Genomic DNA, 56,731 nt, shown 5'->3' on the forward strand with positions numbered 1-56,731 from the left:
CGCCGGTGCCAAGGCCAACAGGCAGCGCCCGCTGTGGGCCTCGACCGGCGTCAAGGACCCCGCGTACAAGGACACGCTGTACGTCGACGAGCTGGTCGCCCCGGGCACGGTCAACACGATGCCGGAGGCGACGCTGAACGCCACCGCCGACCACGGCCAGATCACCGGCGACACCGTGACCGGCGGCTACGCCCAGGCGCGCGCGGACCTGGCCGCCGTAGAGACTCTCGGGATCTCCTACGACGAGGTCGTGCGGCAGCTGGAGGACGAGGGCGTCGCCAAGTTCGAGGTGGCCTGGAACGACCTGCTGAGCGCCGTCACCAAGTCGCTGGACGGCAAGGGAGTGGACGCGGAATGACCGAGACACCCGCCACCGAGACCACTGAGATCGCAGAGACCGCGGAAAGCGCGGAGACCGCCTCGACCGGCGCCGCGGCCCTCGCGGCGGCCTCCGAGATCATCACGGCCGAAGAGGTGGCCGAGTGGGAGAACCCGCTCCGCCACCCCCAGGACCGCCGGCTCCCCCGCATCGCCGGGCCCTCCGGGCTCGTCATCTTCGGCGTCACCGGTGACCTGTCCCGCAAGAAGCTGATGCCGGCCGTGTACGACCTGGCCAACCGCGGCATGCTGCCGCCGGGCTTCTCGCTCGTCGGGTTCGCCCGGCGGGACTGGGAGGACCAGGACTTCGCGCAGGTCGTGCACGACTCGGTGCGCGAGCACGCGCGCACCGAGTTCCGTGAGGAGGTCTGGCAGCAGCTCGCCGAGGGCATGCGGTTCATCCCGGGCGACTTCGACGACGACCGGGCGTTCAAGCAACTGCGCCAGGCCGTCGACGAGTTGGACGCGTCGCGGGGTACGAGCGGCAACTACGCCTTCTATCTCTCCGTACCGCCGAAGTTCTTCCCCAAGGTCGTCCAGCAGCTCAAGAAGCACGGGCTCGCGGACGCCCCCGAGGGCTCCTGGCGGCGTGCGGTCATCGAGAAGCCGTTCGGCAGCGACCTCGCCAGCGCGCGGGAACTCAACGCGATCGTGCACGACGTGTTCGACCCGGAGCAGGTCTTCCGGATCGACCACTACCTCGGCAAGGAGACCGTCCAGAACATCCTGGCGCTCCGCTTCGCCAACCAGATGTACGAGCCCATCTGGAACCGCTCGTACGTCGACCACGTACAGATCACGATGGCCGAGGACATCGGGATCGGCGGCCGGGCCGGCTACTACGACGGCATCGGCGCCGCCCGTGACGTCATCCAGAACCACCTCCTCCAGCTCATGGCGCTGACCGCCATGGAGGAGCCGATCGCCTTCGACGCCGAGTCGCTGCTCACCGAGAAGCTCAAGGTGCTCAAGTCGGTGCGGCTGCCGGAGAAGCTGGGCGAGCACACCGTGCTGGCGCAGTACGCGGAGGGCTGGCAGGGCGGCGCGAAGGTGGCCGGGTACCTCCAGGAGGAGGGCATCGACCCGCAGTCGAAGACCGACACGTACGCGGCCATCAAGCTGGAGGTCGACAACCGGCGCTGGGCGGGCATCCCCTTCTATCTGCGCACCGGCAAGCGGCTGGGCCGCCGGGTCACGGAGATCGCGGTCGTCTTCAAGCGCGCCCCGCACTCCCCCTTCGACTCCACCGCCACCGAGGAGCTCGGCCAGAACGCCATCGTGATCCGGGTCCAGCCCGACGAGGGCATGACGGTCCGGTTCGGATCCAAGGTGCCGGGCACCTCGATGGAGATCCGGGACGTGTCGATGGACTTCGCCTACGGCGAGTCGTTCACCGAGTCCAGCCCGGAGGCGTACGAGCGGCTCATCCTGGATGTCCTCCTGGGCGACGCCAACCTGTTCCCGCGTCACCAGGAAGTGGAAGAGTCCTGGAAGATCCTCGACCCGATCGAGGCGTACTGGGCACGGCACGGCACGCCCGCGCAGTACGCGTCGGGCAGCTGGGGTCCGAGGGAAGCCGACGAGATGCTCGCACGAGACGGACGGAGCTGGCGCAGGCCATGAAGATCGACCTGACCGACACCACGGCAAGCAAGATCAACAAGGCGCTGGTGCAGGGCCGCCGCGCCATCGGCACTCCTGCCGTGGGCATGGTCCTGACGATGGTCATCGTCACGGACGAGGAGAACGCCTACGACGCGATCAAGGCGGCCGAGGAGGCCTCGCACGAGCACCCCTCGCGCACCCTGGTCGTCATCAAGCGGCACGCCCGCACCCCGCGCGACCGCCAGTCCTCCAAGCTGGACGCCGAGGTCCGGGTGGGCGCCGACGCCGGCACCGGCGAGACGGTGATCCTGCGCACCTACGGCGAGGTGTCCGACCACGCCGACTCGGTCGTCCTGCCGCTGCTGCTGCCGGACGCGCCGGTCGTGGTGTGGTGGCCGGTGGAGGCCCCGGAGAACCCGGCCAAGGACCCCCTCGGCGCCCTGGCGCAGCGCCGGATCACCGATCTGTACGCCGTCGAGAACCCCCTGGAGGTCCTGGGGACCCGGGTGAACTCCTACGCGCCCGGCGACACCGACCTCGCCTGGACCCGTCTCACCCCGTGGCGCTCGATGCTCGCCGCCGCCCTCGACCAGGCCAAGGCGGAGATCACCTCGGCCGCCGTGGAGGCCGAGGAGGAGAACCCGGCCGCCGAACTGCTGGCCCGCTGGCTGGAGGCCCGCCTCGGCGTCACCGTGGACCGGGTGGTGACCGCGGGTCCGGTCGTCACGGCGGTCCGGCTGGGCACCGCGAACGGCGAGATCGTCATCGACCGCCCCGAGGGTCCGCTGGCCACGCTGTCCCTGCCCGGGCAGCCCTCGCGCACCCTCGCGCTGAAGGTCCGCACCACCTCCGAACTCATCGCCGAGGAGCTCAGGCGCCTCGACGCGGACGAGATGTACGCCGTCGCCCTGCGCGGCGAGGGCACCAAGGAGAACCCCGCTCATGTCTGACTCTCCCCTGTTGACGCGGCGCCCCGAGTGGACGGCCCTGGAGGACCACCGCGCCGAAGGGCTCGCGCAGTTGCGCGAGTTGTTCGCGACGGACCCCGGGCGCGCGGAGCGGTACGTCGTGCGGGTGGGCGATCTGCGGATCGACTACTCCAAGCACCTGGTCACCGACGAGACGCTGGCCATGCTCCAGGAACTGGCCACCGCCACCGATGTGTTCGGCCTGCGCGACGCCATGTTCCGCGGTGAGAAGATCAACCTCACCGAGGACCGGGCGGTCCTGCACACCGCGCTGCGCGCCCCGGCCGACGCGGTCGTCGAGGTCGACGGCGAGAACGTCGTCCCGCAGGTGCACGCCGTGCTGGACAAGATGGGCCGCTTCGCCGAGCGGGTCCGTTCCGGCGAGTGGACCGGCCACACCGGCAAGCGCATCAGGAACGTCGTCAACATCGGCATCGGCGGCTCCGACCTCGGTCCCGCGATGGCGTACGAGGCGCTCCGCGCCTTCACGGCACGGGAGTTGACCTTCCGGTTCGTCTCCAACGTCGACGGCTCCGACCTCCACGAGGCGGTCCGCGACCTGGACCCGGCGGAAACCCTGTTCATCGTCGCCTCCAAGACCTTCACGACCATCGAGACGATCACCAACGCCACCTCGGCCCGGTCGTGGCTCCTGGAGGGCCCCGGCGGGCTGCGGGAGGACAAGGCCGTCGCGAAGCACTTCGTCGCGCTGTCGACGAACGGCGGCAAGGTCACCGAGTTCGGCATCGACCCGGACAACATGTTCGAGTTCTGGGACTGGGTCGGCGGCCGCTACTCCTACGACTCGGCGATCGGTCTCTCCCTGATGATCGCCATCGGCCCGGACCGCTTCCGCGAGATGCTCGACGGCTTCCGCATCGTCGACGAGCACTTCCGCAGCGCGCCCGCCGAGGCCAACGCCCCGCTGCTGCTGGGCCTGTTGGGCATCTGGTACGGCAACTTCCTGGGCGCCCAGTCGCACGCGGTGCTGCCGTACAGCCACTACCTGTCGAAGTTCACCGCCTACCTCCAGCAGCTCGACATGGAGTCCAACGGCAAGTCGGTGCAGCGCGACGGACGGCCCGTGGACTGGCAGACCGGGCCGGTGGTGTGGGGCACGCCCGGCACCAACGGGCAGCACGCGTACTACCAGTTGATCCACCAGGGCACCAAGCTGATCCCGGCGGACTTCATCGGCTTCGCCCGGCCCGTGGACGAACTGAGCGACGAACTGGCGGCGCAGCACGACCTGTTGATGGCCAACCTGTTCGCGCAGGGGCAGGCCCTCGCGTTCGGCAAGACGCCGGACGAGGTCCGCGCGGAGGGCGTCCCCGAGGAGCTGGTGGCGCACAAGACGTTCCGGGGCAACCACCCCACGACGACGATCCTGGCGAAGGAACTCACCCCCTCCGTCCTCGGCCAGCTGATCGCGCTGTACGAGCACAAGGTGTTCGTGCAGGGCGCCGTCTGGCACATCGACTCCTTCGACCAGTGGGGCGTCGAGCTGGGCAAGGTGCTCGCCAAGCGGGTCGAGCCCGCGCTGACCGAGGGGGCCGACGTCCCCGGTCTGGACCCCTCCACGGCCGCCCTCGTGGCCGCCTACCGCGAACTCAAGGAAGTGCACTGAGATGGCAGCGATGCAGCTCGGCCTGATCGGCCTCGGCAAGATGGGCGGCAACATGCGCGAGCGGATCCGCCGCGCGGGCCACACCGTCATCGGCTACGACCGCAACCCCGAGGTCTCCGACGTGGCGAGCCTGGCCGAGCTCGTCGACAAGCTCCAAGCACCGCGCGTGGTCTGGGTGATGGTGCCGGCCGGCGCCGCGACCCAGTCGGTCGTGGACGAGCTCGGCGAGCTCCTCTCCCCCGGTGACACGGTCGTCGACGGCGGCAACTCCCGCTGGACGGACGACGAGAAGCACGCCGAGGAGCTCGGCGCCAAGGGCATCGGCTTCGTCGACGCGGGCGTCTCCGGCGGTGTGTGGGGTCTGCAGAACGGCTACGCGCTCATGGTCGGCGGCGACGCCGAGCACGTCGCGAAGGTGCAGCCCGTCTTCGACGCGCTGAAGCCGGAGGGTGACTTCGGCTTCGTCCACGCGGGCAAGGTGGGCGCCGGACACTTCGCGAAGATGGTCCACAACGGCATCGAGTACGCGATGATGCAGGCCTACGCCGAGGGCTGGGAGCTCCTGGAGAAGGTCGACTCCGTCACGGACGTGCGCGAGGTGTTCCGCTCCTGGCAGGAGGGCACGGTCATCCGGTCCTGGCTCCTGGACCTGGCCGTGAACGCCCTGGGCGAGGACGAGCACCTGGACAAGCTGCGCGGCTACGCGGAGGACTCCGGCGAGGGCCGGTGGACCGTCGAGGCGGCCATCGACAACGCGGTACCGCTCCCGGCGATCACCGCCTCCCTCTTCGCGCGGTTCGCGTCCCGACAGGACGACTCACCGCAGATGAAGATGATCGCGGCGCTGCGCAACCAGTTCGGCGGCCACGCCGTCGAGTCGAAGGAGTAGAACGTCGTGGGGGACCTCCTGCTGGTCCGCCACGGGGAGACGGAGTGGAGCGTGTCGGGACAGCACACCAGCTGGACCGACCTGCCCCTCACCGCACACGGCGAGGAACAGGCCAAGTCCCTCGCCCCGTACCTCTCCGGACGGACCTTCGCACTCGCGCTCAGCAGTCCGCTGAGCCGCGCGATACGCACCGCCGAACTCGCGGGCCTGACCGGGGTGTTGCCCTACGACGACCTCCACGAGTGGGACTACGGCGGCTACGAAGGCGTCACCACCGTCGACATCCACCGCACCCGCCCCGACTGGTACCTGTGGACCGACGGCGTCCCGCCCGGCCCCGAGGGACACCCCGGCGAGTCACCCACCGAGGTCGGAGCACGCGCCGACCGGGTCCTGGCCCGAGTGGACACGGCCCTGCCCGACGGAGACGTGATCCTCGTGGCCCACGCCCACTTCCTGCGGGTGCTGACGGCTCGCCGACTGGGCCTGGAGCCGGCTGACGGACGACTGTTCCAGCTGGCGACGGGCACGGTGAGCCGATTGTCCACGGAACATGGCCGACCGGTGGTCGCCGAGTGGAACACCAGGGCGTAGCCCGTGGTGGCCGGGGCGACGACGCCGGCGTCGGCCCGCGAGCCGACGCTCCGGGCCGCGGGCGATCGTCCGCGGCCCAGAGCGGTGCGAGGTCACCGGGGTGCGGTCATGTGATGACCGGGCCCGCGTGCCAGCCGGCGCCGTCCCTCCAGTAGTGCTGGCAGCGACCGTCGACGCGTTCCGCGATCAGCTCCAGGTTGGTCGCGTACGTGCTCTGCAGCAGCCCGAGGACTCTGCGGACGTCGGCGCCGAAGACCGCCGAGCGGTTCCATTCCCCCTGCGAGGCGTTGTGGCGCCACCAGTGCTCGATGCGCCCGCCGGCCACCGGGACGCAGAGTTCGAAGTTGCCGACTCCCGCGTCGTTTCCGGCGCCGTACGTCCCCTCGATCAGGCAGGGCGCCTCGGTGACGTTGTCGCCGAAGGTGGCGGTCTGTGCCCACTGCGCGGACGTGGCGGTGGAGGCCCGTCGGAAGTGGGCCATCCGGCCGCCGGACACCGTGCAGACGTAGTGGAGTTCGCCCTGTCCGTTCTCCGGCGATCCGGTCGCACCGGCCCTGCTCTGCACGAGCGAGGGACCGCTGAAGGCGATGCCGGAGCCGAACGTCTGCTGCTCGTACCACTCGCCCGGGCTGCGGGTCCAGGGAGCGCTGTTGTGCTTGGTCCAGTGATGGGCGCGGCCGTCACCGGTGACCGCGACGACCTCGAAGTCACCGGGGGCACCGCGGTTGCTCTGGATGAACCCCGGGATGCCGATCGGGTCCGGGGGGCCGAAGAGCGTGGCGTCGTTCCACAGGCCGCCGGACTGGTCGTAGTAGACGTGCCGCAGCTGGCGGTAGCTGGACCGGTAGACCAGCTCGAAGTCCCGGTTGAGGGTGCTCTGCGCCGCGGCGGGGAAGTCGAGCGCGTCGTCGTGGAAGGTGTCCCGCCACACATCGCTCGACCGTACCCGGCCGACCCTCGCCCAGGGTGCCTTGGAGTCGGCGTTCTCCCGGTACCAGTGGTCGATGTCGGCGCCGGCCTTCACGAACAGCTCGAAGTTGTTGCGCAGTGCCCCGTTGCCGCCCTGGACGAGTACGCCGTTGCGCAGCCGCCGTTTCGCCCACGGGTCCGGGTTGGTGCCGCGCAGGCCGGTGAACCCGGCGTTCTCCAGCAGTCCGGCGTCGTAGGAGACCCGGCCGAACCCGTCGACGCCCCAGCCGGTGCCCCAGGAGTTCTTGACGATCCAGTACCGCTCGTCGTCGTTGAAGCCGACGACGAGCAGGGCGTGCGCGCCACCGAGGACGCTCGTGGTCGGCCGGTAGACGCCGTCGCGCAGGCTGCCGAAGTCGGCCGGCGGGACCACCACGGTGGCCATCGGGCCCACCAGGTCGATCCACTGCCGCTTCTGCGCCGCGTCGCCGAGCGTCACGGTCGCGCCCGGAGCGATCCGCATGGTCCGGCCCGAGCGGTCCGGGGTGGTGGAGAGCGGGGTGGCCCGCAGGTCCCCGCCGTGCGGCTTGGCCGTGTACAGGGACGCGGCCTCGCCCCAGGGGAAGCAATCCGGGTCGGCCAGCCCGTACCGCTCGACGAAGATCGTGCCTTCGCCGATGTTGCCCAGGTCCCACGCCTGCTTTCCGGTGCCTCGCGCCAGGTCTCCCTCGGAGCGCCGGGTCCACAGCAGGTGTTCGATACGGATCATCGCCTCGTACAGGGCCGTCGTCGCGAACGCCCAGCAGTTCTGCGAACCGCCCTGGTCGCGGACGCTGGTGATCCAGCCGCGCCCGAAGCGTGAGCGCCAGTCGACGTTGGTCATGACGCCTCACCCTCCTCCGGCGGCAGCAGTCCGAGTTCCCGCCAGCGGGCCCGGAGTTCGGGGTTGGCGGGCGGCTGCGCGCTCAACACGTCGAGCAGGTCCGCCTCCTGCGGCAGGGTCGTGAGCCGCACGGCCTCCGGTGCCTCGTCCTCGGTGAGGGCGCCTCGGGGCGGGTCCGGCAGCGGATCGTCGTCCAGGAGCCCGGGATCGACCGTCCAGGGATCGCCCAACTCCCGCAGCAGTCTGCGCAGTTCCCCGATCGTCTGTGGCGCGCGCGTGCTCTGGTTCACCTTCGCTCCTCCCCCGTCGCGGGCGGTCCGCCCGGTCTCCGGCCAGTGCAGAGCCAGGCCGACGCCCCGTCAAGTTCGGTGCGCCGATGCCGTATCCGCCCGTCCCGAAAGTCGGACCATCCCGCCCGGACGAAACGGGTCGACTGGCGTAGAGGCATCGAGCCCGGCAGGTGCACACGGAGTGGTGGGACTAGAGTCCCGGGTTGATGGAGATCACCGATCTGACGCCGGCCGAGACGAGGGTGCGGGAGGCGTTCCCGCGCGGCGAGGCGGTCGACTTCCGTGAAAGGGACGACGAGGACGCCGTGGCCGGGGCGGACTGGGGGCCCGAACGCACGGTCCGGGCCGCTGTGTTGAAGACGCTCCTCCTCGACGGGCCACAGGAACCGGGCAAGGTGGCCGCCCTCCGGCTCGCGGGCGCCCGGATCACAGGAGCGCTGGACCTCATCTACGCGACGGTCGAGCACGCCGCCCGGCTGAGCCACTGCTACTTCGACGAAGCCCTCGACCTGTACAGCTCCCGGCTGCGCCAACTCAATCTGAGCAGCTCGGTCTTCCCCTCCCTGACGCTCGGCAGTTCCCGGATCGACGCCGCGCTGCGCCTGACGAGATGCCGGTCACGGGGCCCGGTGAAACTCGGAGGGACGCAGATAGCCGGTGCCGTCTTCCTGGATCACGCCGACATCGACGCCCCGAGCGCCGCGATACCGGCGCTGCAGCTCAACCAGTCGTCCATCGGCCATGACTTCTGGGCCCCCCACCTGTGTGTGCACGGCGAGACACGGCTCTCCGGGGCCGTGATCGCCGGGAAGGTCAACCTCGAGTCCGCCGAGTTCCACCACCCCGGCGCCATCGCGCTCAGCGCGGAATCACTCGACGCCAACGCCGATGTCCACGCACGCGGTCTGCGCGCACGCGGCAGGATCGAAATGCGCGGCGCACGCATCGCGGGTCGGCTCGATCTGTCGGGCTCCCGGCTGTCGAACCCCGGCGGCACGGCGCTCCGGGCCAGCAGCAGCACCATCGGAGAGCTGTGGTTGTACGGCAGCGCGCCGATCGAAGGCATCCTGAACCTGCGGCGCTCCCACATCGACGTCCTCAGCTTCGAACCCGAGGTGCTCCCGGGTGAGGTGTGTCTCGGCAACCTCACCTACACGACACTCAACCCCCACCACCCGGCCGAGCGGCGACTGCCGATGCTGGCGAACGACCATGACGGCTATGTCCCGCACGCCTACGAGCAGTTGACCGCCGCCTACCGCCTTGCCGGCGACGACCGGGCGGCCCGTGTCGTCCAACTCGCCAAACTCCGCAGACACCGCCGCACCCTCCCCTGGTACGCCAGGATCTGGGGACACCTCCAAGAGGCGACCGTCGGCTACGGCTTCCGCCCGACGCTCGCCGGGGTGTGGCTGCTGTCTCTGCTCGCCGTCGGCTCCACCGCGTACGCCCTCCACGAGCCGCCCCCGCTCAAGGCCTCCGAGCACCCCGGCTTCAACCCCGTCTTCTACACGCTCGACCTGCTGCTGCCGGTGATCTCGTTCGGCCAGGAAGGGGCGTTCGCCCCGCGCGGCTGGTACCAGGGCCTGGCCTACGCCCTCACCGTCGCCGGCTGGATCCTGGCCACCACCGTGTTCGCCGGCATCACGCGAACCGTCAGCCGCCAGTGACCGCCCGCACCGAGTGCATCGCCGCCAGTCGCACCGGCGCGTTCTGGGCGCCGTAGCCGCGGTAGCCGTCGCGCTGGACCAGTTCGAAGAAGACCCGGCCGACCGTGCGGGTGTAGCAGTGGCGGAACTCGCCGTACGCGTCACGGTCGTAGAGAATGCCGAGGTCGCGGTAGGTCTCCAGCTCGCCGTCGGTGAACTCGAAGCGGGCGGCGAGGTCGTCGTAGTAGTTGGCGGGGATCGGCAGCATCCGGCCGCCCGCGTCCCGGAAGCGGCGGGCCGCCGCGACCACGTCGTCCGTGGCGAACGCGATGTGCTGGGCGTGCACGGTGTCGTCCGCGGGTGCCGCGCCGACGCTCAGCGCGATACGGACGCTGCCGTCGGCGTTGGTGACCGCCCGGCTGCGCATCAGACCGTACGGGTCGGCGACGTCCACGCTCTCCTGGGCGTGCAGCCCGAGCACACTGCGGTGGAACAGCGCCGCCTCGTCGAACTGGTGCCAGGGCTGCACGAGGGCGAGATGGTCGATGCGCCGGACACCGCCGGCCGGGGCCGGTTGGTGCGGTACGTCGGCGAAGTCGGCGCGCCAGTTGGGCAGTTCGGCCCGGTCCGTGGCGCAGAAGAAGAGCTCGGTGCCGTCGGGTGCCGCCACCGCGTCCAGCGGGGCGTCGTCGGCGGCGCGGCGGCGCGGCAGGACCGGCGCCAGCAGGGCCTCGGCGCGGCGGGCTGCGCTGGTCGGATCCGGGGACTCCAGGCCGATCGCGGCCAGTCCCGTGCCGTCGCGGCGGCCGGCCGGTCCGGTGTTGACCAGCAGCCGGGCCTCGCCCTGCTGCCACAGGTCCACCGGCTTGCTGCGATGACGTGCCGTACGGGCGAACCCCAGCGCGCCGAGCAGCGCGGAGACCGGCTCGGCGTCGGGCGTGACCAGCTCGGCGAAGGCGACGCCGGTGGGGACGACGGCGGCGGGCGGGGCCGTCACACCGACCGTCTCCTGGAGCAGCAGGAGGGAGCGGTGCGCGTCGACGGCGGTCGGGCCGGCCTCGGCCTGGCGGTAGACGTCGTTGAAGACCTCCAGGGAGAGCGGACCGTCGTAGCCCGTATGCAATACACGGCGTACGAGATCCGGCACATCGAATCCACCCTGGCCCGGGAAGCAGCGGTAGTGGCGGCTCCACTGCAGGACGTCCATCGCGAGCAGCGGGGCGTCGGCGAGCTGGAGGAAGAAGATCTTCTCGCCGGGGATGTCCGCAATGCCTTCGAGGCTCTTCGGTTCAGAGTCTCTGGAGAGGATGTGGAAACTGTCCAGGCAGGTGCCGAGAGCCGGGTGGTCGGCCGCCCGGACGATCTGCCAGGCGTGGTCGTACGTGCTCACGTGCCGGCCCCAGGCGAGTGCCTCGTAGGCGACCCTGATTCCGAACTCCGTTGCCACATCGGCCAGTCGGGCCAGTTGCCCGGCGGCGAGCGCGTCGTCGTCCACGGCGAGGGGGTGGACGCTGGAGCAGACCAGGACCGTGTCGGTGCCGAGCCGGCGCATCAGCTCGAACTTGTGGCGGGCGCGGCGCAGATTGTGCGCGAACTGCTCCTCGGGGACCGCCTCCATGTCCCGCATCGGCTGGTAGAGGTCGATGGTGAGGCCGAGGTCGGCGCAGCGGGCGCGGATCTCCTCGGGGGCGAGGGGGCTGGCCAGGAGGTCGTTCTCGAAGATCTCCACTCCGTCGAAGCCGGCCCGGGAGGCGGCGGTGAGCTTCTCGGTGAGGGATCCGCTGAGGGAGACGGTGGCGATGGACGTACGCACGGCGGTACCTCTCTCTACTTCGGGGTTCCGACGGCGCCGGCCAGCTCGGCGATGTCGGCGAGCATCCGCGCGCTGTCGGGCTCGCGACCGGTGAAGAGACGGAACGCGTCCACGGCCTGGAACACGGCCATGCCGCCCCCGTCCAGGGTGGCGCAGCCGATCGCGCGGGCGGTGCGCAGGAGTTCCGTGTCCAGCGGACGGTAGACGACCTCGGCGACCCACAGGTCCGGGTGGAGGAGTTCGGCCGGGAAGGGAAGGCCGGGATGGGCGGCCATTCCGGTGGGGGTCGCGTGGACCAGGCCGCCGGTCCCGTGGGCGCTCGCGAGCAGCTCCGGCAGCCGGTCCGGGCTCGCGTGGGCCGCCCGGCCCTCGCCGAAGTGGCGGTTCAGGGAGGCGGCGAGGTCCGCGGCCCGGTCGGCCAGCGCGTCGACCACGGTGACCCGCCCGGCGCCCAGGGTGAGCGTGGCGTGTGCGACGGCCGCGCCCGCGCCGCCCGCGCCGAGCTGGACGACCCGCTCCAGCGGTACGTCGGGCAGGCCACGGGCGAAGGAGGCGGCGAAGCCGGTGACGTCGGTGTTGTGGCCGATGGCCCTGCCGTCCTCGAACACGACCGTGTTGACCGCGCCGAGCGCCTCGGCCTGCGGGGAGAGCGCGTCGAGGTGCTCGATGACGAGCTGCTTGCAGGGGTGGGTGATGTTGAGCCCGTCGTAGCCCGTGTCCCGGGCGGACCGCAGCAGGTCGCCGACCGCCTCGGGGCGAACGCCGAGGACGTCGATGTCGAGGAGCCGGTACAGATAGCGCAGACCCTGGCGGTCGGCCTCCCGCTCGTGCAGGGCCGGGCTGAGCGAGGGGCCGATGCCCGCGCCGATCAACCCGACGAGATACGAGTCCTTGGCCACGGCGGACCTCCTGAGCGGCTCACTAATGTACGAACTAGTGAGTTAGTCATAGCACCCGGAAAGCACGCTTGGGAAGCCCTCCCCGCCCGAGCGACGCCCGCCCGGCGCCCGACCGGCGCCCCGCCCGGCGAAGAGGCTTCTAGAATCGCGGCACTGGCCGCACACCCGAAGGAACCCGATGACCAGCGTCGAAGAACCGGTACGACCCGGCGGGCGCATCCGTGACGCCGCGCGCACCAAGGCCGAGATCCTGGACGTCGCGACCCACGAGTTCGCCCGGGCCGGCTTCGCCGGGGCCCGCGTCGACGACATCGCCGCGCGGACACGCACCACGAAGCGGATGATCTACTACTACTTCGGCGGCAAGGAGCAGCTGTTCACGGCCGTCCTGGAGCGGGCGTACGGCGTGATCCGGGAGGCCGAGCAGGAGCTGGACGTCGAGCACCTGGACCCGGTCGCGGCCATCCGCAAGTTGGCCGAGGTCACCTTCGACCACCACGAGCAGCACCCCGACTTCATCCGCCTGGTCAGCATCGAGAACATCCACGAGGCCGAGCACATCGCCGCCTCCGAGAGCCTCGGCAGGATGGGCTCCCCCGCCCTCGACGTGATCCGCCGGATCCTGGAGTCGGGGCAGCAGTCCGGTCTGTTCACGGCCGACGTGGACGCCGTCGACCTGCACGCGATGATCAGCTCCTTCTGCTTCTTCCGGGTCGCCAACCGGCACACCTTCGGCGCCCTGTTCGGCCGCGACCTGATCGACCCTGCGCAGCGCGAGCACTACCGGAACATGCTGGGCGACATGGTGATCGCCTACCTCACGGCAGACCGCGCGACTCACTGAGCGGCGCCCGAGGTCGTCCGACGGGACCTCTTGACAGGCGGGAAATGTGCGCGCAACATCCGTAGCCAACCGCTACTAACTATCCAGTGGGTTAATTAACCGGGCAGCGATCGATCTGCACACCCGGCCCGGCCGACCCCGTCACCCCCCGGGAATCGGCACTTCCTCCCCGCCGCTCACTCCGCCTACGTTGGAGTTCCCTCGAAGGAGCACGCCCGTGTCCGTCCCCGCCGAAGCCGTCGGGCAGCCGAAAAAGGCGGCGACCGCTGCCTGGATCGGCAGCGCGCTGGAGTACTACGACTTCTTCATCTACGGATCCGCAGCCGCGCTGATCTTCCCGAAGGTCTTCTTCGACGAGTCCGACCCGGCCACCGCGACCCTGCTGTCCCTGGCCACGTTCGGTGTGGCCTACGCCGCCCGGCCGATCGGCGCGCTGTTCCTCGGCCACTTCGGCGACAAGGTCGGCCGCAAGAAGATCATGGTCTTCACGCTGATCCTGATGGGCCTGTCGACGTTCCTCATCGGCTGTCTGCCCACCCGCGACCAGGTCGGCACCCTCGCCCCGGTGCTGCTGGTGCTGTGCCGTGTCCTGCAGGGCATCTCCGCCGCCGGTGAGCAGGCGAGCGCGAATTCCATGACGCTGGAACACGCGCCGCCGAACCGGCGCGGCTTCTTCACCAGCTTCACCCTCAGCGGCACCCAGGGCGGTCAGCTCCTCGCCACGCTGGCCTTCATCCCGATCGCCGCGCTCCCCGAGGACCAGCTGCTCTCCTGGGGCTGGCGGATCCCGTTCTTCCTGAGCATCGCCGTCGCGGTCGTCGGCTATGTCATCCGCCGCAAGCTGGAGGAGACTCCGGCCTTCGAGCAGCAGAACGCCACCGAGGGCGTCGTGAAGATGCCGCTCGCGATCCTCGCCCGCAACCACTGGGCGGACGTTCTGCGGGTGGTCGCGGGCGCGCTGATCGCCTCGGTCTCGACGATCTTCACGGTGTGGGCGCTGGCGTACGCGACCAGCGACTCGGTCGGGATGAGCCGGTCCTCGATGCTGTGGGTGGGCGCGCTGGCCAACCTGGTCGCCCTCGGCGCGATCCCGGCCTGGGCCACGCTCTCGGACCGCATCGGCCGCCGTCCCGTCTATCTGATCGGCGCGGTCGGCAGCGCGATCGCGATGTTCGTGTACCTCTGGGCGATCTCCACGGGCAACTACCCGCTGATCCTGGTGCTCGGCATCGTCGCCTTCGGTGTCGTCTACAGCGCCGCGAACGGTGTCTGGCCGTCCTTCTACGGCGAGATGTTCTCGACCCGGGTCCGGCTGTCGGGCATGGCGATCGGCACCCAGATCGGCTTCGCCGTGGCCGGTTTCGCGGTCACCTTCGCCGCGCAGATCGCGGGTCCCGACGGCGACGACTGGTCGGCGGTCGCCCTGTTCACGGCCGCCCTGTGCGTCCCGCCGGTCATCGCCGCCCTCACCGCCCGCGAGACCCACAGCATCCCGACGGAGCTGCTCGGCGAGCGCGCGCCGAAGACGACGGCGGAGCGGGAGACCGTCACCGCCTGAACCCCCTTGCCGGACTCCCGAGTCCCCGGACGCCGCAAGGGCTCCGGGGACTCGGGCATGTCGGCGTCCGGTGCGCGCAGGGGCGTCGCTCGGGCAGGCCGACGACCGGCGGGCGCAAGGGCGTCACTCGACCACGTCGACCTCGTCCGGCTTGGGGAACGGCATCATGTCCCAGCCCATCGGCCAGCCCTGCCGCCGGGGCTGCCCCGCCTCGGTCTCGAGCCTCCTCGGAATACGCCGGTCCCACCACCGCCCGCCCTCGGCGCGGTCGGGCCAGGGGACGGTCGCGGCACGGAAGCGGTCGTCGCAGGCGTCGAGCTCGGGCTGCCGCAGCGCTCGTACCCGCTCGGGCAGCCGTGGCCAGACGCGGGCCAGTGCGCCTCGACACCACAGGTCGTTCGACAGCTCCGGCCTGCTCCAGCCGTAACCCTCCTCCACGTCCGACACCAGGTCGTCCCATCCGGCGAGCAGGGAGTTGAGAGTGGACCGTCCGTCGGCCCCGGCCAGGACGGCGGTGCGTACGGCGTCGTACTCCTCGGCGGTCAGCAGTGGCGTCCGTTCCATGGGCCGACTCTGCCACGACCTGGCCGCCGGGGAACCGTCAGTTTTCGAGAAGCGGCCGCCCGGGGACCGCGCCTAGCGTGAAGTCCATGGACCTCACCCTTCACGCGAGCTTCCTCCCGCAGGACGACCCGGACGCGGCGCTGGCCTTCTACCGCGATCTGCTCGGTTTCGAGGTGCGCGGCGAAGTCGGCGAGGGCTCGGTGCGCCGGCTCACGGTCGGTCCCGTCGGCAGTCCGGACACCTCGGTCGTGCTGCATCCGCCGGGCGTCGACGGCGACCTCACCGACGACGAGCGCCGCACGATCTCCGCGATGATGGCCAAGGGCACCTACGCGGGCATCGTGCTCGCCACCGACGACCTCGACGCCGTCTTCGACCGGCTCCAGGCGGCCGCCGATGTGGTGCAGGAGCCGATTCTGCGGCCCTGGGGCGTGCGGGACTGCGCCTTCCGTGACCCCGCCGGAAACCTCGTCCGCATCCGGGAACGCGACTGACCGGGCCCGAAACGAGGCGGAACGCTTTGTTCCCGCGGCGAAATCAGACCTAATGCTCCCAGCCGGTGAGATCGAACCGAACGATGGAGAACAGTCAGCATGGCCAGCAAGAGGACGAACGCCCAGTCGCCCGCGTCGCACCCCGCCGACAGCCACGATCTGATCCGCGTGCACGGCGCGCGCGAGAACAATCTGAAAGACGTCAGTATCGAGATCCCCAAACGCAGGCTGACGGTGTTCACCGGCGTCTCCGGCTCGGGCAAGAGCTCGCTGGTGTTCGACACGATCGCCGCCGAGTCTCAGCGGCTGATCAACGAGACGTACAGCGCCTTCGTACAGGGCTTCATGCCGACGCTGGCGCGGCCCGAGGTCGACGTACTGGACGGTCTGACCACGGCGATCATCGTCGACCAGGAGCGGATGGGCGCCAACGCCCGCTCGACCGTCGGCACCGTCACCGACGTCAACGCGATGCTGCGGATCCTCTTCAGCCGGCTCGGCAGCCCGCACATCGGCCCGCCCAACGCGTACTCCTTCAACGTCCCCTCGGTGTCGGCGAGCGGTGCGATCACCGTGGAGCGCGGCGGCAAGACCAAGGCGGAGAAGGCCACCTTCCACCGGCTCGGCGGCATGTGTCCGCGCTGCGAGGGCATGGGCTCGGTCAGCGACTTCGACCTCACGGCGCTGTACGACGAGAGCCTGTCGCTCAACGAGGGCGCGCTGACCATCCCGGGCTACAGCATGGACGGCTGGTACGGCCGCATCTACCGCGGCTGCGGCTTCTTCGACCCGGACAAGCCGATCCGCAGGTTCAACAAGCGGGAACTGCACGACCTGCTCTACAAGGAGCCGACCAAGATCAAGGTCGAGGGGATCAACCTGACGTACGAGGGGCTGGTCCCCAAGATCCAGAAGTCGTTCCTCTCCAAGGACGTCGACGCCCTCCAGCCGCACATCCGCGCCTTCGTGGAGCGGGCGGTGACCTTCCAGACCTGCCCCGAGTGCGAGGGCACCCGGCTCAGCGCGGAGGCGCGCTCGTCGAAGATCAAGGGGAAGAACATCGCCGACGTCTGCGCGATGCAGATCGACGATCTGGCCGCCTGGGTGGGCGAGTTGAAGGACGCGTCCGTGGCGCCGCTGCTGGCCTCGCTCGGGCACTCGCTGGACTCGTTCGTGGAGATCGGCCTCGGCTACCTCAGCCTCGACCGCCCCTCGGGCACCCTCTCGGGCGGCGAGGCCCAGCGCACCAAGATGATCCGCCATCTCGGCTCCTCCCTCACCGATGTGACGTACGTCTTCGACGAGCCGACGATCGGGCTGCACCCGCACGACATCCGCCGGATGAACGAACTGCTCCTCCAACTGCGCGACAAGGGCAACACCGTGCTGGTCGTCGAGCACAAGCCGGAGGCCATCGAGATCGCCGACCATGTCGTGGACCTCGGTCCGCACGCCGGTACCGCGGGCGGCGAGGTGGTCTTCGAGGGCACCGTCGAGGGACTGCGGGCGAGCGACACGCTCACCGGACGGCACCTGGACGACCGGGCCTCGCTGAAGAAGTCGGTGCGCGAGCCCTCGGGCGTGCTGGCGGTGCGCGGCGCCGGGACCAACAACCTCCAGGACGTCGACGTCGACATCCCGCTCGGCACGCTGGTCGTCGTCACCGGGGTCGCCGGGTCCGGCAAGAGCTCCCTGATCCACGGCTCGGTGTCCGGGCAGGACGGGGTGGTCACGGTCGACCAGACGGGGATCCGCGGCTCGCGGCGCAGCAACCCGGCGACGTACACAGGGCTGTTGGAGCCGATCCGCAAGGCGTTCGCCAAGGCCAACGGGGTGAAGCCGGCCCTGTTCAGCGCCAACTCCGAGGGCGCCTGCCCCACGTGCAACGGCGCCGGGGTCGTCTACACCGACCTGGCGATGATGGCCGGGGTCGCCTCGACCTGTGAGGAGTGCGAGGGCAAGCGGTTCCAGGCGGCGGTCCTGGAGTACCACCTCGGCGGCCGTGACATCAGCGAGGTGCTCGCGATGCCGGTGTCGGAGGCGGTGGAGTTCTTCGGGGCGGGCGAGGCGCGTACGCCGGCCGCGCACCGGATCCTGGAGCGGCTCGCGGACGTCGGGCTCGGCTATCTCACCCTCGGGCAGCCGCTGACGACCCTGTCCGGCGGAGAGCGGCAGCGGCTGAAGCTGGCCACCCACATGGGCGAGAAGGGCGGGGTCTACATCCTCGACGAGCCGACCACCGGACTGCATCTCGCCGATGTGCAGCAACTGCTGGGCCTGCTCGACCGGTTGGTGGACTCCGGCAAGTCGGTCGTCGTCATCGAGCACCACCAGGCGGTCATGGCGCACGCCGACTGGATCATCGACCTCGGCCCCGGCGCGGGCCACGACGGCGGCCGGATCGTCTTCGAGGGCACCCCGGCCGACCTGATCGCGGACCGCTCCACCCTCACGGGCGAGCACCTCGCGGAGTACGTCGGCGCCTGAGCGCGCCGCGGAGTGGGGCCGGTCCTGTCTTACGCCGGGGCCGGCCCGCTAGGTGTTCGACCAGGCCCGCTCGCACAGCACCAGCCGGTAGCCGTCCGGGTCCTCGATCGTCACGCCCCACTCGTTCCAGTAGGGGTTGGGCGAGGCGACCCGCTTGCCGCCGTGCCGTGCGAGCCGGTCGACCAGGTCCTCGGGCACGGGCCCGTCGACGTAGAGCACCAGGAGGTCCTCCTCGGTGGGCCGGGGCTCGACGGGGTGGGCGGCCTCGTGGACGAGTTCCAGATGCCAGTCGGCGTCGGGCCAGCCGAGCATGAGCAGATCGTGGTGGCCCGGTTCGGTACCGCCCTCGGCCCGCCATACGACGGCGAGACCGAGTCCGTCGGTCCAGAATCGCTCGGCCGCCGCGAGGTCGCGGGACGGGCGGGCGAGACGGATGTGGCTGCGGCCGTTGACGGGCATCGTGACCTCTTCCTGAGCTGCGGCGACGTCCCCGTCAGCCTAGGCAGCGGGTGATCGCGGGGCCATCGGTCGTGGGCCCTGCGCCCCGGGTCCTAGGACCGTGCGAAACCTGTCGTCCCCGTTGACAGCTGACGTTTTCAGCAAGAACATCGGCCGGAACGAGCAGAAAAGAACAGAGCGGAAAAGAACAGACCCGTCACGCGTACCGCAGGACCGGGGAGGGAGGGCTCCGCGCGTACCGGCCGGATTCAGGGGCGGCCGGTACGCGCGGAGTGGCCGCCGCTCGTCGTCGGCCGGTCGCGCTCCGCGCCGTCAGCCCCGGTTCGTCCCCGCCGGAATCCCGTAGGCCCGTTCCACCTTCACCCGCAGCACGATCCGCCGGTCCCGGACCATCGCGGACCGGTAGTCGTCCCAGTCGGGGTGTTCGCCCTGGACGTCGCGGTAGAGCCGGACGAGTTCCTCGACCGTCTCGTCGTAGGGGTCCTGTGCGACCGGGGAGAGCTCGGCCGTCCCCTCGGCGACGGTGTACGCGCGGCGGTCGGCGCCCGTGACGTGGTACGACGCCCTCGGGTCGCGCCGCAGGTTGCGGGTCTTGGCGCGGCCGTCGGTGATCGAGATGCGGATGATCCGCTCGTCCGGGTAGTAGGCGTGGCTGACGTTCGACAGCTGGGGCCGACCGTCGCGTTTGAGGGTGACCAGCACCCCGCCGTGGCCCTCGGAGAGCAGCCCGAGCAGTGCGTTCTGCGTCGCGTCCTGAGTCATGCCTGGGTCAACCGGCGTACGGGTCGCGCGCATTCCCGGGGCGGATGCCGGGGCAGACGCTGTCTACGCGGGATCCGACCGGGCGTAGACAGTGTCTACGCACGCCTGGTAGACAGTGGCCATGTCTACGGATGAACCCGGGCCCGGGCTGCGGGCCCGGCTGGTCGAGGTCGGGGTGGAGCTGGTCGCCCGGGAGGGTGTGCAGGCGCTGACCCTGCGGGAGATCGCCCGCCGGGCGGGGGTCTCGCACGGCGCCCCGCGCCGGCACTTCCCCACCCACCTGGAGCTGCTGTCGGCCATCGCCCGCCACGGCTTCGCCGAGCTTGCGGAGCGGGCGGCGGTGGCGGCGGCCGGTGACGGTACGGCGAACCCGCGCGCCCAGCTGGAATCGCTCGCGCGGGTCTATCTGGAGTTCGCGCTGGACCACCGCGGCATGTACGAGCTGATGTTCCGTCACGATCTGCTGGAGAGCGGGCATCTGGGCCTCAGGGACACCAGTCTGCCGCTCTTCGGGCGCCTGGTGGAGCTGGTCGCCCTGGCCCGCCCGGACGTGGACGCCCGTCCGGTCGCGGGGGCGTTGTGGGCGAACCTGCACGGCATCGCCCAGCTGTGGGGCTGGGGCAGCCTCCAACTGGCCACGGGCGCCGACGACTTCGTACCCCTGCTGCGGTCGGCGCTGGAGGCGCACCTCGGCCCGGAGGCGGCGTGAACCCTCGTCTCGTCCTCGCGGGCAGCGTGACCGGGGCCGTGATCGTCGCCCTCGACGGCACCGTCCTGACCATCGCCCAGCCCACCCTCCAGGAGGATCTGGGCGCGTCCCTCGGCCAGGTGCAGTGGACCAGCACCGGCTATCTCGTCGCGGTGGCGAGCCTGTTGGTGTTCGCGGGGCGGCTCGGCGACCGGTACGGGCACCGGCGGCTGTTCGGCGTCGGCATGCTCGGCTTCGGGGCGACGTCGGCCGGGATCGGGCTGGCGCCCGGAGTCGACTGGGTGATCGGACTGCGGGTCGTCCAGGGGGTGTTCGGGGCGCTGCTGCAACCCGCCACCCTCGGCATGCTGCGGTCCGCCTACCCGCCGGACCGGCTGCGGGGGCCGATCGCGCTGCGCACCGCCGCGATCGGGGTCTCCGCCGCGGTCGGGCCGCTGGTGGGCGGGGTGCTGGTCGCCGGGTCCGGGTGGCGGGCGGTGTTCTTCCTCAACGTCGTGCCCGCCCTCGTCCTCGGCGCCCTCGCCCTCGCCGTCCGGGAGCCCGAGCGGGTCGGCAGGGTCCCGCTGGACCTGCCCGGTGCCGTCCTGCTCGCGGTGACCCTGGGGTTCCTCGTCGACGCGCTCGCCTCGACGCGGTGGGCCGGTCTGGCGGTGGCCGCCGTCACGGGGGCCGCCTTCGTACGCCATGAGCGGCGCGCCGCGAGCCCGCTGATACCGCGCGCCGTCCCCGGCGCACCGCTCGGCGTGCTGCTCGCCGCGTCGGCCGCCCTGTCGGGCACGCTGTTCGTCGGCACGTTCGTCCTGCAGCACACGCTCGGCCTCGACCCCTTCCAGAGCGCCCTGCGCTGCCTGCCGTTGGCGGTGCTGATGGTGGCCGCCGCCGCGCTGTGCCCGGTGCTGCTGCGCCGGGCGGGAACCCGGCGCACGACGGCGACCGCGATGACCGTGCTGGCCGCCGGGATCCTGGTGCTCTCGCAGGCGTCCGGCACGCTCGCGCTGGGCACCGGATTCGCCCTGCTCGGGGCCGGGTTCGGCACCGTCATGGTCGCGGCCACCCACGCCGTCGTCCGACAGAGTCCCCTCGAGGCGGCCGGGGTGGCGGGCGGGCTCCAGCAGACCACGATGAACGTGGGGCCGACGCTGGGGGTGGCCGTCGTGACCCCGCTCATGGGGCAGGCGGCTGCGCTCACGGTCCTCGCCCTCGTCGCGCTGACGGGCGCGGTCCTGGCCACACGTTTCCACGTCGTTACGGCCGGTCAAGGTCAACCGGGCGACCGTCCGGCCGTTCCTGCGCGACGATGAGGTCTGAGGTCGGTGCGGCGGGGTATGCCGGATCGCACCTCGACGAACGCGATCGGAGGAGAGCGATGGCACGCTTGCGGCAAGAGGTCGACCCGGGTGAGGTCGGGCTGGACGGGAAGGCGCTGGACCGCCTCGACCAGCACTTCGCCCACTACGTCGACGAGGGGCGCATGCCCGGCTTCCTCGTGTCCGTCGCCCGCGGCGGCCGCGTCGCCCATCTCACGGCGCACGGACACCGCGACCTCGCCGCCGGACTCCCCGTCGAGGCCGACACGTTGTGGCGGATCTACTCGATGACCAAGCCGGTCACGGCGGTGGCCGCGCTGACCCTGGTGGAGGAGGGCCGGCTGTCGCTGGACGACCCGGTCGCCCGGCATCTGCCGGCCTTCGCCGACGCGCGGGTCCACGAGAGCGGCTCCGGCGCCGACATGGTCACCCGTCCCGCCGAACAGCCGCTTCTCATACGGCACTTGATGACCCACACGGCAGGCCTGACCTTCGCCTTCTACCACTGCCATCCGGTCGACGCCCTCTACCGCGAGGCCCGTCTGGACTCGTCCGTGGTGCCGGGCACGACCCTCGCCGAGACGGTCGACGTCTACGCGAGCCTGCCGCTCCAGTTCGAGCCGGGCACGCAGTGGAACTACTCGGTCGCCTCCAACGTGCTGGGCCGGGTCATCGAGGTGGTGTCCGGGCAGCCCCTCGACACGTTCTTCGCCGAGCGGATCTTCGGCCCCCTCGGCATGGGCGACGCCGGCTTCCAGGTGCCGGACGAACAGGCGGACAGGCTCTCGGAGTTGTACGGCGAGCAGGACGACGGCCGCATCGAGCCGATCCCCGGCCTGCCGCTGTCCGGCCGGCCCCGCTTCCTGTCCGGCAGCGGCGGCATGGCGGCCTCCGCCCACGACATCCACCGGTTCATGGAGCTGCTGCGATGTCGTGGCACCCTCGACGGCACCCGTCTGCTGGCCCCCGAAACGGTGGACCTGATGACCAGGAACCATCTCCCCGGCGGTGCCGACCTGCGTGCCTTCGGCAGCAGGCCCGCCCACGACGAACCCAACAACGACGGGCTCGGCTTCGGTCTCGGTGTCTCCGTCGTGATCGACCCCGCCCGCACCCTCGCGCCCATGAGCCAGGGCACGTTCGGCTGGAGCGGGGCCGCGTCCACGACCTTCTGGGTCGATCCGCGCCGCGATCTGACCGTGCAGTTCTACACCCAGGTACGCCCCAGGACCCTGAAGCTCAACCCCGACCTCAGGCGGCTGGTGCACGAGGCCGTCGTCGACTGATCAGGCGTCCACGCGCAGCGTGAACTCCACTCCGTCCAGGGCGAGTTCGCGCAGCCACCGCTCGGACCGGGCCGCCGTCTCGGCGGCCCGGTTCAGGCCGGGCGGCAGCGAACCGTCCAGGATGTGCCCCACACCGAGGGCGAGGGTGCGCGAGACGCAACGCGCCATCGCGCTCTCCTCCTCGTCCCCCACCAGGTCCAGCAGATACCCGCCCGACCACGTCCGCCCCGCCGGGCCGTCGACGTCCAGCGAGACCGCGAGAACGACCCGGTCGCGGTCGGCGTCCGTGGTCGGGTAGGTCGCCGCCAACTCCCGTGCCAGCGCGCCGATCCGGGCGTCGTCCCCGCCCTTGAGCTCCTCGAAGACGCCCTCCCAGGCCCGCAGCCAGCCCTCCAGCCGCAGGGTGCCCCGCACGAAGGTCCGCGGCTTCCAGGCGCCCGGCATCCCGTACTGCTCGACGAACGGGACGCTGTCGCGGTTCGGGTACACCTCGAAGGCCTCCCCGTCGACGACATGCCGCCGGGTCGCCTCCCACGGCCGCCCGGCGGTCGTCTCGGCACCGTCCTCGATGTAACGGGCGGGCGAGCGCAGAGCGCCCAGCACCCCGAGGGGCGCCCAGCTGAACCGGTACCGGAAGTCGTTCGGCACCGCGGGGATGCCACCGCAGTAGGACGTGAGACGGTACGAGGCCGCCGTGCCGTCACCGATCGCCTCCCTGGCGCGGGCGACGAGGCTGTGCGCGAAGAGGTGGTCGATGCCCGGGTCGAGCCCGGCCTCGGTGAGGACCACGACCCCGGCCGCGCGGGCCGCGGGCACCTGCTCCAGGACCGCGTCCGACACATAGCTGGAGCACGCGAAGTGCGCCTCGCGCGTCACACAGGCGGCCAGGATCCGAGCGTGCTCCGGCGCGGGCAGCATCGACACCACGACGTCGCCGGGCGCGAGCTCGGCCGTCAGCGCGGCAAGGGTGTACGCACGGGGCTCGGCCCGGCCCGTGAGCCCCAGCCGGTCCAGGGCCTCGGCCGCGCGCTCCTCGGTGCGGTGCCACACGCGCACCCGTCCGGCCGTCCCGCACAGCCGGGCCAGACCGCTGCCCGTGGACAGGCCCGTGCCGATCCAGTGGACGGTGCCGCTCGCCGGAACCAGGTCAGACATCCCTCGACTCCCCTTCCACGATGCCCAGTTCCCGGGCGGTGTCCCGGAACCGTTCCAGACAGCGGCCCCACGGTCCGTCGGTCCCGAACTCCAGCAGCAGGGGCAGCAGTTGCCCCGAGAAGTCGATGCTGGACTCCCTCGGCAGCAGCGAGGGCAGGTTGTCGATGGCGATCAGGTCGAGCGGGGGCTCCTTGTGCAGCCGGCGGACCGGATCGGTCCACTCGGTGGTGCGGTCGTAGACCGGCAGGACGTTCAGGGGCGAGCCGACGTCGCAGGTGACGTCACACAGGGTGCGCAGCCGGCGGGCCGGGTCGTCGAGGTCGGCCTCCCGGAGGAAGGGCGGGACGGGCGTGGTGGCCAGGACGCAGTTCACCATGACGTCGTGCGCCAGCAGGGCCCGGCGGTCCAGGGCGCGGGTCTCCGGGAGGTCCCAGCAGGTGGGGTCGAGACCGGCGGCCTGAAGGGCGACGCGGGCGCCGCGTCCGCTGCGGCCCAGGGCGCCGATCACGAGCGCGGTGAACTCCTCGTCGCCGGGGGCGGGGCGAAGGATCTCGTCGAGTTCCTCCTTCGAGGTGGGCGTGAGCGGCGCGACGAGCCGCCCCCGGTGCTGGAGGACTGCCAGGGCCGCGCCCAGATAGCCGGCCCAGTACCCGAAGGCGGCCAGCCGTCGCCCGTGGTCGTCGACCAGGTACTCCAGATCCAGCAGCGCCCCTGACCCGGCGGCGAACCGGCGCAGCAGGTCGGTGGCGCCGGGTTGCTGCTTGTAGGCGTGCCCGAAGAAGATGTGCCGGTGCGGCAACTCGGCGGGTTCGCCCGGGAGTTCCTTCAGACCGAGGATCACCGCGTCGGCCGGCGCCGACACCCAGGAGCCCGCGGCCGCGACACGGGCGCCGACCGCCTCGTACTCGTCCATGGGGAAGATCCGCTGCGGGGACTCCTCCACGGTCAGCGTCACCCCGCTCTCGACGAGCCGGCGGGCGTCGGACGGCACGACCGGGGTGCGCCGTTCGGTGGTGCGGACCTCGTGGCGCAGCCACAAGTGGAGCTCGGTCATACGCAGTTGGCCTCCGGGCGCGGGGCGTCGGCCGCGAACCGGCCGGCGTTCAACGGGCTGACGTCCACGAAGGGTACGCGGCCCAGGCACAGGTCACGGACGACCTCGCCGACGGCCGGTCCTTGAAGGAAGCCGTGACCGGAGAAGCCGGTCGCATACAGAAAACGGGATACCGTCGTCGCCTCGCCGATCAGGGCGTTGTGGTCCGGGGTGACCTCGTACAGGCCCGCCCAGCCGCCGGTGCGCCGCAGGTCCAGCAGGGACGGGGCGCGGTGTTCCATCGCGGCGGCGAGGCGCGGGATCCAGCGGTCGTGGGTGTCGGTGGCGAAGCCGGGGCGTTCGTCGGGGTCGGACATGCCGACCAGGAGGCCGGGGCCCTCGCGGTGGAAGTACAGGGTGCTGGAGAAGTCGATCGTCATCGGCAGGCCCGGCGGCAGTCCCTGGACCGGCTCGGTGACCGCGATCTGGCGGCGCAGCGGCTCCACGGGCAGTTCCACGCCGACCATCCGCCCGACCGCGCGCGACCAGGCGCCGGCCGCGCAGATCACGGTGTCGGTGGCGATGGTGCCGAGGCTCGTCTCGACGGCCCTGATGGTGTCGCCGCGCACGGTGATGCCGGTGACCTCGGTGTGCCGCAGGACGCGGGCGCCCAGGGCGCGGGCGGCGGAGGCGTAGCCGTGGACGACGGCCTCGGGCGTGCAGTGGCCGTCGTCCGGCGAGAACGCGGCGGCGAGCAGCCCGTCGGCGCTGATCAGTGGGGAGAGCCTGCGGGCCTCCTTCGGGGTGAGCATGCGGCTGGGCACGCCGAGGGAGTTCTGCAGCCGCACGCCCGCCTCGAAGGAGGCCACGTCCTCGGGTGTGGAGAGCAGGAACAGATAGCCGACGCGGTGCAGGCCGATGTCGTACCCGATCTCCTCACCGAAGCGGCCGAACGCCTCCAGGCTGCGCGCGCCCAGCAGCACGTTCAGTCCGTCGGAGAACTGGGCCCGCACGCCGCCCGCCGCCTTCGAGGTGGACCCGGAGGCCAGTTCGTCCCGTTCGACGAGGACGACGTCGCGGACCCCTGCGGCGGCGAGGTGGTAGGCGATGCTCGCGCCCATCACTCCACCGCCGATCACGACGGCGTTTGCCTGCGTTCTCACGGGCGAGCCTCCCAGGGGGTCGGGGCCGGGATGTCGGGGCCGGTCCCCTCTTCCTGTCCGGACTCGGGTGCCCGTAATCAGGACAGGTGTGCGACCGCGTCCAGGTGGGGCAGGTGGTGGTCGAGGCGTTCCCGCTTGGTGCGCAGATAGGTGATGTTGCTCTCGCACGGCGCTATCAGCAGCGGCACCGTCTCGGCGACCTCGATGCCGTGCCGCACCAGCGCCTCCCGCTTGTCGGGGTTGTTGGACATCAGCCGCACCGAGCGCACCCCGAGGTCGTGCAGCATCCCGGCGGCGACCCCGTAGTCGCGGGCGTCCACCGGCAGACCGAGGGCGAGGTTCGCCTCGACGGTGTCCAGGCCCTCCGCCTGGAGGGCCATCGCGCGCAGCTTGGCGAGCAGTCCGATGCCGCGGCCCTCGTGGCCCCGCAGATAGACGACGATGCCGCTGCCCTCGGCGACGACGGCCTTGAGAGCCGAGTCGAGCTGCTCGCCGCACTCGCAGTGCCGGGAGCCGAAGGCGTCACCGGTCAGGCATTCCGAGTGCAGCCGGGTCAGGACCTCGTCGGTGCCGATCTCCCCGTAGACCAGGGCCACTTGTTCGTCACCGCGATCGTGGTCGAGGTAGCCGACCGCCCGGAATTCACCGTACACCGTGGGCAGCGGCGCATTCACGACGCGTTCCACACCCGTGCGCTTGGGGGACTTCTTGCCGAGTACGCCAACTGTGTCTGTCATGATTCTCGAGTTCCTAAGCAGAGACGAAAGGCCGTGAAAGAATGAGTGGTTCGCAAACGCGGTCGGCGGGGCACGGTACGTTGCCGACGGACACCACGGAAGACGTACGGACGCGAGGCGCGGGTGTCTCACGACAGGTCGCCGTCCTTCCCGTCGGGAGCTTCGAACAGCACGGCCCGTTCCTTCCGCTGGCGACCGACACGCTCGTCGCCTGCGCCGTCGCCCGGGAGATCGCCGCGGCATACCCGGTCCATCTCCTCCCTCCGGTGACGATCTCCTGCTCGCACGAGCACGCGGCGTGGCCGGGGACCGTCAGCATCTCCTCGGTGACCCTTCACTCGGTGATACGTGACATAGCCTCTTCGCTGCGCCGGTCCGGCGTCGAGACCCTGGTCGTGGTCAACGGGCACGGCGGAAACTACGTCCTGGGCAACGTCGTTCAGGAATCCTCCGCCCGCGGCGAGAAGATGGCGCTGTTCCCGGCCGCGGAGGACTGGGAGACGGCGCGGGAGCGGGCCGGGGTGGCCACCTCGCTGCTCACCGACATGCACGCGGGGGAAATCGAGACCTCCATCCTTCTGCACACGTCTCCGGAATTCGTCCGACCCGGTTATGAGTCCGGCGATTTCGTCGCCGACGACCGACGTCATCTGCTCACCCTCGGTATGTCCGCCTATACCGATTCCGGTGTCATCGGCCGTCCTTCGCTGGGTTCGGCGGAAAAGGGCAAAATGGTGCTGGCGAGCCTGGCGGATTCGTTCGGCGCGTATTTCTCACTGCTCACCTCCGACGGGGATTCGACGCGCGGGTAGCGGGCGAGCAGGACGAGGACGCCGGGCAGGCTGGCCGCGAGCGAGAGCACGCCGTAGACGACGGCTACGGCCAGCCCGCTGCCGGCACCCAGGCCCGCCGCGCCGAACGCCCAGGCGGTGACGCCCTCCCGGGGGCCCCAGCCGCCGACGTTCAGGGGCAGGCCCATGGCGAGCAGCGCGAGCACGGCGATCGGCAGCAGCACGGCGACCGAGGCGGCGGATCCGGCGACGCGGGCGGCGAGCACGAACATCCCGATGTGTCCGGCGAGGACGACGACGGAGGACAGGGCGACGCCGGGCCCGTTGCGGCGCGACAGCAGCCCCTCGCGTGCCTCGCGCAGGGCCTTGCCGGCCCGTGAGGGCGCCCGGTCCGCCCGGTTCATCCGCACGGCGAGCACGACGGCCAGCGCGCCCAGCGCGGCGAACAGGAGCAGCGGCGCGAGATGGCGGGCCTGCGAGAACACCGGTGACGGCATGGTCAGCAGCACCGCGGCGCCGATCACGGCCAACGCGAGCTGCCCGGCGACCCGTTCGAGGACGACGGCCCGCACACAGCGGCCGAGCTCCTGGGTGCTGCGGCCGTGCCGCACCGCGCGGTGCACATCGCCGAGGACGCCGCCGGGGAGGGCGGCGTTGAGGAACAGGGCCCGGTAGTAGGAGGCCACGGCCGGGCCGAGCGGCAGCCGGATGTTCAGGCTGCGGGCGACCAACTGCCAGCGCCAGGCGCTGAAGACGGTGGTCACCGCCCCGATGGCGAGCGCGGCGAGCAGTGTCGCGCCGTCGATGCGGCGCAGCCCGTCGAGGAAGACGCCGGTGCCGAGCCGCCAGAGCAGCACGGCGAGGATGAGCACGCCGACGACGCTGCCCAAGTGGGTGCGTACGGCAGGGGACTTGAGACGGGCCAGAACGTTTCGCCACCAGGAGGCGGCGTGGGGGGCGTCGTCGGCGTCCGCGGCCTGGGGCCGGGGTGCGGTGACGATCACGCCGATACGGTCACGGGAGACGGCGACCGGCGGCGGGGGGACGGCCTTGACGGGCGGGAGGGCGACGGCGGCGGCCTCGGGGAGCCGCTCCCCGATCAGCGTCGCGGCGTACCGTTCCGCCAGCCTCGTACCGGCCGCGAACTCGGCCACGCCCGTCACCGACACGGTCGCGGCCACCGGCGTCACGGCCGACGGCCGCACCGCCACGCGGCCGCGCCCCCGCGTCACCCCGGCGGCCCGCACGGCCCACCGCCGGCGCCGGGCGGGCCCCCGTCGGCCCGCGTGGGCCGCCCGTACCGTCTCCACGCTCATGCCGGCCCGCCCGTCGGCCGGGACAGCGCCAGCAGGTCGGTGTGGTGGACGACGACGTTCAGCTCGCCCGCCTCGCAGGCCGCGAGGCGCTCGCGCAGGTAGCGGTCGGCGCGCTCGCGCAGTTCGGGGCGCTGCTCCACGGCGGCGCCGACCCAGCCGCGCAGCCACTGGGCGGTGAGCGCGGCCTCGGCGGGGCCCAGGCGCCATGGGCTCGGGTTGAGCCGTACGGTCGCGCCGCGCTCGGAGAAGGCCTCGCAGGCGGCCGTGATCGCGTCCGGGCCGAGCAGTCCGCCGCGCCGCTGGTGTTCGTTGAACGCCTCGGCGATCTCGTCGTCCATCGGGTCGGCCGGGCCGATGTCGACGCGCCCGGCGACGGACAGCGTGAGCAGGGCCGGGCAGCCCGCGCCCGTGCAGGCGGCGGCGAGGGTGTCGATCTCCTCGCGGGTGAGGACGTCGAGGAGGGCGGAGGCGGTCACCAGGGACGCGCCGGCGAGGGCGTCCGAGGTCAGCCGGGCGACGTCGCCGCGCCGGGTCTCGACGGTGACCCGGCTGCCGTCGGCGGCGACGCGCGGGGAGGCGACGGCGGCGAAGTGCAGCAGGTAGGGGTCGCGGTCGTGCAGCACCCAGTGCTGGGCGCCGTCGAGGCGGGGCGCGAGCCAGCGGCCCATCGAGCCGGTGCCGCAGCCGAGGTCGTGGATGACGACCCCGGCCTTGCCCGGCAGGTTGGCGAGCCGGATCCGCAGCGGGTCGAGCAGGTCGAGCGCCCGCGCCCCGGCGTCGGCGGGCTCGCGCAGCTCCAGCCACTCGGGCGCGTACCGGGGCTGCTCCTCGGGCCCGTCCTCCCGCAGCCTTACGGTGGGCCGCTCACCGGGGCGTACGGCGGGGCCGGCGCCCGGGATGACGAAGTGCGCGTCCGCGCCGGAGCCGGTGGGCTCGGGCGCCGTCGGGGTGTCCCTGGTCACCTCGGACTCCGTCTCCGCCCTGTCCCGCGGTCCCGCCTGCGCCGGGATCATCCCGGTGCGCTGCGCTGTCACAGCCGTCTTCCTCATGCCGCCCTCCAGGGTTCGCTCGGCAGTCGGCCCAGTACTCCGGCCAGGCTGCGGGCCGTGGTCGCCCAGCCGTCCAGGGCGGCCCGCCGGCCCCGGGCTGCCGCCTTCAGACGGCGTCGTACGTCCGCCTCGCCGAACCAGCCGCGCAGTTCCGCGGCGAGGGCGGCGGGGTCCTCCGGCGGGACGAGGATGCCGGGCACACCGCCGTCGGGGGCGCGGCCGACCGCCTCGGGGAGGCCGCCGACGTCGGTGGCCAGGACCGGGATGCCGCGGGCGAGGGCCTCGGTGACCGCCATGCCGTAGGTCTCGGCGTAGGAGGTGAGGACCATCAGGTCGGCGGCGGCGTAGCTGGCGTCGAGTGCGGCGCCGGCCCGCGGTCCGGCCAGTTCCAGCCGGTGCTCCAGACCGTGCTTCGCGATCAGGGACCGCAGGTCGGCCACGTACTCCGGGTCGTGGCCGAGGCCGCCCACGCACACGCAGCTCCACGGCAGGTCCCGGACCGTCGCGAGGGCCTCCACCAGCCGGTGCTGGCCCTTGCGCGGTGTCACCGCGGCGACGCACAGCAGGCGGGAGACACCGTCGGTGCCGGAGGCGAGGGGGGCGATGTCGGCGCCGGGGGCGGCGACATGGACCCGGTCGGGCGCGAGGCCGTGGTGGGAGACGAGGCGGCGCACCGCCCAGTCGCTGGTGGCGATCACCGCGGGCACCGCGCGGAGCACCGCGCGTTCCCTGGCGTCCAGTTCGGCGGCCAGGACCGGGTCGAGGCCGGTCTCGTCGCCGAGCGGGAGGTGCACGAGGACGGCGAGTCTGAGGCGCTCCGCCTCCGGTACGACGATCTCGGGCACCCCGCAGGCGACCAGGCCGTCCATCAGTACGACGGTGTCGTCCGGGAACTGCCGCAGCGTACGGGCGAGTTCCGTGCGGGCCTCGACGCCGGGCCGCGGCCACTCGCCGGCCACCGCGTGCTTGTGGACCTGCCAGCCGAAGCCCGGCAGGTCCAGACTCACGCGCCGGTCATAGGCGTTGCCGCCGCTCGGCGCGGCCGGGTCGTCGACACCGCCCGGCATGACGAAGTGCACGGAGCGCAAAGACATGGGGACGATGTCCGCGTTCTTCAGTACGGAGTGCTGCACGGGCACATAGCCGAGCGCGGCCTCAGGGGTCTTCTCCAGGGTCACGTCGGTCACAGCGCACGCTCGTAACTCGCCCAGGCGACATGCGACTCGTGCAGGGTGACGCCGATCGCGGCGATGCCCCGGGCGCCTTCGCCGAGCGCGCCCTTGTCGATGCGCTCGGCGAGCCGGTCCGCGATGACCTTGGCCAGGAACTCCGTCGAGGTGTTGATCCCGGCGAAGTCGGGCTCGTTGTCGAGGTTGCGGTAGTTCAGCTCGCTGACGACGGCACCGAGTTCCTGCGTGGCCAGCCCGATGTCGACGACGATGTTGTCGTCGTCCAGCTGCTCCCGCCGGAACGTGGCGTCCACGAGGAACGTCGCCCCGTGCAGGCGCTGCGCGGGTCCGAAGACCTCGCCACGGAAGCTGTGGGCGATCATGATGTGATCGCGGACGGTGACACTGAACAACGGACGACCCTCCAGGTGCGGCGCCTTCGATCCCCCGGCCCTGATCGCTGGCGGGGATGCCGAGTAGTACGGCTCTTCGCTTCCCCGTGTTCAGCCGTCTCTCACTCTTTTCTCAGGTCAGGCGCTCTTGTCGTACCGCACGCGGTGACACAGCGCCGCAATCTCCCCGGAAGCGAGCTGTGGCATCACCCGTGGCAGCTCCTCGAACGCACTTTCCCCTGTGATGAGGGCGTCGAGCGCCGGGTCGGCGAGGAGTTCGAGGGCGAGGGCGAGCCGGTCGGCGTAGGAACGGCTGGAGCTGCGGGCCGGGGAGACGGTGCCGACCTGGCTGCTGCGGACGACGAGCCGCCGGGAGTGGAAGGCCTCGCCGAGCGGCAGGGCGACCTGCCGGTCCCCGTACCAGCTCAGTTCGAGGACCGTGCCCTCGGGCCTGAGCAGTTCCAGCGCGCGGGTCAGGCCCTGTTGGGTGGCGCTGGCGTGGACGACGAGGTCGCACTCCCCGAGCGCGTCCGGCGGCAGCGCGAAGTCGACGCCGAGCGCCTCCGCGACCTTCGCCCGGGCCGGATCGGCGTCGACCAACTGGATACGCACCCCCGGGAAGCGGGCCAGCAGGGCGGCGACCGAGCAGCCGACCATCCCGCCGCCGACCACGGCGATCCGGTCGCCGATCAGCGGTGCGGCGTCCCAGAGCGCGTTGACGGCGGTCTCGACGGTGCCGGCGAGGATCGCCCGTTCGGCGGGCACGTTCTCGGGTACCCGGGTCACCGCGGTCACCGGGACGACGTAGCGCGTCTGGTGCGGGTAGAGGCAGAAGACCGTACGGCCGACGAGGTCCGCGGGGCCCTCCTCGACCTCGCCGACGCTGAGGTAGCCGTACTTGACGGGCGCCGGGAAGTCGCCCTCCTGAAAGGGCGCCCGCATGGCCGCGTGCTGGCTCTCGGGGACCTTGCCGCCGAAGACCAGGGTCTCGGTGCCGCGGCTGACTCCGGAGTACAGGGCACGGACCAGCACTTCCCCCTCGGAGGGGGCCACAAGAGTGACCTCACGTATCCCACCCTCACCGGGACTGTTGAGCCAGAACGCGCTCGCGGTGCGCTTCATCGGCCTCCTCCTGAACGCTTGGGAAGTGGTTCACGTACCGAGGTGTGCACAGGTCGCGCACAGTACGCGGCGTTGATCGACTCTGTCACACGGCCGGAGGATGTTCGGTGGCCCTGAACAACACTTACGAGGCAAGGCTGGTCCAGCAGGAGACCGCTGTCGGAGCGGGCGTACAGATCCTGTTGCTGGCTCTGCTCGGTACGGCGATCGGGATGGGACCGGCGGGCTGGCTGACCGGTCTCGTCTTCGCCGTCGCCACCTGGGCGGTGCTCTCACGGGCCCTGCACCGCTCCCGGCCCCGCTCCTTCGGCCCGGCCAACCGGGTGACCCTCGGCCGTTCGATCCTGGTGGGCGGGGTGACGGCGCTCGTCGCCGACTCCTTCCAGAGCTCGCCGCCCATCACCGTCTTCGTCGGTCTGACGGCGATCGCGCTCATCCTCGACGGCGTGGACGGCAAGGTCGCCCGCGCCACCGGCACCTCCACCCCGCTCGGCGCGCGCTTCGACATGGAGGTCGACGCGTTCCTGATCCTGGTGCTCAGCGTGTACGTGTCGATGTCGCACGGCCCGTGGGTGCTGCTGATCGGCGGCATGCGCTACGCCTTCGTCGCCGCCGCCCGTGTCCGGCCGTGGCTGAACGCCCCGCTCCCGCCGAGCACGGCCCGCAAGACGGTGGCCGCCCTCCAGGGCGTGTTCCTCCTCCTGGCCGCCTCCGGTCTGCTGCCGTACGCCCTGGAGTTCGGGGTCGTCGCGACGGCGCTGGGCGCGCTGGTGTGGTCGTTCGGCCGTGACGTCCTGTGGCTGTACCGCACCTCCCGCATCCAGGAAGTCCAGCTGGAGGACGTGCGCGAGCTGGTCGCCGGCTGACCTGGGCCCGGAACAGGGCCTTACGTCCGACGCGGCAGCAGCGCCACCGCCGCAGCCGGTACGGCGGCCAGCACCAGCCACGGCACGGCCGCCGGCAGTCCGCTGTCGAGAAGGGTGCCGGTCGCGGAGCTGCCGACCAGCACGATCAGGCCGGACACCGAGGACAGCGCGCCGGTGTAGAGGCCGAGCCGGCCCTCCTCGGCGAGGTCGGGGACCCAGGCGCGGGCGACCGGTGCGACGAGCATCTGGCCGAAGGTGAGCAGCACGACGAAGGCGGCCGCGGGCAGCAGCCCCGCCGTCCCGGTCCAGCCGGCCGGCCGGGCGAGCGCCACGACCGCGAACCCGGCGGCGATGAGCAGCAGTCCGGCCGTCATCGAGCGGCGCAGGTCGAGCCGGTCCCCCACCCGGCGGGTGACGGGCAGCTGGGCGGTCACCACCAGCAGCGAGGACAGGGCGAACAGCCAGGCCAGCGCGGACTGGGAGCCGGTGGCGCGCTCCACCTCGGCGGGCAGGGCGAGGTAGAGCTGGTTGTAGGCGAGCAGATAGGCGCCGTACGCGCAGGCCAGCGCGAGGAAGCGCCGGTTGCGCACCAACACCCGTATACCGCCCCGGACGTGGACCCGCTGCCGGCCGGGGATGTGCTGCGGCAGCAGCCAGGCGTGGCCGGCGAGGACGAGCACGAAGACCCCGGCGCCGGCGAGACACACGGACCGGAAGTCCACCGACAGCAGCAGCGCGCCGAGCAGCGGCCCGACGAACGCCCCGGCCTGTCCGGCCACGGTGAACAGCGCGAGCACCCGGGTCCGGGATCCGCCGCCCTCCTCCTCGTGGACGACGGCCTGCCGGGCCACCTCGGACTCGACGGCGGGGGAGAACAGCGCGGCGGCGAACCCGATCAGCAGGACGGCCCCGATGACCGCCCAGGTCTCCTCCGCGTACCCGAGCCAGCCGAACCCGGCGATCCGCAGCGCGCATCCCGCGAGCACGACGGGCCGGATGCCGTACCGGTCGGCCAGCGCCCCGCCCACCACGAACAGCCCCTGCTGGCTGAAGGTCCTCAGGCCCAGCACGAATCCGACCAGCCAGCCCGCCATGCCCACCGCGGTGCCGAGGTGCTCGGACAGGAACGGCAGCACGGCGAAGAAGCCGATGTTGAAGGCGAGTTGGGTGAGGATCAGCAGCCGCAGCAGCGGCGAGAGCCGGACCCGGCCCCGATCCTTGCGCAGCGCGGTCGCGATCGAGCTCATCGGCTTCCCACCAATTCCCGGCTACGGGGCCGCTGTTCGGGTTCCGGGGCGGCCGGGCGCGGTGTGCGTCGGGGGCGGCGCACTCCTCCCGCCGCGGTCACCGCCAGTGCGCCGAGCAGGGCGAGGGCGGCGGCGGGGGCGAGGACGGCCCAGGGGGCGCGTTCGGCGTAGGGCTGGTTCTCGGCGAGGAGCAATCCCCATTCCGGGGAGGGTGGTTGGGCGCCGAGGCCGAGGAAGGCGAGGGAGGCGAGGGCGAGGGCGACGCCGGGGAGGCGCAGCAGGGCGTGGCGGGTGACGGGCGGCAGGACGGCGGGCAGCAGTTCGTGCCGGAGCAGGTGCCAGGGGCCGGCGCCCAGGCCGAGGGTGGCGGTGATGTGCGGGGCGGCGCGTTCCTGGCTCAGCAGTGCGGAGGTGTGTGCGGCGAGCGGTGCCCAGGCGACGGCGGCGACGGCGAGCGCGGGGGTGGCGGGGCCGCTGCCGGCGACGGCGGTGACGAGGAGGGCGACGAGGACCGGCGGCAGGGCGGTGACCGTGTCGACGAGCGGTCCGGACAGCCGGGGCAGCAGGCCGAGGAGCACACCGGTGAGGAGTGCGGCGGCGCTGATCGCGAGGGCGAGCAGCAGGGTTTCGAGGGCGCCGTGGCCGACGCGGGCGAGGAGGTCACGGCCGAGTGCGTCGGTGCCGAAGGGGTGAGCCGGGGAGGGCGCTCGGAGGCGCTGTTCGGTGTCGAGGGCGAGGGGGTCGCGGGGCAGGCCGAGCGCGATGACGACCGCCAGCAGTCCACCGTATGCGAAAGGCTGTACACCGCGGACCGTCGACTTCGGACCGTGCAGTGAGGGCAGGGCGCCGTCGCGCAGGGCGGTGCCGATGAGCAGGCGGGCGGTGAGGGTGGCGAGGCCGGCGAAGGCCGCCGCGAGGAGGACGAGGGCTAGGGTGCCGGCCTGGAGGACGGGGAGGTCCTGGGCGAGGGCGGCCTGCAGGGTGGTGCGGCCGAGGCCGGGTATGTCGTAGATCTGCTCGACGGCGACCGCGCCGCCGGTGAGGCCGACCGCGAACAGGCCGGTGTTCGGCAGGAGTCCGGGCAGCGCGCGGCGCAGCGCTTGGCGGGCGATGGTGCGGCCGGGCAGTCCGCGCGCGGCGGCGGCCAGCGCCCAGGGTTCGGCGAAGGCGCCGGGCAGCAGGTCGTCGAGGAGCCGGCCGAGGATCGCTCCGGCGGGCAGGCCGAGGGCGAGCGCGGGCAGGATCGTCCACCGCGGCCCGTACCAGCCGAGGGCGGGCAGCCAGCCGAGCTGGACGCCGACGACGGTGGCGAGCACGGACGCGGTGAGGAACTCGGGCAGCGCGGCGAGGACCGCGGAGCCGCTGCCGCCCGCGCGGCGCCCGTCGAGCCGGTGGTGCGCGCCGAGCCACAGGGTGCGGGCGCAGATCAGCGCGGCGGTGCCGGCGGCGACCGCGAGGGCCACCGCCATCAGCAGCAGGGAGGCGCCGAGGGCCTGGAGCACGGCGGGGGTGACGTCGCTCCCGGAGATCCAGGACTGTCCCGTGTCGCCGCGCCACAGCCCGCCGAGCCACTGTCCGAGGAGGTGGAACGGGCCGTCGTCCAGGCCGAGTCGGTCCCGGATGTCGGCCAGCACCCGGGGATCGGGGTCGCGTTCGGCCGACCGGGCCTTGAGGACGGTCAGCGCCGGGTCGGTGCGCGTCAGCCAGGGCAGCAGGCCGATGGCGCACACGAGGGCGGCGGCGATTCCGGCCCGCCACAGGAGCGTGGCCGCTTGCTGCCGCACGCGTCAGCGCCGGGTGCCGATGCCGACGAGGGTGCGCTCGTACGGGTCGAGGAGCGCGCCGCTGACCTTGGGGCCGACGCCGGTGATGACGCGCTGGTGGATCAGCGGGACGACGGCGTCGGTGCCGAGGATCCTTGCCTCGGCGGCCATCGCCGCGTCCTGTCGCTTCGCGGTGTCGGCGATGCCCTCGGCCTTCTTCACGGCCTGGTCGACGTCCTTGTCGCACAGCAGCGCCAGGTTGTAGCTGCCGTCGCAGGTGAAGTCGCTGGCGAGGACGGAGACGGGGTCGCCGGTGTCGAGGAGGCTGTTGCGGGCGCCGACGAAGGCGTCGAACTTCCCCGCCAGCGCGTCGCTCTCCAGCCGCGAGTACTCACGCACCTCCAGCTGGACCTCGAACCCGGCCTTCTCCAGCTGCTGCTTCAACACCTGGGCGACCTCGGGGAGTTCGGGCCGGTTGTCGTAGGTGGCGAGGGTGATCCTCGCCCCGTCCGGGTCGGTGCCCTTCGCCCGGCCGGCCGGCGCGGTGCGCTTGCCCTCGGCCCAGGTCACGGCGGGTCCGTAGAGACCGGCGCCGGCGTCGGCGTAGCCCTCGTAGACGCCCTTGGTGAGTGCGGAGGTGTCGACCGCCTGCCGGGCCGCGGCCCTGAGGCCCGCGTCCTTGAACACGTCCGACTCGGTGTTGAGGAGCAGGCTCGTGGTGCGGGTCGTGGCGGTCGCCTTGCGCAGGCCCTTGTCGAGGGTGACGGCCTGCGAGACGGGGATCGCCTCGGCGAGGTCGACCTGGTCGGTGCGGAGCGCACTGGCGCGGGCGGTGCCGTCGGCGACGAACTTCACGTCGATGCCGGAGGCCTGGGCGCGGCCGCCCCAGTAGTCGTCGTAGCGGTCCAGGGTGGCGGCGCCGGCGCCCATGACCTTGGTGAGTTCGAAGGGCCCGGTGGCGTGGCCGACCGGGTCGACGCGCTCGGTGCCCTCGTACGCCTTCGCGGAGAGGACGGCGAGGCTCGGGCTGGACAGGCGCAGCGGCAGGGCGGGGTCGGGGTCCTTGGTGGTGACCCGTACTCCGGTGCTGCCCGCGGCCTTGGCGGTGAGGGTCACGCCGGAGAGGGCGGCGGGGGCCGGCTTGGCCTCGGTGGCGTGGGTGAGGGCGGCGGCGACGGTGGCGGGGGTGACGTCGGTGCCGTCCTGGAAGGTGGCCTCGCGCAGGGTGAACAGCCAGGTGCGGTCGTTCTCGCGGGTCCAGGACGCGGCGAGCGCGGGGGCGGCGGCGCCGTTGGCGTCGAGGGCGGTCAGTCCCTCGGTGACGCCGAGGCGGCTCAGGAGGGTGGCGTCGGCGCCGTACGGCGAGAGGTTCTCGGCCGGCGGGAAGGCGAGGGCGACGCGCAACCGGGTGGCGTCGGCCGCGCCGTCGGACGAACCGCCGGTGCCGTCGGAGGCGAAGCAGCCGGTCAGCGCGGGGGCGAGCAGCAGGGCGGGCAGGAAGCGCGAGCGCGGTCGGGTCATTCGGTCATCGCCCCATCGGGATCTCGAAGTGCAGGACGCCGTGCGCGCCCTCGGGGTCCTCGCGCTCGTCGTGCACGAGCTTGCCGAGCGACCGCCAGAAGGCCTCGGCGCCGGGTACGGCCGGGTCGGTGTGCAGATAGACGGAGCGGTAGCCCCCGTCGGCGGCGGCGAACGCCATCAGCTCCGTGACCAGCCGTCGGGCGAGGCCGCGCCGACGGTGTTCGGGGCGGACGTAGATGCGGCGCAGCTGTGCGGTCTCACCGGAGGGGTAGCGCTCGGCGACGTGGCGCGGGTTCGGCGGGTGGGCCGGGCCGCGGGAGTCGAGGGCGCCGGTGGCGACGACCTGGCCGTCGGCCGGGGCGGTCGCCACGAGGAGGGTGTGGCGGGCCGGGGCGAGGTAGGCGGCGGCCGGGTCGATGATGTCGCCGTGCCAGCGGGGCACGTACCCGGTCCCGAAGTCGCGGTAGACGGTGTCGAGCATCACCGCTCGGGCACCGTCGAGGTCGTCCGGGCCCGCGGCCCTGATGCTGTATTCACGCACTTGCACATCATATGCATTAAGCGGAACCCCTTGATCACCTTGCGATTTGACAGTGATCGACGACACGCATAAAACGTACCGACATGACATCCATTTTCAAAACCGCATTAGGTGCGGCAAGGGCGGGATGCTGATGCGCGTCGCTTTCGTCGGCAAGGGTGGCAGCGGCAAGACCACCCTGTCGGCGCTCTTCTCCCGCCATCTCGCGCAGTCCGGCGCTCCCGTGCTCGCCGTGGACGGGGACATCAACCAGCACCTGGCCGAGGCGCTGGGCCACGACGGTGATCCGCCGGCCGCCCCTCCCCTGGGCGCGCACCTGAACGACATCAAGGACTTCCTGCGCGGCACCAACCCGCGCATCGCCTCCCCCGAGGCCATGATCAAGACCACGCCGCCCGGTCGCGGCTCCCGGCTGCTCAACCTGCTCGGCGACGACGAACTGCACACCCGGCACGTCCGGCGGGTGGGCGACGTGCCGCTGATGGTGACGGGCGAGTTCGAGGAGAGCGACCTCGGGGTGGCCTGCTACCACTCCAAGCTCGGCGGTGTGGAGCTCTACCTCAACCACCTCGTCGACGGACCCGGCGAGTATGTGGTGATGGACATGACGGCGGGCGCGGACGCCTTCGCCTCCGGCCTGTTCACCCGCTTCGACCTGACGTTCCTGGTGGCCGAACCCACCCGCAAGGGCGTCTCGGTCTACCGCCAGTACCGCGACCACGCGGCCGAGTTCGGCATCCGGATCGCCGTGGTCGGCAACAAGGTGACCGGCGAGGACGACCTGCTCTTCCTCAAGGAGGAGGTGGGCGACGACCTGCTGACCCACCTGGTCCACTCACCGTTCGTCCGCGCTGCCGAACAGGGCCGGGAACAGGGCGGCCTGGAGTCGCTGGAGTCCCACAACCGGCACGCCCTGAACGTCCTGCGCGAGACCGTGGACGCCTGCCCCCGCGACTGGGCGACGCTGCACCGCCACGCCGTCGAGTTCCATCTCCGCAACGCCCGGGCCTGGGCGGGCGAGGACCTGGCGTCCCAGGTCGACCCCGACTACGTACCCGGCCCCGACGCCCTCGTCTGACACCCCCTCACCCCCCACCCTCTCAACCCCCAACGCACAGACAGGACAAGCACCTTCATGTCTCTCGACGTCTCCCCGAAGCTCCTCGCCGAAGCCGAGAACGGCGCCGTCCGCGAGGAGGACTTCGTGGACACCGTCCGTACGTCCCTCCCCTACGCCTACGACCTCGTCGCCTCCCTCGCCGGCGAACTCCACGACGGCAAGGCCGAGTTCACCGACAACCAGACGCCCCCGCCGTCCGAGAAGGAGCGCGGCCAGCTGCTGCGCGCCCTGGCCAGCGACGCGATCCGCGGCAGCCTGGAGCGCCACTTCGGGGTGACCCTGGCCTTCCAGAACTGCCACCGGGTGGCGGCCTTCCGCCCGGGCTCGCAGGACAGTGAGACCTACGCGCGCTTCACGTCGGTGCGCTCGCAGATCCTGAACCAGTCGCCGGAGTTCAGGGACTGCTGACCCGTCGGGGCACGGAACCGTCGCCTCCTCCCCTGACGACGGTTCCGTGCCCCGGCCACGCTCCCCCCAGGCGTGGCGGCCCCTCCCCGCGGCGGTCGTTCACGGTCACGAGGCGCGTTCCTTCCTCCCGATGAGCAGATACCACGTCACGGACCCAGCGGCGGCCGGGCAGTGGGTGCGCAGTTCGGTCAGTTCCTCCCGGCCGCAGTGGACGGCGCGGGCGTGGAGTTCCGTGACGTAGGGCGGCTCGTCGGGTGGATCCGGCGGCCGGTGGGCCTCCTCCTTGAGGACGGCGAGCAGCGCGGCCGCGGGCGCGTAGGCGGGATTGGCGCACAGCGCACGTCGTACGAGGCTTTCGATGTCGGCCAGTTGCTCGGTGCGCAGGGTGCGCGGGGACCGGCGGGCGAGTCTCGCGAGCGCGAGCCGGTAGTGGACCGGCGCCCGGGGGTGACGTCGGGCGGCCGCGGCGAGCGCGCGATCGGCGCCCGGGTAGTCGCCGTCGGCGAGCGCGGCCCTCCCGCGCCGGTAGTCGGGGTCGATGTCGAGCGGATCGGGCAGATACGACCTGAGCCGCGGCCAGTGCGCGGCGATGGCCGTCAGCGGCAGGAACCAGACGACGCCGTGCGCCGCCTCCACCGACCGGGACATCCCTACGACGCGTCCGTTGCCCAGATCCACGACCGGGCCGCCGCGGAATCCCGGGTGGAGCGGGGCGGGGTCCGGGCCCTGCACGTCGGCCCGGACACACGTACCGGACATGTCGCCTCCGCGGGCGACGAGCGGCGTCCACGCTCCGTGCCGGTCGGACTCATCGCCGTGCCCGGCGGACTCGGCGGACTCGGCGGACTCGGCGGACTCGGCGGACTCGGCGGGATACCCGTAGGTCATCAGTGCCGTGCCCGGGAGTACGGGTCCGGGTGGGGCGAGCGGGGCCGGTGGGACGCGCTCGGGGAGGTCGGGCAGGTGCAGTACGGCGAGGTCGGCGTCGGGGAGGACCTCCATGACCCGGCCGCGGTGTTCCGTTCCACCCGGTCCTGCGGTGCGGACGTGGACCTGATCGTCGCCCGTCACGAAACCGACGCAGGTGAGGGCGAGGTCCGGCGCGACGAGGAAGCCCGCGCCCCGGACGTGGTCGGCCCGCTCGGGGTGGATCCGCAGACACCAACTCTCCGGTCCCCCCGGTTCAACCCCCGCACGGGCCACCCCCATGCCCCCACGCACCCGGTCCGCCCCCACGCCGTGCTCGTCGGCGAGCGTCAACCGGTCCGACTCCGCCACGTTCCGTCCTCCTTCGGTCGCCCTCCACGCTAGGAGCCGGACACGGGAGGCAACCGCCGTGCCGCGCAGGCTGATTCGCCACTGAGCGCACCTCGTCGGCGCCGGGTTGCTGCTTCACTGGAAGCCGCCGCCAGGCGACGGTGAAGGGAGCGGCCCGATGGACGACGGGCACGCGGCAGGGCTGCCGCGGTTGGAGCGGGCCGAGGAATTACAGACGACCGTCTCGCGCTTCCTCGTCCCGCTCAGAGTGACCGCGCCGGACAGCCAGGACTTCCGGGCCGTCGTCGAGTCCGCCGGGACGACACGGCTGAGCGCCGGGCGGGTGCGCTGCACCCCGCACAGCGTGCTGCGCGAGTCACGGTCGATGTCCTCCACCGACCCCGACCTGTTCAAGGTCACCCTGCACCGGCGCGGCAGCGGATGGGCGAGCCAGGGCGGCCGGCAGCATCCGGTGCGCACCGGCGATCTGCTCGCCCTGGACACCACCCGCCCCTACACCCTCGCCCTCCCCGAACCCTGCGATGTCGTGGTCGTCGGCCTGCCCCGCTGGCTGCTCGGCCCGCACGCGAGGACGCCGGCCCGCCGCAGCGGGGAGCCGGTGCCCACCGACGCCGGGATGGGTGCCCTCTGCGCGGCGCTGCTGACGGGGCTCGGCGACCACGTCGACACGCTCGGCGCGCCGCACTCGGAGTATCTGCTCGACGCCGTGACCGGGTTGCTGATCAGCGCCCTGGCCGAGGTCCCGGCCGAGCGCGTCGAGACGCAGTCCGCCGCCGTCGTCGACCGGATCGTCGCCTACACCCTCGCCAATCTGGCCGACCCGGACCTGTGCGCGGCGTCCGTCGCCGCCCGGCACGGCATCTCGGTGCGCTGGCTGCACCAGTTGTTCAAGGGCCGTGAGCGCCCCTTCACCGCGTGGGTGCGGTACGAGCGGCTGAAGCGCATCCGCCGTGAACTGTCGGACCCGGCGTTCGCGCACCGGACGATCGCCGCCGTCGCGGCCCACTGGGGTGTGCTGGATCCGACGCACCTGGCCCGCGCGCTGCGGGACGAATTCGGTTGTACGGCGGCCGAGATGCGGCGTCGCGGGGCCGGTAGCCGTCGGGTCAGGCGGCTCTCCTGATCTGTTGGAGGATGGACGGGTCGGTTATCTCGCTGTCGGCGGCGAGCAGCAGGGCCTTGCTGAGGATCACGGTGAGCCGGTCGTCCTCGAAGGGCAGGAAGACCTTGCCGCCGACCAGGGAACGCGAAGGGACGATGCACAGATAGGAGTGGTCCGGCTCCATCAGGATGTTCGACGAGCCGAGATGGATCCGGTACGTGCGCAGGTCGCCCCGGACGACCAGGAAGCGGCCGTCGAGCGTGCACCGGTCGGCGATCTTCAGGCGGGGCAGGATCCGCCGGAGGGCGTCGCGGCGGGCCTCGGCGCTCTCGGTCAGTTCGGCGAACCCGGCCCGCTCCCAGTAGGCGCGGGCCGGCCCCTGTTCGGTCCAGTCGGGGTCGGCGGCGATCGAGGTCACGCCGACGAAGAGGTCCACGTCGCGCATCGCCTCGCTGAACACCATCGGCGGTATCTCGGCGAGCGGTGCCTGTCGCCAGGCGCCGCCGACCCGGCGCTCGAAGCTCACCCGGTCCGTCGAGGCCACTCCGCCACCGTCCCCCCAGTCCACGTAGGTGTGCGCGAAGGCGGCCCGCCACTCCCCCGCACCCAGGGTGCGCAGGGCCGCGTCCCCGTCCCCGCAGTCCCACGGGCCGAGCAGCCGGCTCCGCCATCCTCGGGCCCGGAAGAGCGCGGCCATCCGCTGGTAGTGCACGAGATGGGCGGCGAAGCGCAGGGAGTGGACGCGGGTCTCCTCCTCGGCCGGGGTGAGGCGGTAGATCTCGCGGAACGCCTGCTTGAACGGCTGCCGTATCCGCCCGTCGACGAGCCGGTCCCGCCAGGCCCGTACGGTGTCGGCGTCCGAGCGGATCGGATGCCACAGGCGCACGCGGGCGTCGTCGGGCACTTCCCCAGGCGCCTCGTCGGGTGTGTCGTCGGGTGTGTCGTGGAGGTCCTCGATCGCCGGCAGGAACGCCCGCCACTGGCTCGGTGCGACCTCGACCTCCCAGATCAGCCGCCGTACGACCGCCCGGGCGAGCGGATGTCCGGCCAGTTCGGTCCGCCATCGGCCGTACGGGTGGACGGTGTCGACGGTGAAGCCGCCTTCCAACGCCCGGGCGAGCGTGCCGAGTTGGATGCCGACCCGCTTGACGAGGTCGCGCAGCTCCTTGACCAGGCCTGCGTGGTCGCGGCGGACCGGGGCGGGGACGGTCTTGAGCGGGCGGCCGTCCTTCTCCCAGGTCAGCTCGGCGCTCTCGGTGACCGTGACGACGGCCGTGTAGCCGCCACCCACCTCGCGGCGCAGGACACCGTCGTCGTCGAACCCGGACCTCGACAGCCGCAGCGCCACCTCGGTCCGCTCGGCCAGGGCCGCCTCGATCTGCTTGAGGAGCTTGTCGAGCTGTTTGGGTACCGCGGCGTGCCGGGTGACCGAGCGCGCGGTGCGGATCGCGGTGACCAGCTCCGGAGTGGGGAAGTCCCGTGCGGCGCGGCTCAGTTCGTGCAGCAGGGCCTGTGACGGCAGGGTCTTGGCGGCCGTCGGCGCGACCGCGATGCCGGGCAGGAGCCGGTCGAAGACGGCGGGCAGCCACGGCTCGTCGCGCAGCAGTGCCACCCGCGCGGCCTGTCCGAGCAGGTCGACCTCGCGGGCCGTGAACGCCTTGTCGGCCCGGTAGGGGATCTCGCCGCGCCCGATGGCGTCGGCACGGTCGGCCGCCGCTTCCAGCGCTCGGCGGGCGTAGGCGACGAAGGCCGGGATCCCGGCCACCTGCCGCCAGACATCCGGCGCGTTCGGCGGCGGCTGGTAGGAGTTGAGCCCGTCGACCTGGACGAGCAGTGCTTGCTCGGCGGGGGTGAGGGCGAGGGCGACGTCGATGCCGTCCATGACGATGGCTCCCTGGTCGCGGCGCACTAGGTCGGCCGCCTTCTCCAGCGTTCCGGGGTCCGCGAGGGACGCGACCGTGAGGAGCGAGTCCGGGTTGGTCGCGTCCCCCCGCTCCACCAGGTACTCGGTCAGCGTGCGGGCGGGGCCGGAGAGTTCTGGCCGCGGCCCGGTGCAGCGCTCCAGTGCCTCCATGGCCGGCCGGAGGCTCACCACGTCGTCGGGGTCCTCGGCGCAGGCGGCGACCGCCTCGAACATCCGGCGGCACGCCTCGGGCGTGTAGCGCGGTTCCCGGTCCCTGGCCTCCCCGTGGACCGCGACGCGTGTCCTGAGCATCGCGTCCGTGGCCCCGGGGCGCGCGCGGTACGCCGCCGCGAGCAGCCCGCCGAGTTCCTCGTCGGACAGCCCGGCCAGGTCGCCGACCCGCACGTCGAGCACGTGGGTGGGGTCGGTCAACGCCCGGAGCACATCGTCGTAGAGCATGCGTCGGATCATGACAGCCGCCACTGACAACGCGGCCCGGACGGGCCTCCCGCGACCTACGCGAAGAACCTCGCGGTGTGCGCCACGAACCGCCGGGCGTCGTCCAGCCAGGGGAAATGCGCCGCCCCGTCCTGCACCACCAGTTCGGCGTCCGCGAACAGCCCGGCGTACTCGGTGATGGCCCGCTGGGGCCCCGCCAAGTCGACCTCCCCGGCCAGCACGAGCACCCGCCCGGGGAATCCGGCCAGCGCCGCGCGCGTGGCGTCCGGGTCGAAGGCCCCCTCGGAGCCGTAGATCCCCGCCGCCTCGTCGTTGCGCTGCTCCTCCTCCGCCGCCCGGAACTCCCTGGCCTCCTCGTTCCAGCGCGCGAACCAGAAGGGTGCGACGGCCTGCCAGTCGTCCGGAGCCGCCCTCCCTTCGGTGATCGCCTCCAGGGCCGCGTACGCCGGGGCGTACCACTCCTCGTCCCGGCGCAGCCGCGCGGTGCTCAGACGGTCCTCGGCGGTGATGCCGACGCCGACCGCGTACACGCTCGGCGTGATCAGGGCCAGGCGGGCGACGCGGTCGGGGTGGCGGGCGGTGTAGAGGGCAGCCAGGTTGGCGCCGGCACTGTGGGCGAGCAGGTCCAGGCGGTCCAGGCCCAGTTCCTTGCGCAGCGCCTCGACGTCGTCGACCTGGCGGTCGCAGCGGTACGACGCCGGGTCCGCCGGGGTCTCCGAGTCGCCGGTGCCCCTCAGGTCCAGCCGGATCAGGGTGCGGTGAGCGGTGAGGCCGCCCAGGTCGCCGAGGTAGACGGAGTCCTGCATGGGGCCGCCGGGGAGGCAGACCAGGGGTGGGCCGTCGCCGGTGGCGTGGTAGGCGAGGAGGGTGCCGTCGGGGGCGTTGAAGGTGGGCATGAGGTGAGGCTTTCAGCACGTCTGGCCTGCGGCAACACAAATTTGAACGAGGAGGTACTCGCTCCTTGGGCCTCATCCCGCGGCAAGGAGGAGAGCGGAGTCCTGGGGCGGGACCGCGACCTGCCCCAGGACCCCGTTCACCGGGGCCTTCCGGCCCCGTCTCAGGCCGCGCGGCGCGCCCGGGCACGGTGCGCCCGGATGATCTCGGCGTACCGGTGCCCGGAGCCCTTGATCGTGCGGGCCTGGGTCTTGTAGTCGACGTGGACCAGGCCGAAGCGCTTGTCGTAGCCGTAGGCCCATTCGAAGTTGTCCAGCAGCGACCAGGCGAAGTAGCCGGCCAGCGGGGCGCCCCGGCGGGCGGCGGAGGCGCAGGCGGCGAGATGCCGGACCAGGTAGTCCTGCCGCTCCGGGTCGTCGACGGTGCCGTCGGGGCGTACCGCGTCCGGGTAGGCGGACCCGTTCTCGGTGACGTACAGCTTGCGGGCGCCGTACTCCTCGGTGAGGCGGAGCAGCAGGGTCTCGATGCCGCTCGCGTCGATCTCCCAGTCCATGCCGGTGCGGGGCACGCCGAGGCGGCGAACGGAACGGGCGTACGGGGCCGGGCCGCTGGGATCGTCGGCGACGGTCTGCGGGAAGTAGTAGTTCAGGCCCAGCCAGTCGAGCGGCGCCGCGATCACCTCCAAGTCGCCTGCCCGCTCGGGGAGTTCGACGCCGTAGACCTTCCGCATGCCCTCCGGGAATCCGCGGCCGTGGATCGGGTCCAGCCACCAGCGGTTGGTGTGGCCGTCCGTGCGGCGGGCGGCTTCGACGTCTTCCGGGCGGTCGGTGGCGGGGTGCACGGTGGAGAGGTTGTTGACGATGCCGACCTGGGCGTCCGGGACGGCGTCCCGGATGGCCTGTACGGCGAGACCGTGCCCCAGGAGCAGGTGGTAGGAGGCGCGGACGGCGGCGGTCAGGTCGGTGAGGCCGGGGGCCATCCTGCCTTCGAGGTGGCCGATCCAGGCGGAGCACAGGGGTTCGTTGAGCGTGGCCCAGTGGCCGACCCGGTCGCCCAGTCGCGCGGCCACGACCGAGGCGTACGCGGCGAAGTGCTCGGCGGTCTCCCGCTCGGGCCAGCCGCCCCGGTCCTGGAGCGCCTGCGGCAGGTCCCAGTGGTAGAGGGTGACGGACGGGGTGATACCCGCCGCCAGCAGTCCGTCGACCAACTCGTCGTAGAAGTCCAGGCCCTTGGCGTTGACCGGACCGTCGCCGCCCGGCAGGACGCGCGGCCAGGCGATCGACAAGCGGTAGGCGTCGGCGCCGAGTTGTCGCATGAGCGCGATGTCCTCGCGCCAGCGGTGGTAGTGGTCGCAGGCGACGTCGCCGTGGTCGTTGCCCGCGATCTTCCCGGGGGTGTGCGCGAAGGTGTCCCAGATCGACGGCGCACGGCCGTCCTCCGCCACGGCTCCCTCGATCTGGTACGCCGAGGTGGCCGTGCCCCACAGGAAGTCGGGCGGAAGGGCTGCGAGGTCGATGGTCACGTAAGTCCTTTCGGGGTCGGTCATTTGACGGCGCCCGCCGTCAACCCGGCGACGAGATAGCGCTGGAGAAGGAGGAAGCCCGCGACCACCGGAACGCTCACGACCAGCGAGGCGGCCATGATCTGGTTCCAGTACACGTCGTTGAGCGTGGAGTAGCCCTGGAGGCCGACGGCGAGGGTGCGGGTGGTGTCGTTGGTCATCACCGACGCGAACAGCACCTCGCCCCAGGCGGTCATGAAGGCGTAGACGGCGACCGCGACGATGCCGGGGATCGCGGCCGGCACGACGACCCGGAACAGCGCCCTGAGCGGGCCGCAGCCGTCCACCAGCGCCGCCTCGTCCAGGTCGCGCGGCACGGAGTCGAAGTACCCGATCAGCATCCAGATCGAGAACGGCAGCGAGAAGGTGAGATACGTCAGGATCAGCCCGCCGCGCGAGCCGAACAGGGCGATGCCGGTGGCGTTGCCGATGTTGACGTAGATCAGGAACAGCGGGAGCAGGAAGAGGATGCCCGGGAACATCTGCGTCGACAGGACGGTGACCGTGAAGACGCGCTTGCCGCGGAAGTCGTAACGGCTGACCGCGTACGCGGAGAACACTGCGATCACCACCGAGCAGACCGTCGCCGCGCCCGCCACGATCAGCGAGTTCACGAAGTAGCGGGCGAGCGGCACCGTCGACCAGATGTCGATGTACGGGCGGATCGTCAACTCGCTCGGTATCCAGCGGAACTTGCCGGTGACGTCGGCGAGGGGCTTCAGCGAGCTGGAGACCATGACGTACACCGGAACCAGCACGAAGGCGCCGAGCAGGGTGAGGAAGATCCGCCGGGCCCAGAGAAACGAACTCGGTGGCGCCATCGGCGAGTTGTGTCGCGCCGCCATCTGGGAGTCACGCACGTGAGGTCCTCCGTCCGCGCGAGGTGAGTGCCAGGTAGGCGCCCGTCACGAGCAGCAGGAACAGCAGCAGGAGTACGGACATGGCGGAGCCGGTGCCGAAGTTCCAGGTGACGAAGGAGGCTTGGTAGATGTGGACCGAGATCAGGTCGGCGGCCTCGGGGGCGGTCCTGCCGAACAGGACGTACGGGGTGTTGAAGTCGTTGAACGTCCACAGGAACAGCACCAGGATCAGCACCTGGTTGACAGCGCCCAGTGACGGCAGGGTGATCCGGCGGATCTGCTGCCACACGCCGGCGCCGTCGAGGGCGGCCGCCTCGTACAACTCCCTTGGGATGTTCTGGAGTCCGGCCATGACGATGAGGAAGGCGAACGGCCAGCCCTTCCACACCGACACGGTCAGCAGCGCGACGAAGCTGTTGTCGCCGATGAGCCAGAACGACGGCTTGTCGGTGAGGCCGAGCTGGTCGTGCAGGACGTGGTTCACCAGGCCGTTGTCGTGCTGGAACATGAACACCCAGGTGATGACGGCCGCGTAGACCGGCAGTGCGTACGGCACCAGGAACAGTGCCCGCAGCAGGCCCCGGCCGCGGAAGGTGTCCTGCATGAACACCGCGGCCGCGGTGCCGATCAGCCAGCACAGGGCGACCGACAGCAAGGTGAAGGCGACGGTGACGAGGAAGGAGTGCAGCAGCGCCTCGCCGACGGGGGCGTCGAAGTCCACCGACACCTTGAAGTTGTCGAGCCCGGACCAGGGCGCGGCGCCCCAGTCGCGGATGTAGAACTGGGTGAGCTCCTTGAAGCTCATCACGATGCCGACGCCCATCGGCACCAGATGGACGAGGAGTTCGAGAAGCAGGGCGGGCAGCAGAAGCAGATACGGCAGTCCGATCCGGCGGATGCGGCCGGGACGGGCCGGCCGCTTCTCGCCGGGCGGCGCCTTCGGTGCGGCGCGTTCCAGGGTCGTGGTCATCACGCGCCCGGCATCTGCTGCTGGGCCTTCTCCAGCGCCGCCTTCACCGAGTCGGCGGTGATGTCGCGTCCGGCGGCCGCGTCGGCGAACAGTCCCTTGATCGCCGTACCGACCGCCGTCTCGAACTGCGACTCGTCGGCGACCTGCGGCAACGCGGCGGCACTCTTGGCGAGGGTGTCCTTGAGGACCGCGTTGGCCGGGCTGTTGAAGGCGGCGTCGGCCTGTGCCGTCTTCACCGGCGGGATCGAGCTGTACGCGGTGTTGAGGATCTTCTGCTCCGCGTCGCTGGTCATGAACTTCACGAACTCGGTCGCGCCGTCGAGGTTGTCGGTGTTCTTGAACACGGCCAGGTTGATGCCGGCGACCATCGAGTTGACCTGTGCGCCGGTGCCCGGGGTGCCGGACCGCACGGGCACGGGGGCGATGCCGTAGTCGTCCTCGCTCATGCCCTGCGACTTGAGGTTGGCGGAGGCGGACTGCCAAAGGAGCATCGCCGTCTTGCCCTTGGCGAAGTCGCTGACGGACTGGTTCTGCGCGTACTCGGCGTTGCCGGGTGCGATGACCTTGTCCTTGGCCATCAGACCGACGTACTGCTGGACCGCGGCCACCACTCCGTCATTGGTGAAGTCGGCCTTGCCGTCCGCGGTGAAGAAGTCGGCGCCGTGCTGCTTGGCGAAGACGAACGCGTGGTGGATGTTCTCCGACGGGTTCGAACCCTCCGCTCCCAGGCCCCACTTGCCGTCCTTGGAGAGCTTCTTGCCGTCGGCGACCAACTCGGCCCAGGTGGCGGGCGGCCCGGATATGCCGGCGTCGGCGAAGAGCTTCTTGTTGTAGTAGAGGGCGTACGCCATCGAGTACAGCGGTACCGCGGCCGGGTCCTTGCCCTCGGCGCCCGTCGAACCGAGCGCGGAGTCGACGAAGCGGTCCTTGCCGCCGATCTTCGCGAAGTTCTCGGCGTTCCACGGCTGGAGTGCGCCGGTGGCCTGAAGCGAGGCGCTCCAGGTGTTGCCGATGTTGAGGACGTCGGGGCCCTGGCCGGAGGTGGTGGCGGTGAGGATGCGGTTCAGCAGGTCCGACCAGGGCACGACCTCCAGTTTCACCTTGATGCCGGTCTGCTTCTCGAACTTGTCGAGTTCGGGCTGGAGGACCTTCTTGTCGACCTCGATGCTCGCCCCCTGGTTGGAGGCCCAGTAGGTCAGCGTCTTGGGCGAGTCGTTGGACCCGCCGTCCGTGGACGAACCGCCTCCGCAGGCCGACGTGGCCAGGGCGAGAGACATGGTGACGGCGCCTACGGCCGCGGCTCGGATGCTGCGCATGGCTCCTGGTGTCCCTTCAGGGAATGCACTCACGGCTTAATTTAGGACGTGAGTTAAATGGCACGGGTTCAGGACGTCAAGGGGTTGCGCGAGGGCAGTTCGAGGGGAAAGCGCGTTCTGTCTTGGGGCGTTCACTTCCTGAAGAAGGTGGGCGAACCGAGCGAGGGGCGCGGGGGAGGTCGGGCGGGCGGCGGCCGGCGGTCGGCAGTCGGCAGTCGGCAGTCGGCAGTCGGCAGTCGGCAGTCGGGGCGACCCTCCCGTGTCGTCTACGGGAGGGCCGCCCCTGGTGCCTCTATCGCTGGGCCGGTGTCACGGCCGCCGGTGCCGGGGCGTACCCCGTGGGGCGTGCCGTGAAGGTGCCGCGGCCCTGGGTCCGGCTGCGCAACCGGGTCGCGTAGCCGAAGAGTTCGGCCAGCGGCACGGTGGCGGTGACGACCGCCGAGCCGCCGCGCGCGACCGACGCGGTGACCCGGCCGCGGCGCGCCGCCAGGTCGCCGAGCACTCCCCCGACAGCGGCCTCCGGCACGGTGACCGTGACCTCGGCAACCGGTTCCAGCAGGACCGTCGCACAGGCGCGCAGTGCCTGCCGGAGCCCGAGCCGGCCCGCCGTACGGAACGCCGTGTCGGAGGAGTCCTTCACATGCGTCGCCCCGTCGGTGAGGGTGACCCGCAGCCCGGTCACGGGGTGACCGCCGATCGGCCCCTCGGCCAACGCGTCCCGGCAACCGGCCTCGACCGCGCGGACGTACTCCTGCGGCACGCGCCCGCCGACGACGACCGACCGGAACTCGAACCCGGCGTCACCGTCCCACGGCTCCACGTCGAGGACGACATGCGCGAACTGCCCCGCGCCGCCGTCCTGTTTGACGTGCCGGAAGACATGCCCGGACACGCCGCGCACAACGGTCTCGCGATGCGCGACCCTCGGCCGACCGGCGTTGACGTCCAGACCGTGGTCCCGCCGCACTTTCTCCAGCGCGACCTCCAGATGCAGTTCGCCCATGCCGGACAGCACGGTCTGCCCGGTCTCCGGGTCGGTCCGCACGACCAGCGACGGGTCCTCCTCGGCGAGCCTGGCCAGCGCCGTGGCCAGCCGGTCGGTGTCGGTGGAGCGGACGGCCTCGACGGCCACGGAGACGACCGGTTCGGCGACACTCGGCGGTTCGAGGACGAGCGGGGCGTCCGGCGCGCACAGGGTCGCCCCGGCCCGCGCCGACTTCAGCCCCACCACGGCCACGATGTCGCCGGCGACCGCCCGCTCCAACTGGGCGTGCCGGTCGGCCTGAACGCGCAGGATGCGACCGATCCGCTCGGCGCGCCGCGCACCGGTGTCCATCACCGCGTCTCCCTTCTCGATCGTTCCGGAGTAGACCCGCAGGTAGGTGAGCCGCCCGGTGGGGGTGGCGTTCACCTTGAACACCAGCGCCGCGAAGGGCGCCGCCGGATCGGCGGCCCGTTCCTGCGGGGTGTCGCCGAGGGTGCCGCGTACGGGCGGCACGTCGAGCGGCGACGGCAGATACGCCACGACCGCGTCCAGCAGCGGCTCGATCCCGCGGTTGCGGTAGGCCGAGCCGCACAGCACGACGACTCCGTCGCCGGTGCGGGTCAGGTCGCGCAGGGCGTCGACGAGCGTCCGCGTGTCGAGTGTCGACCGCATACAGAATTCCTCCAACGCGGCCGGATGCCGTTCGGCCACCGCCTCCTCCAGAAGCCGACGCCGCCGCGCCGCCTCCTCACGCAGTTCGTCAGGGACTTCCGCTACGACCATGTCGCCGCCGTCGGTCCAGGTCAGCGCCCGCATGCGCACGAGGTCCACGACGCCGCGGAACCCGTCCTCCGTACCGATGGGCAGCTGCACGACCAGCGGTGCCGGATGCAGTCGCTCACGGATCGACTCGACGGCGGTGTCGAGGTCGGCGCCCGCGCGGTCCAGCTTGTTGACGAAGGCGATCCGCGGTACGCCGTACCGGTCCGCCTGCCGCCAGACCGACTCGCTCTGCGGTTCGACCCCCGCGACGGCGTCGAAGACCGCGACCGCCCCGTCGAGCACCCGCAACGCGCGCTCCACCTCGTCGGCGAAGTCGACGTGCCCTGGCGTGTCGATCAGGTTGATCCGGTGACCGTCCCAGGCACAGCTGACGGCCGCCGCGAAGATCGTGATACCACGGTCGCGCTCCTGCGGGTCGAAGTCGGTGACGGTCGTACCGTCGTGGACCTCACCGCGTCGGTGGGTGGTGCCGGTGGCGAAGAGGATCCGCTCGGTGACGGTGGTCTTGCCGGCGTCGACGTGGGCGAGGATGCCCAGGTTGCGGACGACGGCGAGGGTGTTGAGGTTGGTGCGCACGGCCCATGGCCTTTCGGGTGCGGTGTGACAGGGCGGCGCGATTCCCGGACGACAGCGAGAGGCTTCTGACAGCACGTCATCGACGTTGCATGGACTGTCAGTTGGTGATGATCAGGCGTCTGTCCGGGGCATCCGGTACCGGCCGCGCAGCGGGTACCGGACGGCGAAGGACACGAGGATCACGTCGTACGACGACGGGGGAACGACGACAGCGGCGCGATTTCGCACGGCCGGTCTCCCCTCACTCGTCGGTCCTCGTCATGGCAGGCACCGTCCCGGAGTGGGGGTGCGTGGCGAGTGTAGGGAGGTGGGCGGGGACGGGGCACTCGAATTTTCCGTCGGTCAGGATTCGGCTGGTCAGGCTTCCGCCGCTCAGCTTGCCGTTGGTCAGCTTTCCGTTGGTCAGGCCGACTGTCGGCGGATCGCGTCGGCGACGAGCTCGCCGATGAGTACCGCGGTCGCCGCCGGGCCCCGGTGGGGCGTGTCCGGGAGGATGGAGGTGTCGGCGACGCGCAGGCCCGGGACGCCGTGGACGCGGCCGAACTGGTCGACCGCCGCCCGCCTGAGGTCGTCGGCGGGTCCCATCGGGACGGTGCCGCAGGTGTGCTGACTGGTCATCAGATGGTCGGAGATCCAGCGGTCCAGCGCGCGGTCGTCGTCGAGGGTTCGGGGGTTGGGGTCCAGGAGTCCTTCGGAGAGCGCCGATAGCGCCGGGGCGGCGAGCAGGGCGGCGGTCGTGCGGACGGCTTCGCGCAGCCGACGGTAGTCGTCGACCATGTCCAGGAAACCGTATGCGATATCCGGCATGCCGTCGGCGCGGGCATGGGCGTGGGCTTTGGCACGGGCAGGGGCATGAGCGTGGGCGTGGGCGTGGGCAGCAGTGTCGGCCACGCCAGCCGCGGCGGAGCCCAGGCGCAGTCGGCCGCTCGGCCGGGACCGCTGCACGGAGACGAGGAAGGACAGGGGGGCGCCCGGTACCCGCACCGCACCGCCGACCAGCCCGGCCATGGGGACCAGGGACTGGAGGATCTCGATGTCACCCGGTCCGCCGGCCTCGACCGCGGAGGCCAGGTGCAGACAGCCGCCGAGCCAGGTGTCGACAGGTTCGCCGAGGTCTTCGCGCGGCGCCCAGTCCAGGACGAGCTGTGGGTGGTCGCCGAGCCGGGCGCCGATGGCGGGAAGGTCCCGCACGACCGGGACGCCGTGACGTGCGAGTTCGGCGGCGGGGCCGATACCGGAGCGCAGTAGCAGGTGCGGGGTGGCGAACGCGCCCGCGCTGAGGACGACGGTCCTCGCGTCCAGCGTGCGGCGCGCTCCCTCGTGCTCCACCACGACGCCGGTGGCGCGGCCGCGCTCGACGACGATCCGCAGGGCTCGGGTGCCGCCGAGGGTGTGGAGGTTCGGGCGGTCGAGAACCTCGGCCGGCAGACAGCTGAGGCCGACGTTGTGGCGTACTCCGGCAACGGAGTTGGAGGGCACGGGGCCGAATCCGGGCGGGGCCTGGTCGTTCTTGTCGGGCTCGTCGGGGAATCCGAGCTGCCGGGCGGCGGCACGGAAGGCTTCTGCCGCGGGGTGGGAAAGGGAGCTGCGGCGGATCGGGATCGGGCCGGATCGGCCGTGCAGTCGGGCAGCGTCCTCACTGGACTCGCCTGCGTCTCTGGCCTCACCTGCGTCTCCGGCCTCGCCGAAGTCCAAGTCGTTCTCCAAGTCCCGTAGGAACGGCAGGACTTGGTCGTAGGCCCAGGCGGGATTGCCGGCGGCGGCCCATCGATCGAAGTCCGCGCGCCGGGCCCGTACGAAGTAGCCGCCGTTGACGGTGGTGGAGCCCCCCAGGCCTCGCCCGCGCGGGACCCGCCAGGGGCGCCTTGGTGTCAGGTGCACCGGGTACCAGGTCGTGGCGGGATGGTCGGGCCGGGCACCGGGGACGAGCCGTGCGTCCAGCAGGTCGGGGCCGAACTCAGCCTCGCCGCGCGGCATTTCACCGGAGTCGATCAGCAGCACGCTCCGGTCCGGGTCCTCGCTGAGCCGCGCCGCGAGCACCGCTCCGGCAGCTCCGGCACCGACCACGAGGACATCGACAGGGCTCTCACCAGGGTTCGGGGGCTGTCCCATGGGTGCCATCCTGCCCCAGGACGTGCGGCCACGCCCTTGCCCATCCGGTCCCTGCCGTCGCCTCGGCGAGGCCCTGCGAAGACTCCGCGACCGGCTCCCGAAAGGCTCGGCGTGGCCGCTGTCGAAGGGCTCCACGACGGCCCCTCAAAGACTCCGCGGCCAACTCCTCCTCGAACAGCTCCGCGACGGCTCCGCAAAGGCCCCGTGACGGCGTACGAAGGCGCCCGCTCCGCCGCCGGTCGAGTCGAGCCCTAGCGGATCCGCAGAGACTCTAAGCGATCGTTCCAGCGGATCTGGCGAGGCGATGCAGCCCCGCACGAGCCGACGTCCAGCAGGGCGGCGGGGTCCGTGTGCCGTGCAGGTCCGCGGCGGCGATCGCCGGCCGCACCGCCACCCCTCACGGTGCGCAGGCCGGCCACGAGCGGCACACGATGCGCGCCGTCCCCGGTTCACCGATCAGGCACGCCACACGGGCGGTTCGACGTGCCCCCGGAACCGGACCGAAGCCCTCCCCGACCTCCTGGAGCACCGACCATGGCCGAAGAGGCACGTATGAAAGTCGCCGCACTGGACGGACCCGGCGTCAGCCGGATCATCGACAAGCCGTTGCCGCGGATCGCCGAGGACTACGTCCTGGTGAAGGTGATCGCGGCGCCGATGTGCAACGAGCATCTGGCGTACGAGCACTGGGACTTCCGGGACCGCAACCGCTGGGACTCCCTCGGGCACGAGGCTGCCGGCGAAGTCGTCGAGGCCCGCCCCGGCAGCCCTTTCCGGCCGGGAGACCGGGTGGTGGTGCTCAGCGGCTATCCGTGCGGGCACTGCGCGATGTGCGCCTCCGGGCGGTACGCGCACTGCGCCGACACCGAGGACCCCCTCGCGGTGTGCGGCGGCGAGTCGGGTGAGTGCGGCTTCGCGCAGTACATGGTCAAGCGGGAACGTCTGCTGCTCCGGATCCCCGACGGGATGCCGTACGAGCATGCGGCGATGGCCTGTTGCGGGATGGGCGCCACGTACACCGCGATGGAGAACATGGGTGTCGCCGCAGACGACACGGTCCTGGTGACGGGGCTCGGCCAGGTGGGACTCGGTGCCGTGATCAACGGCCGGGCCCGTGGAGCCCGGGTGATCTGCGCCGGACGCAGCCCGTATCGCCGGGCGCTGGCACGGCAGTTGGGCGCCGAGTCGATCGTCGACCTGAGCGCGTCGGACGCCCTGTCCGCCGTACGGGAGTTCACCGGGGGCAGGGGTGTCGACCATGTCATCGACTGTTCGGCGCAGGCCGGCCACCAGCGGTTCGGCCTGGACGCGGCGGCGCGCGGCGGGCGGGTCACGTTCCTCGGCGAGTCCGGCGAACTGTCCCTCCACGTCGACCGGGATCTGATCCAGAAGGGTGTCACCCTCTACGGCAGCCTCGACCTGTATCTCCAGCACGCCCCGGGAATGCTCGACGTCATTTCCCGCACGGGCCCGCTGATCGACCGGTTCATCACGCACACCTTTTCACTCGACGAGATCGAGCAGGCCTGGAAACTCCAGCTCACCAGGGAATGCGGAAAGATCAT

General features: G+C 71.8%; 48 protein-coding genes and 1 pseudogene (2 of these 49 only partly in view). 20 read left to right on the plus strand and 29 right to left on the minus strand.

What is annotated here, in order from left to right; all coding sequences use genetic code 11:
- The 6 genes in view from tal to ABKA17_RS09920 are tightly spaced (at most 10 nt apart) and all read left to right on the plus strand, a layout consistent with a single transcriptional unit that may run on beyond the window.
- Window positions 1-358, plus strand: partial view of a transaldolase gene (gene tal, locus ABKA17_RS09895; RefSeq protein ID WP_353691531.1) — the end only. 788 nt of this gene lie to the left of the window's left edge; only the last 358 of its 1,146 coding nucleotides appear in the window; its start codon lies off the left edge, out of view; its stop codon occupies window positions 356-358.
- Window positions 355-2,001 carry a glucose-6-phosphate dehydrogenase gene (gene zwf, locus ABKA17_RS09900; protein ID WP_353691532.1) on the plus strand — a complete coding sequence of 549 codons (1,647 nt, stop codon included), beginning with the start codon at window positions 355-357 and terminating at the stop codon, window positions 1,999-2,001. The genes tal and zwf overlap by 4 nt, the downstream gene beginning before the upstream one ends.
- The gene (gene opcA / locus ABKA17_RS09905) at window positions 1,998-2,933 is read left to right on the plus strand and encodes a glucose-6-phosphate dehydrogenase assembly protein OpcA (RefSeq protein ID WP_353691533.1); all 936 of its coding nucleotides are present in this window, start codon (window positions 1,998-2,000) and stop codon (window positions 2,931-2,933) included. The genes zwf and opcA overlap by 4 nt, the downstream gene beginning before the upstream one ends.
- The gene (pgi, locus tag ABKA17_RS09910) at window positions 2,926-4,578 is read left to right on the plus strand and encodes a glucose-6-phosphate isomerase (protein ID WP_353691534.1); all 1,653 of its coding nucleotides are present in this window, start codon (window positions 2,926-2,928) and stop codon (window positions 4,576-4,578) included. The genes opcA and pgi overlap by 8 nt, the downstream gene beginning before the upstream one ends.
- A 10-nt stretch (window positions 4,579-4,588) precedes the next feature.
- Entirely contained in the window at window positions 4,589-5,467 is an 879-nt protein-coding gene (gene gnd, locus ABKA17_RS09915) for a phosphogluconate dehydrogenase (NAD(+)-dependent, decarboxylating) (protein ID WP_353691631.1), read from the plus strand.
- Window positions 5,468-5,473: 6 nt separating this feature from the next.
- Window positions 5,474-6,061 (plus strand): histidine phosphatase family protein, encoded by a 588-nt coding sequence (locus tag ABKA17_RS09920; RefSeq protein WP_353691535.1) that lies wholly within the window; start codon window positions 5,474-5,476, stop codon window positions 6,059-6,061.
- Window positions 6,062-6,167: 106 nt separating this feature from the next.
- On the opposite strand, the gene ABKA17_RS09925 is transcribed toward ABKA17_RS09920, so the two are convergent.
- On the minus strand, window positions 6,168-7,853 hold the full coding sequence (locus ABKA17_RS09925) for a C1 family peptidase (protein ID WP_353691536.1): 1,686 nt from the start codon (window positions 7,851-7,853) through the stop codon (window positions 6,168-6,170).
- Complete coding sequence (locus tag ABKA17_RS09930; RefSeq protein ID WP_353691537.1) at window positions 7,850-8,143, minus strand: hypothetical protein; 294 nt, start codon at window positions 8,141-8,143, stop codon at window positions 7,850-7,852. Before ABKA17_RS09930 ends, ABKA17_RS09925 begins: the two co-directional genes overlap by 4 nt.
- 206 nt (window positions 8,144-8,349) lie before the next feature.
- On the opposite strand from ABKA17_RS09930, the gene ABKA17_RS09935 reads away from it, so the two are divergent.
- Complete coding sequence (locus ABKA17_RS09935) at window positions 8,350-9,813, plus strand: membrane-associated oxidoreductase (protein ID WP_353691538.1); 1,464 nt, start codon at window positions 8,350-8,352, stop codon at window positions 9,811-9,813.
- Here the strand turns inward: ABKA17_RS09935 and ABKA17_RS09940 are convergent.
- Complete coding sequence (locus ABKA17_RS09940; protein WP_353691539.1) at window positions 9,800-11,605, minus strand: bifunctional sugar phosphate isomerase/epimerase/4-hydroxyphenylpyruvate dioxygenase family protein; 1,806 nt, start codon at window positions 11,603-11,605, stop codon at window positions 9,800-9,802. The two genes, ABKA17_RS09935 and ABKA17_RS09940, sit on opposite strands and share 14 nt — an antisense overlap.
- Before the next feature lie 14 nt (window positions 11,606-11,619).
- Window positions 11,620-12,504 (minus strand): shikimate dehydrogenase, encoded by an 885-nt coding sequence (locus tag ABKA17_RS09945; RefSeq protein ID WP_353691540.1) that lies wholly within the window; start codon window positions 12,502-12,504, stop codon window positions 11,620-11,622.
- A 178-nt stretch (window positions 12,505-12,682) separates the two neighbouring features.
- Here ABKA17_RS09945 and ABKA17_RS09950 point away from each other — a divergent pair, with 178 nt between their 5' ends.
- Together ABKA17_RS09950 and ABKA17_RS09955 are read left to right on the plus strand one after the other, a co-directional pair.
- A complete protein-coding gene (locus tag ABKA17_RS09950) occupies window positions 12,683-13,348 on the plus strand; it encodes a TetR/AcrR family transcriptional regulator (RefSeq protein WP_353691541.1) in 666 nt (221 codons plus the stop codon).
- Window positions 13,349-13,565: 217 nt separating this feature from the next.
- Window positions 13,566-14,906, plus strand: a complete 1,341-nt coding sequence (locus tag ABKA17_RS09955) for an MFS transporter (protein WP_353691542.1) — start codon at window positions 13,566-13,568, stop codon at window positions 14,904-14,906.
- Window positions 14,907-15,029: 123 nt separating this feature from the next.
- On the opposite strand, the gene ABKA17_RS09960 is transcribed toward ABKA17_RS09955, so the two are convergent.
- Window positions 15,030-15,470, minus strand: coding sequence for a hypothetical protein (locus ABKA17_RS09960; RefSeq protein WP_353691543.1), 441 nt, complete (start codon window positions 15,468-15,470; stop codon window positions 15,030-15,032).
- A gap of 86 nt (window positions 15,471-15,556) precedes the next feature.
- On the opposite strand from ABKA17_RS09960, the gene ABKA17_RS09965 reads away from it, so the two are divergent.
- Together ABKA17_RS09965 and ABKA17_RS09970 are read left to right on the plus strand one after the other, a co-directional pair.
- A complete protein-coding gene (locus tag ABKA17_RS09965; RefSeq protein ID WP_353691544.1) occupies window positions 15,557-15,964 on the plus strand; it encodes a VOC family protein in 408 nt (135 codons plus the stop codon).
- A gap of 99 nt (window positions 15,965-16,063) precedes the next feature.
- Entirely contained in the window at window positions 16,064-18,451 is a 2,388-nt protein-coding gene (locus ABKA17_RS09970; RefSeq protein ID WP_353691545.1) for an ATP-binding cassette domain-containing protein, read from the plus strand.
- A gap of 48 nt (window positions 18,452-18,499) precedes the next feature.
- On the opposite strand, the gene ABKA17_RS09975 is transcribed toward ABKA17_RS09970, so the two are convergent.
- Both ABKA17_RS09975 and ABKA17_RS09980 read right to left on the minus strand, forming a co-directional pair.
- A complete protein-coding gene (locus ABKA17_RS09975; protein WP_353691546.1) occupies window positions 18,500-18,910 on the minus strand; it encodes a VOC family protein in 411 nt (136 codons plus the stop codon).
- Between the two features lie 312 nt (window positions 18,911-19,222).
- On the minus strand, window positions 19,223-19,672 hold the full coding sequence (locus ABKA17_RS09980; RefSeq protein WP_353691547.1) for a PPOX class F420-dependent oxidoreductase: 450 nt from the start codon (window positions 19,670-19,672) through the stop codon (window positions 19,223-19,225).
- A gap of 121 nt (window positions 19,673-19,793) precedes the next feature.
- On the opposite strand from ABKA17_RS09980, the gene ABKA17_RS09985 reads away from it, so the two are divergent.
- From ABKA17_RS09985 to ABKA17_RS09995, 3 genes are all read left to right on the plus strand, one after another.
- Window positions 19,794-20,381, plus strand: a complete 588-nt coding sequence (locus ABKA17_RS09985) for a TetR/AcrR family transcriptional regulator (RefSeq protein WP_353691548.1) — start codon at window positions 19,794-19,796, stop codon at window positions 20,379-20,381.
- A complete protein-coding gene (locus ABKA17_RS09990) occupies window positions 20,378-21,682 on the plus strand; it encodes an MFS transporter (protein ID WP_353691549.1) in 1,305 nt (434 codons plus the stop codon). The genes ABKA17_RS09985 and ABKA17_RS09990 overlap by 4 nt, the downstream gene beginning before the upstream one ends.
- Before the next feature lie 65 nt (window positions 21,683-21,747).
- A complete protein-coding gene (locus ABKA17_RS09995) occupies window positions 21,748-22,974 on the plus strand; it encodes a serine hydrolase domain-containing protein (protein ID WP_353691550.1) in 1,227 nt (408 codons plus the stop codon).
- Here the strand turns inward: ABKA17_RS09995 and ABKA17_RS10000 are convergent, their stop codons facing one another.
- The 4 genes from ABKA17_RS10000 to ribA form a co-directional block, all read right to left on the minus strand.
- Entirely contained in the window at window positions 22,975-24,129 is a 1,155-nt protein-coding gene (locus ABKA17_RS10000) for a saccharopine dehydrogenase family protein (protein WP_353691551.1), read from the minus strand.
- Window positions 24,122-25,183, minus strand: coding sequence for a saccharopine dehydrogenase (locus ABKA17_RS10005; protein ID WP_353691552.1), 1,062 nt, complete (start codon window positions 25,181-25,183; stop codon window positions 24,122-24,124). Before ABKA17_RS10005 ends, ABKA17_RS10000 begins: the two co-directional genes overlap by 8 nt.
- A complete protein-coding gene (locus ABKA17_RS10010; RefSeq protein WP_353691553.1) occupies window positions 25,180-26,325 on the minus strand; it encodes an NAD(P)/FAD-dependent oxidoreductase in 1,146 nt (381 codons plus the stop codon). The genes ABKA17_RS10005 and ABKA17_RS10010 overlap by 4 nt, the downstream gene beginning before the upstream one ends.
- Window positions 26,326-26,402: 77 nt before the next feature.
- Window positions 26,403-27,062 carry a GTP cyclohydrolase II gene (gene ribA, locus ABKA17_RS10015; RefSeq protein WP_353691554.1) on the minus strand — a complete coding sequence of 220 codons (660 nt, stop codon included), beginning with the start codon at window positions 27,060-27,062 and terminating at the stop codon, window positions 26,403-26,405.
- 41 nt (window positions 27,063-27,103) lie between these two features.
- Here ribA and ABKA17_RS10020 point away from each other — a divergent pair, with 41 nt between their 5' ends.
- Entirely contained in the window at window positions 27,104-27,874 is a 771-nt protein-coding gene (locus ABKA17_RS10020) for a creatininase family protein (RefSeq protein WP_353691555.1), read from the plus strand.
- Window positions 27,875-27,966: 92 nt separating this feature from the next.
- Here the strand turns inward: ABKA17_RS10020 and ABKA17_RS10025 are convergent.
- The 5 genes and pseudogenes from ABKA17_RS10025 to ABKA17_RS10045 form a co-directional block, all read right to left on the minus strand.
- A pseudogene (locus ABKA17_RS10025) lies at window positions 27,967-29,169 on the minus strand (lysylphosphatidylglycerol synthase transmembrane domain-containing protein); the annotation flags it as partial.
- Window positions 29,166-30,218 carry a class I SAM-dependent methyltransferase gene (locus tag ABKA17_RS10030; RefSeq protein WP_353691556.1) on the minus strand — a complete coding sequence of 351 codons (1,053 nt, stop codon included), beginning with the start codon at window positions 30,216-30,218 and terminating at the stop codon, window positions 29,166-29,168. The gene ABKA17_RS10030 and the pseudogene ABKA17_RS10025, both read right to left, overlap by 4 nt.
- Entirely contained in the window at window positions 30,215-31,405 is a 1,191-nt protein-coding gene (locus ABKA17_RS10035) for a glycosyltransferase family 4 protein (RefSeq protein ID WP_353691557.1), read from the minus strand. Before ABKA17_RS10035 ends, ABKA17_RS10030 begins: the two co-directional genes overlap by 4 nt.
- The gene (locus ABKA17_RS10040; protein ID WP_353691558.1) at window positions 31,402-31,800 is read right to left on the minus strand and encodes a 6-pyruvoyl trahydropterin synthase family protein; all 399 of its coding nucleotides are present in this window, start codon (window positions 31,798-31,800) and stop codon (window positions 31,402-31,404) included. The genes ABKA17_RS10035 and ABKA17_RS10040 overlap by 4 nt, the downstream gene beginning before the upstream one ends.
- A 117-nt stretch (window positions 31,801-31,917) precedes the next feature.
- The gene (locus ABKA17_RS10045) at window positions 31,918-32,901 is read right to left on the minus strand and encodes a zinc-dependent alcohol dehydrogenase (RefSeq protein WP_353691559.1); all 984 of its coding nucleotides are present in this window, start codon (window positions 32,899-32,901) and stop codon (window positions 31,918-31,920) included.
- Window positions 32,902-33,008: 107 nt separating this feature from the next.
- Between ABKA17_RS10045 and ABKA17_RS10050 the strand changes: the two genes are divergently transcribed.
- Complete coding sequence (locus ABKA17_RS10050) at window positions 33,009-33,767, plus strand: CDP-alcohol phosphatidyltransferase family protein (RefSeq protein WP_353691560.1); 759 nt, start codon at window positions 33,009-33,011, stop codon at window positions 33,765-33,767.
- A 20-nt stretch (window positions 33,768-33,787) separates the two neighbouring features.
- Here ABKA17_RS10050 and ABKA17_RS10055 read toward each other — a convergent pair whose 3' ends face one another.
- The 4 genes from ABKA17_RS10055 to ABKA17_RS10070 are packed head-to-tail and all read right to left on the minus strand — an operon-like array spanning window position 33,788 to window position 38,839.
- Entirely contained in the window at window positions 33,788-35,014 is a 1,227-nt protein-coding gene (locus tag ABKA17_RS10055) for an MDR family MFS transporter (protein ID WP_353691561.1), read from the minus strand.
- The gene (locus tag ABKA17_RS10060; RefSeq protein ID WP_353691562.1) at window positions 35,011-36,798 is read right to left on the minus strand and encodes an ABC transporter permease subunit; all 1,788 of its coding nucleotides are present in this window, start codon (window positions 36,796-36,798) and stop codon (window positions 35,011-35,013) included. Before ABKA17_RS10060 ends, ABKA17_RS10055 begins: the two co-directional genes overlap by 4 nt.
- Before the next feature lie 3 nt (window positions 36,799-36,801).
- Window positions 36,802-38,298: an ABC transporter substrate-binding protein gene (locus ABKA17_RS10065; protein WP_353691563.1), complete on the minus strand. Its 1,497-nt coding sequence runs from the start codon at window positions 38,296-38,298 to the stop codon at window positions 36,802-36,804.
- A 4-nt stretch (window positions 38,299-38,302) separates the two neighbouring features.
- On the minus strand, window positions 38,303-38,839 hold the full coding sequence (locus ABKA17_RS10070; protein ID WP_353691564.1) for a GNAT family N-acetyltransferase: 537 nt from the start codon (window positions 38,837-38,839) through the stop codon (window positions 38,303-38,305).
- A 133-nt stretch (window positions 38,840-38,972) separates the two neighbouring features.
- On the opposite strand from ABKA17_RS10070, the gene ABKA17_RS10075 reads away from it, so the two are divergent.
- Both ABKA17_RS10075 and ABKA17_RS10080 read left to right on the plus strand, forming a co-directional pair.
- Complete coding sequence (locus ABKA17_RS10075) at window positions 38,973-39,917, plus strand: ATP-binding protein (protein WP_353691565.1); 945 nt, start codon at window positions 38,973-38,975, stop codon at window positions 39,915-39,917.
- Window positions 39,918-39,974: 57 nt separating this feature from the next.
- Window positions 39,975-40,367 (plus strand): SCO5389 family protein, encoded by a 393-nt coding sequence (locus tag ABKA17_RS10080; protein ID WP_353691566.1) that lies wholly within the window; start codon window positions 39,975-39,977, stop codon window positions 40,365-40,367.
- 105 nt (window positions 40,368-40,472) lie between these two features.
- On the opposite strand, the gene ABKA17_RS10085 is transcribed toward ABKA17_RS10080, so the two are convergent.
- Window positions 40,473-41,645: a S1 family peptidase gene (locus ABKA17_RS10085; RefSeq protein WP_353691567.1), complete on the minus strand. Its 1,173-nt coding sequence runs from the start codon at window positions 41,643-41,645 to the stop codon at window positions 40,473-40,475.
- A 157-nt stretch (window positions 41,646-41,802) separates the two neighbouring features.
- Here ABKA17_RS10085 and ABKA17_RS10090 point away from each other — a divergent pair, with 157 nt between their 5' ends.
- Entirely contained in the window at window positions 41,803-42,768 is a 966-nt protein-coding gene (locus ABKA17_RS10090; protein WP_353691568.1) for an AraC-like ligand-binding domain-containing protein, read from the plus strand.
- Here the strand turns inward: ABKA17_RS10090 and ABKA17_RS10095 are convergent.
- The 8 genes from ABKA17_RS10095 to ABKA17_RS10130 form a co-directional block, all read right to left on the minus strand.
- Entirely contained in the window at window positions 42,752-45,109 is a 2,358-nt protein-coding gene (locus ABKA17_RS10095; RefSeq protein ID WP_353691569.1) for a DUF4132 domain-containing protein, read from the minus strand. The genes ABKA17_RS10090 and ABKA17_RS10095 overlap by 17 nt on opposite strands.
- 56 nt (window positions 45,110-45,165) lie before the next feature.
- On the minus strand, window positions 45,166-46,005 hold the full coding sequence (locus tag ABKA17_RS10100; protein WP_353691570.1) for an alpha/beta fold hydrolase: 840 nt from the start codon (window positions 46,003-46,005) through the stop codon (window positions 45,166-45,168).
- Between the two features lie 161 nt (window positions 46,006-46,166).
- The gene (locus ABKA17_RS10105; RefSeq protein ID WP_353691571.1) at window positions 46,167-47,549 is read right to left on the minus strand and encodes a GH1 family beta-glucosidase; all 1,383 of its coding nucleotides are present in this window, start codon (window positions 47,547-47,549) and stop codon (window positions 46,167-46,169) included.
- Window positions 47,546-48,385 (minus strand): carbohydrate ABC transporter permease, encoded by an 840-nt coding sequence (locus tag ABKA17_RS10110; protein WP_353691632.1) that lies wholly within the window; start codon window positions 48,383-48,385, stop codon window positions 47,546-47,548. The genes ABKA17_RS10105 and ABKA17_RS10110 overlap by 4 nt, the downstream gene beginning before the upstream one ends.
- Before the next feature lie 31 nt (window positions 48,386-48,416).
- Complete coding sequence (locus tag ABKA17_RS10115; RefSeq protein WP_353691572.1) at window positions 48,417-49,394, minus strand: carbohydrate ABC transporter permease; 978 nt, start codon at window positions 49,392-49,394, stop codon at window positions 48,417-48,419.
- Entirely contained in the window at window positions 49,394-50,710 is a 1,317-nt protein-coding gene (locus tag ABKA17_RS10120) for an ABC transporter substrate-binding protein (RefSeq protein ID WP_353691573.1), read from the minus strand. Before ABKA17_RS10120 ends, ABKA17_RS10115 begins: the two co-directional genes overlap by 1 nt.
- 292 nt (window positions 50,711-51,002) lie before the next feature.
- Complete coding sequence (gene fusA, locus ABKA17_RS10125) at window positions 51,003-53,054, minus strand: elongation factor G (RefSeq protein WP_353691574.1); 2,052 nt, start codon at window positions 53,052-53,054, stop codon at window positions 51,003-51,005.
- Window positions 53,055-53,456: 402 nt separating this feature from the next.
- Complete coding sequence (locus ABKA17_RS10130; RefSeq protein ID WP_353691575.1) at window positions 53,457-55,166, minus strand: GMC family oxidoreductase; 1,710 nt, start codon at window positions 55,164-55,166, stop codon at window positions 53,457-53,459.
- Between the two features lie 534 nt (window positions 55,167-55,700).
- Between ABKA17_RS10130 and ABKA17_RS10135 the strand changes: the two genes are divergently transcribed.
- Window positions 55,701-56,731, plus strand: partial view of a zinc-dependent alcohol dehydrogenase gene (locus ABKA17_RS10135; RefSeq protein ID WP_353691576.1) — the 5' portion only. The gene runs 19 nt beyond the window's last position; 1,031 of the gene's 1,050 nt are visible here — the first part of the coding sequence; its start codon is at window positions 55,701-55,703; the stop codon falls past the right edge of the window.

The organism is Streptomyces sp. RG80 (assembly GCF_040446465.1).
In the GTDB taxonomy this organism is placed as follows: domain Bacteria; phylum Actinomycetota; class Actinomycetes; order Streptomycetales; family Streptomycetaceae; genus Streptomyces.

Bases quoted from the DNA above. Each gene is read 5' to 3' on its own strand.
- zwf (WP_353691532.1), top strand. From the start codon at position 355: ATGACCGAGACACCCGCCACCGAGACCACTGAGATCGCAGAGACCGCG.
- opcA (WP_353691533.1), top strand. From the start codon at position 1,998: ATGAAGATCGACCTGACCGACACCACGGCAAGCAAGATCAACAAGGCG.
- pgi (WP_353691534.1), top strand. From the start codon at position 2,926: ATGTCTGACTCTCCCCTGTTGACGCGGCGCCCCGAGTGGACGGCCCTG.
- gnd (WP_353691631.1), top strand. From the start codon at position 4,589: ATGCAGCTCGGCCTGATCGGCCTCGGCAAGATGGGCGGCAACATGCGC.
- ABKA17_RS09925 (WP_353691536.1), bottom strand. From the start codon at position 7,853: ATGACCAACGTCGACTGGCGCTCACGCTTCGGGCGCGGCTGGATCACC.
- ABKA17_RS09935 (WP_353691538.1), top strand. From the start codon at position 8,350: ATGGAGATCACCGATCTGACGCCGGCCGAGACGAGGGTGCGGGAGGCG.
- ABKA17_RS09950 (WP_353691541.1), top strand. From the start codon at position 12,683: ATGACCAGCGTCGAAGAACCGGTACGACCCGGCGGGCGCATCCGTGAC.
- ABKA17_RS09960 (WP_353691543.1), bottom strand. From the start codon at position 15,470: ATGGAACGGACGCCACTGCTGACCGCCGAGGAGTACGACGCCGTACGC.
- ABKA17_RS09965 (WP_353691544.1), top strand. From the start codon at position 15,557: ATGGACCTCACCCTTCACGCGAGCTTCCTCCCGCAGGACGACCCGGAC.
- ABKA17_RS09970 (WP_353691545.1), top strand. From the start codon at position 16,064: ATGGCCAGCAAGAGGACGAACGCCCAGTCGCCCGCGTCGCACCCCGCC.
- ABKA17_RS09975 (WP_353691546.1), bottom strand. From the start codon at position 18,910: ATGCCCGTCAACGGCCGCAGCCACATCCGTCTCGCCCGCCCGTCCCGC.
- ABKA17_RS09980 (WP_353691547.1), bottom strand. From the start codon at position 19,672: ATGACTCAGGACGCGACGCAGAACGCACTGCTCGGGCTGCTCTCCGAG.
- ABKA17_RS09985 (WP_353691548.1), top strand. From the start codon at position 19,794: ATGTCTACGGATGAACCCGGGCCCGGGCTGCGGGCCCGGCTGGTCGAG.
- ABKA17_RS09995 (WP_353691550.1), top strand. From the start codon at position 21,748: ATGGCACGCTTGCGGCAAGAGGTCGACCCGGGTGAGGTCGGGCTGGAC.
- ABKA17_RS10000 (WP_353691551.1), bottom strand. From the start codon at position 24,129: ATGTCTGACCTGGTTCCGGCGAGCGGCACCGTCCACTGGATCGGCACG.
- ABKA17_RS10005 (WP_353691552.1), bottom strand. From the start codon at position 25,183: ATGACCGAGCTCCACTTGTGGCTGCGCCACGAGGTCCGCACCACCGAA.
- ribA (WP_353691554.1), bottom strand. From the start codon at position 27,062: ATGACAGACACAGTTGGCGTACTCGGCAAGAAGTCCCCCAAGCGCACG.
- ABKA17_RS10020 (WP_353691555.1), top strand. From the start codon at position 27,104: ATGAGTGGTTCGCAAACGCGGTCGGCGGGGCACGGTACGTTGCCGACG.
- ABKA17_RS10030 (WP_353691556.1), bottom strand. From the start codon at position 30,218: ATGAGGAAGACGGCTGTGACAGCGCAGCGCACCGGGATGATCCCGGCG.
- ABKA17_RS10045 (WP_353691559.1), bottom strand. From the start codon at position 32,901: ATGAAGCGCACCGCGAGCGCGTTCTGGCTCAACAGTCCCGGTGAGGGT.
- ABKA17_RS10055 (WP_353691561.1), bottom strand. From the start codon at position 35,014: ATGAGCTCGATCGCGACCGCGCTGCGCAAGGATCGGGGCCGGGTCCGG.
- ABKA17_RS10065 (WP_353691563.1), bottom strand. From the start codon at position 38,298: ATGACCCGACCGCGCTCGCGCTTCCTGCCCGCCCTGCTGCTCGCCCCC.
- ABKA17_RS10075 (WP_353691565.1), top strand. From the start codon at position 38,973: ATGCGCGTCGCTTTCGTCGGCAAGGGTGGCAGCGGCAAGACCACCCTG.
- ABKA17_RS10080 (WP_353691566.1), top strand. From the start codon at position 39,975: ATGTCTCTCGACGTCTCCCCGAAGCTCCTCGCCGAAGCCGAGAACGGC.
- ABKA17_RS10090 (WP_353691568.1), top strand. From the start codon at position 41,803: ATGGACGACGGGCACGCGGCAGGGCTGCCGCGGTTGGAGCGGGCCGAG.
- ABKA17_RS10095 (WP_353691569.1), bottom strand. From the start codon at position 45,109: ATGCTCTACGACGATGTGCTCCGGGCGTTGACCGACCCCACCCACGTG.
- ABKA17_RS10100 (WP_353691570.1), bottom strand. From the start codon at position 46,005: ATGCCCACCTTCAACGCCCCCGACGGCACCCTCCTCGCCTACCACGCC.
- ABKA17_RS10105 (WP_353691571.1), bottom strand. From the start codon at position 47,549: ATGACCGACCCCGAAAGGACTTACGTGACCATCGACCTCGCAGCCCTT.
- ABKA17_RS10110 (WP_353691632.1), bottom strand. From the start codon at position 48,385: ATGGCGCCACCGAGTTCGTTTCTCTGGGCCCGGCGGATCTTCCTCACC.
- ABKA17_RS10115 (WP_353691572.1), bottom strand. From the start codon at position 49,394: ATGACCACGACCCTGGAACGCGCCGCACCGAAGGCGCCGCCCGGCGAG.
- ABKA17_RS10120 (WP_353691573.1), bottom strand. From the start codon at position 50,710: ATGCGCAGCATCCGAGCCGCGGCCGTAGGCGCCGTCACCATGTCTCTC.
- ABKA17_RS10130 (WP_353691575.1), bottom strand. From the start codon at position 55,166: ATGGGACAGCCCCCGAACCCTGGTGAGAGCCCTGTCGATGTCCTCGTG.